Origin of the sequence: Vibrio sp. OPT46 (assembly GCF_015163535.1) — a bacterium.
GTDB classification, from domain to species: Bacteria; Pseudomonadota; Gammaproteobacteria; order Enterobacterales; family Vibrionaceae; genus Vibrio; species Vibrio alginolyticus.
The window spans coordinates 88903-133346 of record NZ_JADDYG010000254.1 but is presented as its reverse complement, the minus strand read 5'-3'; the positions used below and the strand labels follow the sequence as shown (position 1 = coordinate 133346).

Annotated in this window: 31 protein-coding genes and 1 pseudogene; 25 read left to right on the top strand and 7 right to left on the bottom strand. The window is 46.2% G+C overall.

Annotated features, from left to right (window positions below; translation table 11 throughout):
• Positions 1 to 289: pseudogene (locus tag IQR33_RS32895) on the top strand (hypothetical protein); the annotation flags it as partial.
• A 387-nt stretch (positions 290 to 676) separates the two neighbouring features.
• Here the strand turns inward: IQR33_RS32895 and IQR33_RS12165 are convergent.
• Entirely contained in the window at positions 677 to 1843 is a 1167-nt protein-coding gene (locus IQR33_RS12165; protein WP_228010119.1) for an Abi family protein, read from the bottom strand.
• Between the two features lie 247 nt (positions 1844 to 2090).
• On the opposite strand from IQR33_RS12165, the gene IQR33_RS12160 reads away from it, so the two are divergent.
• The 20 genes from IQR33_RS12160 to IQR33_RS12065 all read left to right on the top strand — a co-directional run bounded on the left by IQR33_RS12160 (position 2091) and on the right by IQR33_RS12065 (position 28447).
• A complete protein-coding gene (locus tag IQR33_RS12160; RefSeq protein ID WP_065101170.1) occupies positions 2091 to 4010 on the top strand; it encodes an AAA family ATPase in 1920 nt (639 codons plus the stop codon).
• Complete coding sequence (locus IQR33_RS12155; RefSeq protein ID WP_193837895.1) at positions 4007 to 5653, top strand: UvrD-helicase domain-containing protein; 1647 nt, start codon at positions 4007 to 4009, stop codon at positions 5651 to 5653. The genes IQR33_RS12160 and IQR33_RS12155 overlap by 4 nt, the downstream gene beginning before the upstream one ends.
• A gap of 253 nt (positions 5654 to 5906) precedes the next feature.
• The gene (locus IQR33_RS32885) at positions 5907 to 6467 is read left to right on the top strand and encodes a hypothetical protein (protein ID WP_228010118.1); all 561 of its coding nucleotides are present in this window, start codon (positions 5907 to 5909) and stop codon (positions 6465 to 6467) included.
• Positions 6468 to 6478: 11 nt separating this feature from the next.
• On the top strand, positions 6479 to 6994 hold the full coding sequence (locus tag IQR33_RS12145; RefSeq protein WP_054866402.1) for a hypothetical protein: 516 nt from the start codon (positions 6479 to 6481) through the stop codon (positions 6992 to 6994).
• Positions 6994 to 7806 (top strand): hypothetical protein, encoded by an 813-nt coding sequence (locus IQR33_RS12140; RefSeq protein WP_193837894.1) that lies wholly within the window; start codon positions 6994 to 6996, stop codon positions 7804 to 7806. Before IQR33_RS12145 ends, IQR33_RS12140 begins: the two co-directional genes overlap by 1 nt.
• 128 nt (positions 7807 to 7934) lie before the next feature.
• Positions 7935 to 10655, top strand: coding sequence for a hypothetical protein (locus IQR33_RS12135; protein WP_193837893.1), 2721 nt, complete (start codon positions 7935 to 7937; stop codon positions 10653 to 10655).
• A gap of 3 nt (positions 10656 to 10658) precedes the next feature.
• Positions 10659 to 11006 (top strand): hypothetical protein, encoded by a 348-nt coding sequence (locus tag IQR33_RS12130; protein ID WP_193837892.1) that lies wholly within the window; start codon positions 10659 to 10661, stop codon positions 11004 to 11006.
• On the top strand, positions 11003 to 12400 hold the full coding sequence (locus IQR33_RS12125) for a hypothetical protein (RefSeq protein WP_193837891.1): 1398 nt from the start codon (positions 11003 to 11005) through the stop codon (positions 12398 to 12400). The genes IQR33_RS12130 and IQR33_RS12125 overlap by 4 nt, the downstream gene beginning before the upstream one ends.
• A 115-nt stretch (positions 12401 to 12515) precedes the next feature.
• Entirely contained in the window at positions 12516 to 13355 is an 840-nt protein-coding gene (locus tag IQR33_RS12120) for a hypothetical protein (protein WP_193837890.1), read from the top strand.
• Between the two features lie 56 nt (positions 13356 to 13411).
• Positions 13412 to 13873: a hypothetical protein gene (locus tag IQR33_RS12115; RefSeq protein WP_054579127.1), complete on the top strand. Its 462-nt coding sequence runs from the start codon at positions 13412 to 13414 to the stop codon at positions 13871 to 13873.
• Positions 13873 to 15132: a hypothetical protein gene (locus IQR33_RS12110; RefSeq protein ID WP_017634048.1), complete on the top strand. Its 1260-nt coding sequence runs from the start codon at positions 13873 to 13875 to the stop codon at positions 15130 to 15132. The genes IQR33_RS12115 and IQR33_RS12110 overlap by 1 nt, the downstream gene beginning before the upstream one ends.
• A gap of 71 nt (positions 15133 to 15203) precedes the next feature.
• Positions 15204 to 16322, top strand: a complete 1119-nt coding sequence (locus IQR33_RS12105) for a hypothetical protein (protein WP_054579125.1) — start codon at positions 15204 to 15206, stop codon at positions 16320 to 16322.
• A 94-nt stretch (positions 16323 to 16416) separates the two neighbouring features.
• On the top strand, positions 16417 to 19044 hold the full coding sequence (locus IQR33_RS12100) for a hypothetical protein (protein ID WP_193837889.1): 2628 nt from the start codon (positions 16417 to 16419) through the stop codon (positions 19042 to 19044).
• 400 nt (positions 19045 to 19444) lie between these two features.
• Positions 19445 to 19768: a hypothetical protein gene (locus IQR33_RS12095; protein WP_017634052.1), complete on the top strand. Its 324-nt coding sequence runs from the start codon at positions 19445 to 19447 to the stop codon at positions 19766 to 19768.
• Positions 19765 to 20178, top strand: a complete 414-nt coding sequence (locus tag IQR33_RS12090; protein WP_136976912.1) for a hypothetical protein — start codon at positions 19765 to 19767, stop codon at positions 20176 to 20178. The genes IQR33_RS12095 and IQR33_RS12090 overlap by 4 nt, the downstream gene beginning before the upstream one ends.
• Complete coding sequence (locus tag IQR33_RS12085; protein WP_193837888.1) at positions 20171 to 20797, top strand: hypothetical protein; 627 nt, start codon at positions 20171 to 20173, stop codon at positions 20795 to 20797. The genes IQR33_RS12090 and IQR33_RS12085 overlap by 8 nt, the downstream gene beginning before the upstream one ends.
• Complete coding sequence (locus tag IQR33_RS12080; protein ID WP_193837887.1) at positions 20794 to 25587, top strand: hypothetical protein; 4794 nt, start codon at positions 20794 to 20796, stop codon at positions 25585 to 25587. Before IQR33_RS12085 ends, IQR33_RS12080 begins: the two co-directional genes overlap by 4 nt.
• A 68-nt stretch (positions 25588 to 25655) precedes the next feature.
• Entirely contained in the window at positions 25656 to 26339 is a 684-nt protein-coding gene (locus IQR33_RS12075; protein ID WP_193837886.1) for a hypothetical protein, read from the top strand.
• A 271-nt stretch (positions 26340 to 26610) separates the two neighbouring features.
• Positions 26611 to 28020: a hypothetical protein gene (locus IQR33_RS12070; RefSeq protein ID WP_193837885.1), complete on the top strand. Its 1410-nt coding sequence runs from the start codon at positions 26611 to 26613 to the stop codon at positions 28018 to 28020.
• Positions 28021 to 28114: 94 nt separating this feature from the next.
• Positions 28115 to 28447: a hypothetical protein gene (locus tag IQR33_RS12065; protein ID WP_079878982.1), complete on the top strand. Its 333-nt coding sequence runs from the start codon at positions 28115 to 28117 to the stop codon at positions 28445 to 28447.
• Positions 28448 to 28470: 23 nt separating this feature from the next.
• Here IQR33_RS12065 and IQR33_RS12060 read toward each other — a convergent pair whose 3' ends face one another.
• The 5 genes from IQR33_RS12060 to IQR33_RS12040 form a co-directional block, all read right to left on the bottom strand.
• Positions 28471 to 29388 carry a ParB/RepB/Spo0J family partition protein gene (locus IQR33_RS12060; protein ID WP_054579118.1) on the bottom strand — a complete coding sequence of 306 codons (918 nt, stop codon included), beginning with the start codon at positions 29386 to 29388 and terminating at the stop codon, positions 28471 to 28473.
• Positions 29385 to 30158: a ParA family protein gene (locus IQR33_RS12055; RefSeq protein ID WP_054579117.1), complete on the bottom strand. Its 774-nt coding sequence runs from the start codon at positions 30156 to 30158 to the stop codon at positions 29385 to 29387. The genes IQR33_RS12060 and IQR33_RS12055 overlap by 4 nt, the downstream gene beginning before the upstream one ends.
• A 3-nt stretch (positions 30159 to 30161) precedes the next feature.
• Positions 30162 to 30401: a hypothetical protein gene (locus tag IQR33_RS12050; protein WP_017634062.1), complete on the bottom strand. Its 240-nt coding sequence runs from the start codon at positions 30399 to 30401 to the stop codon at positions 30162 to 30164.
• Between the two features lie 455 nt (positions 30402 to 30856).
• Positions 30857 to 31282: a hypothetical protein gene (locus IQR33_RS12045; RefSeq protein WP_193837884.1), complete on the bottom strand. Its 426-nt coding sequence runs from the start codon at positions 31280 to 31282 to the stop codon at positions 30857 to 30859.
• Positions 31283 to 31320: 38 nt separating this feature from the next.
• On the bottom strand, positions 31321 to 38040 hold the full coding sequence (locus IQR33_RS12040; RefSeq protein ID WP_193843713.1) for an SNF2-related protein: 6720 nt from the start codon (positions 38038 to 38040) through the stop codon (positions 31321 to 31323).
• Positions 38041 to 38421: 381 nt separating this feature from the next.
• Between IQR33_RS12040 and IQR33_RS12035 the strand changes: the two genes are divergently transcribed.
• Positions 38422 to 40095, top strand: coding sequence for a portal protein (locus IQR33_RS12035; RefSeq protein WP_193837881.1), 1674 nt, complete (start codon positions 38422 to 38424; stop codon positions 40093 to 40095).
• Between the two features lie 13 nt (positions 40096 to 40108).
• Complete coding sequence (locus tag IQR33_RS12030; protein ID WP_193837880.1) at positions 40109 to 41062, top strand: head processing protein; 954 nt, start codon at positions 40109 to 40111, stop codon at positions 41060 to 41062.
• A 91-nt stretch (positions 41063 to 41153) separates the two neighbouring features.
• Here the strand turns inward: IQR33_RS12030 and IQR33_RS12025 are convergent, their stop codons facing one another.
• The gene (locus tag IQR33_RS12025) at positions 41154 to 41510 is read right to left on the bottom strand and encodes a hypothetical protein (RefSeq protein WP_155486349.1); all 357 of its coding nucleotides are present in this window, start codon (positions 41508 to 41510) and stop codon (positions 41154 to 41156) included.
• Positions 41511 to 42031: 521 nt separating this feature from the next.
• Here IQR33_RS12025 and IQR33_RS12020 point away from each other — a divergent pair.
• Entirely contained in the window at positions 42032 to 42949 is a 918-nt protein-coding gene (locus IQR33_RS12020) for a hypothetical protein (RefSeq protein WP_017634068.1), read from the top strand.
• Positions 42950 to 43038: 89 nt separating this feature from the next.
• On the top strand, positions 43039 to 44115 hold the full coding sequence (locus tag IQR33_RS12015; RefSeq protein ID WP_054579113.1) for a replication initiation protein: 1077 nt from the start codon (positions 43039 to 43041) through the stop codon (positions 44113 to 44115).
• Positions 44116 to 44444: the final 329 nt, after the last annotated feature.

Here is a 44444-nt window from a genome sequence, read left to right as displayed (position 1 = left end):
CAGTACACCAAACTCATATATAGTGAAGCACCAAGACATTGGGGTTCAGATTCGAGAGCTCACCAAAGCTAGACGATATTTTACAGTTGAGGAAATAGGTCGACCAAGAGTTGCAAAGACAAAAGTCAGTCTACATTCTAAAGATTCGATCATTCAAAAAGCCCTTAAGCAGGCAGAAGAGGAGTATGGATTACTTGCAGGAATAGATCACTTAAAGAGCTATGATGCTAAGGAAGACCCGTACCTAAAACACCTAAAGAAGAACAAGCGTTCTATCTTAGGTTTTTAATAACGTGAACATAAAATAAACGGCTAGTTTGAGTTATTCTCGCTAGCCGTTTTTATTTTCAGTGGAGCGTTACCTCTCCATACGTGAGCTAATCCGTTACGTTCTAATTTAGTAATGTAACTGACAAGGTTTTGTCCAGAACCTTCACAATTGGCACTTCGTAGCACAGAAGTGCCCCATTGTTAGGTAGAGTAAATACTCATTCTCACGCTGTTAATGTACGTTTCCCATACTAAAAGTTATCCGAACCCAGCAAAACTCAAAATAATGCTACACGAGTAATTTAACCAATTCTCTTTTCACTAACCTATTGATCTTATGTTGAAGCTGAAAAGGGAAATAGCATTATTTCATCATAAAATACGTGCTGTCGCCGTATAGAAGGCTTTAAGCTTTTCTTATGGCTTCATCCACCTCGTAAGAGAACTCCGTAAGTTGTTCAATCAAGCTTTGAACACTTTCTGCTTCTTTCGACAATGTCTCCTCAAGGTTAAACTCTTGTCTAAAAGCGAGAAGTGCATTTAGCCTTGCTTCAAATTCCTCTTGTGGTGATGGTTCGTTAACAATAGGTAACTCTTGGATTGTTTCTGGAAACAATCTGCGTGGGAAGCCATCTTCAGGAAAGCCCATAGACCTGAAATTGAAGCCTGGTATATCGGGTTTTTGGTCAATGATGTCTGCGACTCTGCAGATCCAATTTGAACTAGGACCAATTTTTTTTAACAAAAACCAGATAACAGCAATGATTCCATAGAATTTGCTTCTTTGGTCCTGGCCCAAGTCCAAAAGGTTAAAATAACCTTTTCTTGGTATGGATAGAGTCCGTGGGTTTGGTCTATTACAAAGCCTAGCGTGGTGCGCGCACCTATTTCTGATACCATTTAGGTTTATCAACCAGTTATCTAACTCTCTACGGTTGTCTAAACCTAGCCTGTTGCAGATCAGATCTTGGTTTTTGCCTGATAGTATGCTGTAGAATTTTGATAAGGCACCAAAATCCCAAACCTCAGCTGCGACCCAAATTGGAATAGGTTTTCCTTTATCCCGATGGCTATCAATACTTTCTTCTTTGCTGCCTTCAATCAATTTATTGTGACGTGCTAACCAGTCATCATAATGGATTTTTGCATCAGCCTTAAAAGCGTCACGTGAGAACTGTTTCCGGTCTAAGTAAGCTAGAGGTGCTATTCTACCAATCTCATGTGCAATGATTGTTCTCAGATAGATCTCTATCCTTTCCAATGCATCGGTAAACTCTATTCGCAACCGCTTATCGAACAGGTAGAACTCAAAGATATCTTCAAAGCATGTATTTACTTGAAATTCGTTGAAGTACTGGATGTCACGGCCATTGCGTTCAAATCTTCTAGACGTATGCCAATAACCCGACAACCTATAATACCCAACTTGAGTTAGTTTTCGTTGGGCACGAAGCGGGTCTTTAATTAACATACCTCTATCAGTTAAACGCTGAATGAGTTCGTCATATTCAAAAAATGGTTTTACTTCAATGGGTTGGGTCATTTCATAAATTTCAGGTAAAAAAAAGGCCAAGACGTCACTGATGCTAGATCAGGAGGGGACATTGGCTCTGTTGCCGCAAATTCTACGCCTATATGAACTAATGTCAATAGAAAATCTGTCCCACAACATAACCCCATATCGCATAAGAAGATAATGAAGTGTATACATTCTCAAATTCTAGTTAAATGTAATGATGTATAATCTTGCAAACTTGATTGCATAAGCAAGCATCTACATATCTAAATTAATCTATTGAGCAATAGAGTGAGGAGACATAGTGAAACTCGATAAATTACGAATCTCACGTTTTCAGAGTTATGGTTCAACACCTACAGAATTATCTTTTGACGATCTAACTTTTCTAATTGGCCCCAATGGCTCAGGAAAAACGGCTGCTCTTCAGGCACTTTGTAGAATGTTTGCTTTTGACCCATCTCTACGACGAATAAAGAAATCTGACTTCCATGTTCCATGTAACGAAACGGAGCACCCTGAAGAGCGAACACTTTGGATTGAAGCTGATTTTCTATTCCCTGAATTGCATGAAGAGGCAGATAGCACAACAGTACCACCGCACTTTGCTCATATGAGATTAGTCGATGGGGAAGATATTCCTCGAGTGCGATTTCGTCTAGAAGCATCAATGGGTATTGACGGTGATATCGATGAGTCATTGATATATGTCTTGGAGCTGGATGAAAATCAGCAACCACATATTACAGCTAAAGTTTCTCGTATAGATCGCAATCAGATTCAAATACATTATCTTCCGGCGAGACGAGACCCAGCTGAACATATAACCTTTGGAGCCAATGCTTTATTAGGACGTATGTTAAGAGCCGTTAATTGGGAGGTAGAGCGAGAAGCTGTAAAGGGGCATACAGACCAAATTAGTTCGAGCCTTGACGCCAACATATCGGTAAATGCTCTAAGCACAAGTATCCAAAAGTCATGGTCTTGTTTACATAAAGGGCAGTTTTTCACGCAACCAAAAATTACTTTTGTGGCGAGCGAAATTGAATCGCTACTTCGCCATCTGTCTATTTCATTTGCTCCAGGACACGATGAAGCTAACGTTGACTTTTCACGGCTAAGTGATGGGCAAAAGTCGATGTTATATTTGTCTCTGGTCCTTTCATCTCAGGCAATTGGTCGTTCAGTGTTAAAAGGAGACGACTCTTTTGATCCTGATAAACTTCGCCCTGCAGTGTTTACCTTAATTGCAATAGAAGAACCAGAAAATAGTTTATCTCCGCACTATTTAGGAAGAATTGTGAGTTCTCTTCAAGAGATGCTTGGTCACGGGGATGCTCAAGCTCTCATCGCAACTCATGCACCATCTATGCTTAGACGTATCGAGCCGAAACAAATACGTTACATGCGTTTGAACTCGGACAGAGAAACAACTATTGCTAGCATTAACATACCTGATGAGGAGCATTATGGCGATGCCCATAAGTTTGTCACTCAGGCGGTAAAAGCCTTTCCTGAAATATACTTTTCACGCTTGGTTATTCTTGGTGAAGGTGATAGTGAAGAAATTGTCATACCACGATTATTAGAAGCTAAAGAAGTGCCTGTTGACGCATTTGGTATTACCGTAGCCCCTCTTGGTGGACGGCATGTGAACCACTTTTGGAGGCTTCTTGAAGGACTAAATATCCCGCACATTACACTCTTAGACCTTGACGTGGGTAGATATCAAGGTGGTTGGGGGCGTATCAAAACAACCAATGATCAATTAATACTACATAAACCAACTCTTCAGTTAACTGGTGGCTTTACATTTATCCCAAGATGGGACGATTCTGACCACAAAATCAGAGATTATCATAATTATTTAGAAGAAATGGAAAAGCGACGGGTGTTTTTCTCTTACCCAATGGACTTAGACTTTGCAATGCTGAGAGCCTTTCCTACAGCATTCAATATCGAAATTGATGATCAAGTTGAACCAGAACTTCCACAGATCAAAGCGGTGTTGGGCAAGTCTCGTACCGAAGCATCGGAATACGACGATGAGGAACGAAAGTTATTTATTACATATCACAAGTTATTCAAAGTCGGCAGTAAACCCGCTGAGCATATCAGTGCTCTCTCTAAACTATCTGATGAGCAACTTTTGGTAAACATTCCCCCATCCTTAGAGCGGTTGGTTGAAGCTGCAAAAGAAATATTGTTGGAGCTTCCTGAATGATTAAAATAGAAAACTGGCAACCAGCTGACGGGTTAGTTCTGGAACCCAACGCCTATCGAGCAGCTAAGGAGCGTGAAGTTAGCTTAGCCTTGACGGCCGGCCCAGGTGCTGGAAAAACAGAGATGCTTGCTCAAAGAGCAGATTTTTTACTTCGTACTGGTTCATGTCGATACCCTAGACGCATTCTTGCTATTTCATTTAAGGTAGATGCGAGTAGCAACTTAAAGGAACGAATTAAGCGCAGATGCGGTATTGAACTATCATCTCGTTTTGATAGCTATACATTTCATGCTTTTGCTAAGCGCATTATAGAACGCTTTCGTCCAGTATTAACTGGGGATGAGGCCTTAGAAGCGGGCTTTACAATTGGCCCTAAAGTTCTTCATAAGCAAATTGATTTCACGGATCTAGTTCCGCTTGCAATAAAAATATTAGAGGAGTCCCCTTTAGCTAGAAATGCGTTGAGACAAACATACACAGATGTTTTTTTGGATGAGTTCCAAGATTGTACGAATCATCAGTATGAGCTTATAAAAGTTGCCTTTCAAGGAACGAATATTCGCCTTACGGCAGTCGGTGATACAAAGCAAAAAATTATGGGATGGGCCGGTGCACTTGACGGCATTTTTGAAACCTTTAAGGAGGATTTCCAAGCTGCCCCACTCAACATGTACCGAAACTTTCGTTCTGAGCCTAAGCTTCTTCAGTTGCAAAATGAAATAGTCAAAATTCTCGATCCTGCTTCAGTTATGCCCGAAGAGCAAGTCGCTGGAGACGAAGGTCACATCCAAATTCACCCTTTCGAAAACTGCCAAGAAGAAGCCGATTATCTTTCTGAGAAAATCGACATATGGATAAATGAAGAGAAAGTCCCTCCTGCTGAGATAGCCATACTCATCAAAAACCAACCTGACTTATATGCAATGAAGCTTATGGTAGCGTTGCGTGAACGAGGTATTCCATATAGGAATGAACAACAGTTGCAGGATATATCAGTTGAGCCAGCAGCGCGCTTAATCGTAGATTTTTTATTAAGCACTTTTGGTAAACAAGAGCCCTCTGCATGGATTCGCTTGATGGAAAAACTAGTTCCATTCACTGAGGAAGATGATGAAAGAGGAGAGCTAGTCCAAAATTGGCAACGCTTCATCATTGAGGAGAAAAAGGCAATAAATCAGAATCCGATAACTCCTGAAAATGCCAACAGATGGGACTGTTTGAAACGTTTTGTTGAAAAAGTAGGATTTCAATCACTAATGTCTCTGTCACATGACTATGAAACCGAATCACGTTTACGTGAAGTACTCAATGACACTTGCTCAAAGGTTGATCAGTTAATGTCAACTGGACTCTCTCTTCTGGAGTCTTTGAAACGCTTTGAAGATGATCAAGCAGTTAGAATACTCACAGTTCATAAGAGTAAAGGCTTAGAGTTTGACTCTGTAGTGCTACTAGGTGTTGAAAATGAAAGCTATTGGGGAAATCCAGATGAAAATTTATGTACTTTTTTTGTCGGGGTTTCAAGAGCAAAACGAAGGTTGTTACTGACACATGTTGGCTTTCGTTCTAGACCTGCTGACCACTATGGAAGGTGGAATACCCACAGGAGCAAACAGGAAAGATTTCTGGGGTGTGTAATATGATAACAAGGACTGTATTTGTTATTAACTAATACGTAAGAAAGTATCGCGAAAGTCGGTTTCACGCGATACTTTTCCTAATCTACCCAGCATGAATTAGCGTCACCAACCTAACTTACTTTTGTCCAAAAGTGAGTTTCGGTCTTTTTTGTCCATCGACAATAACAAAGTTTAAATCGCGTACCCTATTAGTTTGAGTTAAGATTCACCAAGCCTATCCCCTATCTCAAAATGCGCCGCCACTACCGGAGCGGCCATGACACCGATTGAACTACTCGAAGACGTGAAAGCGAGATTCCCTATCTTGCTGCACGACGACGAAAAGGCGCTGTTAAGCCTACTGCGTAAAGCGCTGGCCAAGTACCAAGAGATTGCCGGGTTTACCACTAAAACCCGCATCCAACAAAGCGACTTAGCCGATAACACTCAGTTTGAATTACCGTCCGACTTTGCTGCAAGACTGGTGGTCAAAGATGACCGTTTCCGTTATGTGCGTAGCGAGGTTTGGGGCAACGTTCTTGAGCTGAAATTAACGGGCGTAGAAACATTCCCACTGACATTGATGTACATGCAGAACGTTCTCAATGAGCCGTTTGATTCGTTCCAACTTCCAACGCCGTGCATTAGCTTGCTTGGCGACTATCTGGAATTGCTGATCACCATCCCGAACGCAGAGCGTCAACGCCGTATTGCCATCGCTGGCAAGTTGGATGTGACCGATATTGCTGCCGAACCTGATCTAGCCGCACGTAAAGCCGAGATTGAAAACTCAATGCGCGCGAACCGTGCCATTGTTCCACCAGTATCGTTGCTCTAAGCGAGGTGGCCATGAATCCATACATGCAGCTCGCCAAACGCGCGACCAATAACTTTATGAATAAGCCGTGGCTGCAAGGCTGGCAATGGGCGGTAGAAATCGACTCGCCGGACGCGCCAACGGACTTTGATATTTACGTAAAGGATATTGATTTTGGTGCTGGCTCTATCGATGCAGATTCATTCCAAGTCGGTTCAGGCTCTATTGCGCTGCCTACATACAGCAGTGTTGGCGAGATCACGCTAACGGTTCGTGATGACCAAAACCTGACTGTTTCTAAATGGTTTGAAAGCCGAATAAAGAAAGTCAGAAACCAAGACGGCACACTCAACATCCCCAAAGAGTACGTGTTCAAAATCAACATATTCACGCTCAATGAGGACGGCAAAAAGTCACTCTATAAGAGCTATCAAGTCTTTCCTACCAAGATTGGCAACGTGATGTTTTCACGCGAAAACGGCAACCAGATCCAGTCATTCCCACTCATTCTCCAAAAATTTATGTCTGTAGGTAACAAGGTACTGTAATGCACATTCCATCATTTCCACTACCAAGTAACATTTCAGAAGTGATTGAGTTTCGAGTCCCAACCGTGGAAGACGCTCTATTGTTCTGCGACCTCAACGAGTACCAAGAGGAAGCCAACACAACTCGCTATCTGAACCACATGCAAGACACCAGTAAGCGCCCTATGAGTGATAGCGGCCTATGGACTGGTGAAGATCGCCGCGCAGCATTGTGGTGGATTTTTATGTCCACCAGCGAGCTAGGCACTATTCCCTTTAGCTATGAGTGCGAGCACTGCAAAAAAACTCACTATCTCGATCTCAATATGGGCGAGCTAATGGAATCGGCCAAAGCGCTCAATGGATTGCCAAAACAAGAGATCACCTTAAACGTGAAAGGCAAGTCATACCTAGCGAACGTGAAACCACTAACCGGTTACGAAGCGGAGCAACTTGAGAACATTCGCAATGAGCGCGACCAGTACGAACCGGACAGCGCTGAATGGAAGCAACAAGCTAACCGCATGGCGCTCACTGAGCTGGCCTACTGCCTAACGTTCGAAGATCAACCCAAAGACCAAGACGATCCCCTAGTGTGGAAAATCGACCTATTGAAATCGATGTACCTCAACACGGAATTTCGTGTGGCCTTTGCCAAGGTTGAAAAGTGCCTACGCAATGCGCGTCACGGATTGCTTACTAAGTACGACGAGGGGCGTTACTACCTAGTCGCCACCATTCCGCAGTGCCAGAAACTTATCGAGCAAGGAGGTGAAGCAACTCGAACGTTGCTCTTACCCTTTCGGAATAACGACTTCATTACAACGTTTTGATTACGTTGGTTGGAACGTACTGATTGAGAACTTAACGATCTACGGTGGCCAGCCTATCGACGCGGTATTCAAAACACCTCAAACGATGGCCATAAGCCTAGATAAAGCGCTCCAAGACAAGGTGAAAAATGGACAGAAACCAACAAGAGGTTGATCTTTCACTGGTTGTTGATGCAGTGAAGCGAGCCAGTGACAAAGAGCTGACCGTGCTATCTGAGATTAGTCGCAAACTCGATGGCAAGACTCTACCAACGAGCCAACAAAAGGCCGTCCTTGCAGTGGATACTAAGGGCATCGAACAGGCGGTGACTAAGGGCGTTTCCAATGCCTCTCTTAACGTATCCACTATACCGAGCACTAATCCACAAAAAGAATTAAAACAACAATCAAGTGACGCACCTAAACCAAGTGGAACCAAGACCAAGCGAACAGGTGAAATTGAGCTGTCCTTTGCGCCTAGCCAGCCAACAGAGACACAAGCCAAGCCGGATGCTAAAGCGGTCGAGCAAAGCAGCTTTGTAAGTGGCGTAACGTCGATTGCTGACACGCTGAAAAGCGAGGACGTGCACGAGCCAGTAAAACAAGCGCCCGTTGTCGTGAATGTAGAAGCGCCAGAATCGAATTCTGAGCGTTTGGACACCTCAATCCTTGATGATGTAACAGAGAAGCTAGAAAAGGTCGTCTCTGACGCACTGGCAGAGTTTGAGGGCTATTGGGAAGACGCTAACGGCAAGCTTCGACGCTCCGATGGCCGCTATGCGAGTAAGCAAGAGCAATCGGCTTACAAGAACGCTCAGCAAACGGCATTAGAGCGCCAGATTGAAAAGCAAACCGACACGGAAAAGGAAAGCCAGAACGTTTTTGCCAAGGTGGCCACCAGCCTTAATCAACTGGCTATCAATAACGTGAAAGAGTTCCTACAGGAAGAAAACGACGCGACCGATGCGGCTGGCGCTGCGGCTGGTGGTTCGTTCTTCTACTCCGCTAAAGAGCTTTATCACTTAGAGCAAGACGCTAAAGAAGCATTGGATAATGTGACCGAAAAGGCCACTTCAACCAAGGACAAGCTTAAAGAATCGAAACTAGGCCGACTCTTTACCCGAGGCAAACAAGCGCCAGAGGCAGACAGTCAGGCCGTCACAGCCATAGAGACAGTTAGCCATGAACAACTATCAGCGACAAAAGATTCGTTCGAGACAAGCCATTCAACGCAAATTACGCCTAGTGATCGACCTAACCGTGATGGTGCTAGGGGTAACGATCCTGTCAATCTTGCTAGGGGCGATTCTAGCCGGATAAGCAAGGCCAGTGAGCTAACAAGCACCAAAGATCAGAGCTACCGAGCAAACATGCTTGAGGTATTGCACGAGTCCAGTGCTGACCGCGAACGCCAGTTCGATGATGTGCTAGATAAGCTTGATGATCTGATTTCGGCAACCAAAGCAGCGGCGAACGATGGCCAAGGCGGTCTATTAGATCTCGCTGGCGATATGTTTGAACGCCGCCGTGGGCGTGCTGGTGGACATACTGGCCGTAAAGCGGGTGGCAAACGTGGCCGAATCAAATCGGTTATGTCAGGCATTGGCAGCAAAGCCTCAAACGTGGCCAGCAAGGGCGTATCGATGGCGGGTGCTGCCTTTAAAGGTATGTCTAAAATCGGCTCTGTTGCTGGCAAGGCGATCCCTTTCCTTGCTCCGGCCTTAATGGCCTACGATGCGTTTAGCGAATTCACTGACAAAGACAAGCAGAAAGAGACGTTCAACCTCAAAGATAGCCAAGAGGCGACAACTGGCCAGAAAAGCTCAATGGCATTGGCGAACGTGCTCGATTTGGGTGGTCTAGTCAGTGGTGGTGCTGGTTTGCTTGGTGCGGCGCTTGGTGCGTTCGGTTTTGATGGTGCTAAGGAAGCGTTGACCTTTGATTCTGGTGATATGGCCAAGGGTATTTACAAGCTGTTTGGCGGCGAGATCGAGGGAGAAACAACGGCTAAGAGTTCTAAATTCGAAAGCGAAACTAATCACTCTAAGAGTGAAAGAGCTCAATCAGAGAAAGAAGAACACCTTAAAAGCGCCGAAGCCTACCACACTGCTAAAACATCCAATGATAGCCAAGCCATGCGCGAACTTGATGCGAAAAACTCAACTCAAGTGACCTCCCAAGAGGTATCGCAAAAGGCCAGCGAGCAAGGCATTAGCTACAAAGAAGCTTACCTTGCTGTGAAAAGCGAAAAGCAAGATAGCCAGGACAAACGTGTGAAAGTGGCCAAGGAAACGGGCATGGATATGTCCGGCATGGTCGAGCATCCCGACCTTGGCCAAGTCTACTCGCCAGAGAAGAAAGCCGAGCAGATTGCTGCCGTCGATGCGGAGATCAAGCGCCGTAAAGAGGCCAAGGCAGTAGCCGCTCTAACCAAAGCAGCGAACAACACGAAAACCAACAGCGTGACCACAGCCAGCCATGAATCATCCATCAATACCGAGCTAAGTAACCAGAAAACGGACACGTCATCCGTGGTGAAAGTGGACACCGAAAACACCTCGAATAAGACGGTTGCGACTCAATCATCCATCCAACGCAATGAACGAGTTAGCGAGCTGCAAGCACAGGCAGCAATGAAAGACCTCAAAGAGAGCGGCAAGCCTCAAACCGTGGAACTTAGCAAACATTCACTGGATGCCATTGGGCGCGCGGTTAGCGGCAGCGATGCAACCAAACCAACCACTATCTTTGCAGCGCCTAGCAGTAGCTCAAGCAAAGACAAGCCAGCCTCATCCACTAAGGCTAGTGGCTCTATTCCTCTCAACTTTGATGACCGTTCGTTACAGCGTCAAAGCGCTGATATGGAGTGATAAATGAGCCAAGAAATTGATTACTTACTACGGGTCGATATTGATGGTGTAAAAGTAGCCGATGAGAAACACGCGATCGTTGCGCGCGTATCTGAATGGCTCGATACACCTCAAGGCCAAGTTTGGGGCGCTCCAAAATGGGGCAACAGATTAGGGGCATACAAGCATGAACCAATAAACGAAACCACAGCAGCAGCTATCGAAAACTCAATCCTATTAACCCTCCCAATTGACGTGAAAGACGCGGTGGTTCAAGGCATTGCCGTAGAGCCAAGCGTGGACGGTATCGATGCCTACAAATTGACGATCGTTGTGAACGGTCAAACGTTGGAGAGAGGTATTACGTTTTGAGCAAGTTAGAAGAAGTCAAAAAGACCTTTAACGAGGCGATTGCTAGTTCAAGCTGGTGGTCGCGTCATATAGGTTCGCAGTTCGTTGACTACCTTTGCTTATTTGTGGCCAAGATTGTTGAACGCATGGCAGCAATCAGTAGCCGTGCATTGCAAGAATCCTACCTGACGCTAGCCACTAAACGCACCTCCATTTTGGCGGGTGCTGAAACTGAGGGCTATGTAGGGCGAAAAGCAGCGCCATCGAAAGGCTGTGCGCTAGTGACCAATACCGGAACAAAGCGCGTTACCTTGCCGAAATACAGCCAATGCGTGGCTGACAATCAATTGCGCTATACGCTAATGGAAGCCATTGATCTTATGCCGCAAGAAAGCGCCGCAGTAGAGGTGCAACAGTTCGAAGTGTCCAAGATGAACTACACGGTCGATGAGGGAAAAAACTGGTTGGCCGTGGCGTTCCCTCAAGAGCTGACTAAGCGTATTCATAACATCATCGTGCGTGTGAACGGAGAAGAATGGACGCACGTCTTTAAGTTTCGTAATACAGACGGCAAATCCAAAGCCTACATGGAGTATTACAAGCCAACCGACCAGCTAGGCGTTCGTTTTGGTAACAACAATAACGGTCGTGCGCCAGCGACAGGTGATGTAATTGAGTTTGAGCTATGGCTGACTAATGGTGTGACTACCCTACTCGATGCGCAGTATTTAGAGCTTATCGATATGGGGATTCAAAGCGCCTATAAAGACCAGCTCTCAATCAAAACTTCCACCAGCATTATCGGCGGTGCAGAGCCGGAAGACATTGAATCAATCCGAAACAACGCCCTTTACTCGCCAATCTATGACGAGCAGATAGCGTGGGACTCGGATTACATGACCTTTGTTAAGCGCAATATTTCTGGTGTTACTTGGTTGTCGATTTGGGGTGAAGCGGAGCAGGAAAAACTCACAGGAACGCCGGACGTTCGCAACATCAATACGATCTTTATTTGTGCTTACTCTGCCGATAAAACCGACGAGATTTTGAATCAGGAAATCCAAGTTCTATTCGCTGGCCGAGAGGGCTATAACGAGCGCTATAAGCTGGTGGAGCGTAAGGACGTGCCATTTACCGTGACGGTCAAAGGTAAGCTTTACCCAAGTTCAAATCCAGAATGGGCGACAAAGGTACTGGCCGATGCGTTAGATGAGAAATTTGGCAAACAGACAAGTCGCAATGAGCGCATTACCAAAAACCAAATTTGGGATGCCATCCAAGAGCTCAACGTGACTTTGGGTATTAAAGAGTTTGAGGTTGAAGTCGTTGGGATTCTTGACCGCATCCCGATTGATACTTACCACTATTTAGATGTGAATGCGTCAACCATTCAACTGAACTTCGATTACTCATAGAAGTTTTCGCACGGAGCAAGAAAGACACGGATGTTTTCGCATGCGAGAACTTTAAAGCACAACATACTATATAATTTTCGCATGCGAAAACTATTACACCAATAAGGCGAAAAACATGGCATTTGGAGACTTCAGAAAATGGCTATCTGGCCAGCTAACCAAGGCGCGTCAAAAGGAAACCGCTTGGGTAGATTTAGCAAGCGCGATCGCAGAGTCAATTGAAACTCACGTAGAGTCATACATTGAAAAGCTTAAAGCGCGTTCTTCACTGTACGAAATGGACAAAGAATCGCTGCTAGAAGACATTAAAGAGCTGCGAAAAATCTTCCCACTAGGCGAAGTGGCCGATGAGGACTTGCCACACGTTGTGATGCAGCGTAAGGACGAAATTCACTTCAAAAAGACCATTTATCCACTTATCTCAACGCTCGCGCGTGAATTTAAAGGGTTACGTGTTAAGTGGGAACGAATCTACGCGCCAGTAAACCAAGAGCGATTTCCATACGGCACGTTCTTAGTTCCCGAGTCAGAGTTAGAGCTGCAAAACGGACTAAACCCGAGCGACTTTTTTCTGACTAGTCGCGGTGCTATTCGCATCCCTTTGAACGACATTGCAGGTGAGGACGGCATTACCGAGGAAGCCATTCGAGCATTCGAAGCGAAGATTAAGCGAGTGGTGCATCCTCTTATCCCATTACGAATTGTTTTAGATGGCCAATTGTATTCTATTGAATTTGAAGTCATGGATATGGTGGAAATACCTAACTATTCTGACCATGTTACGGTTGGAAAACAGACCACGACCGATATAGAATCAACACCGAGCTATAAACAGGATTTCGTTCAAACTGGAACGACGACACAGGAAGAACGCCCTGTTAGCCCTATGTATGGTACACCTAGAATGGATGCGATCCCCTTAGATGCGATCTCCATTGATAGACGGTACTATTAACCCTATTCCTATTCCCCATCCCATTAAAGCGCCACGACTTATACGAGGTCGTAAAGGTGCTTACACAAAAAGTAGTCCTATCGCAGTGTGAACTGCTTAACCGTTATTACGACGAACGCGCCTTGTCGTCGTTGCCTACCAATGGTACTGAGCCTTATTTCCAATTTGGCGATCTTGAATGGGGTTTTGACCTTATCCAAGAAATTGAGGGCAAGCCTAGCTGCATGCCTATCCCACTGGATAAGACAACCGTTGAAAACGTGTTTTACCGTTCTAAGGCGAACTACGCCTATGTGAACGGCAATATCGTAATCACGGCAAACTTGCCAGCGGGTACGCTAGCAGAAGATGAACAATACCAGTTCTCTTGCGTCGGCGTGAAAGATGCGAGCGGCGGTCTGATTCTAGTGGCTGTCACTCAACCAGTTTGGATCTACTCTGACCGTGGTCTATCGATAGAAATCGTGGTTAACACGGCTCGCACGGATAGCGCTCAATTGGCGCAGGTAGGTGCCTAATGAGTCGCCCAAACTTCGAAGAAACGATCATCATCCCGCCACTGCTAACGGACTGGCAAGCGCTACCGCTTATCACCGATACGCAGTACCTAGAACCACTGGCCAGTAACAGCCTAAACCGTAAGTTTTACGGCATCGTTCGCGCTGGTATTTTCCGTGGTTTTGAATGTGCTCCGGCTGGTGGAATGAAACTGCGTGTGAGCAGTGGTGAACAATTTGGCGTGGCGTTGGTTGAGCGCGACGACTATGTGTTAACCGTTCGACAACAACACGATGTTGATGTGGAGATTCCGGCTGGTGCCACTTCTTATGTGGTGCTCGAAGCGTTCTATAAGTTTGGCGTAAAGACAAAACAAGTCGATTTAGCGTCAGACATTGAAGCGTCCGAAATTAAGGTGCTTCCGCAGGAAGCGGTTGAAGATCATCATTTGATATTGTGTCGCGCTACCGTGCCAGATGGCGTTACCCAACTCAAAAGTGAACACCTTAACTTTGATGATCGTGAACAAGGCGGTTATGACCTACAAGGTCACGTTTCACATCCCGATCCACATAAGCAATATGCGATGCGCGCCGAAGCCAATGCGCACTACGCAGACCGTGAAAACCCGCACCATGTAACCAAAGCGCAAGTTGGCCTTAGCTTGGTAAACAACTGGGACGCAACCAGTCAGATAAACGTAGATAACGATCAGCTTTATGCCACTGCGAGAGCCATCAAGTTGGTTCACGACAAAGCTGCTGCTGCATACAACAAGTCGGTTGAACATTGGCCGTACATTGCGTCTGGTGGCGAAACAAAAATCGCATTGCCTTACGAAGTGCCGGAAGTAGATTCATTGTCTATCCAAGGTATCGTGCAGACCAAAGACAGTGCTTGGCAATTCTTGAAAGACACTAATGAGGTTGAAGTAGCCGAACCACTTGAAACGGGTGATGAAGTGGTGATTACTCTAGGTGTCCCATCTCTAAGCTCAAGCTCTATCATTGCCGAGCTTCAAGAGCATATCGATAACCTTGAAGCCATCATAAACAGCGGTATCGCTGGCGCGCCTATGGAAGTATTCCATAGCCACTTCGCTAGTACGTCGAATACTTTCACTGTTCCACCAGTCTTTGAAGAACGCGCGATTAAGCTGGTGTTCCTACAAGGTGTGCAGCAATCAAAAGATATTGCTTACACCATCTCACCGGACGGTGATGTTATCCAGTTTGTTGACGAAATTGCAGCAGGAACGGAGATCACCTTGGTCGGCTAATCAGTTTTCAAATTCCCCTAGCCCTATTCCCCATAAATGCCCTTTTTACTAACAACGAAATTGGATTTTTTATGGCTACACAAAATAAATTAACTCGCATCAACCGTCTTGTGTCTGATCTTTCAGCGCAAGACGTTGGTGCATTACCAGCGGGCGCTCGCGCAACAGACTCATCAAAACTAGAGGGGAAAACCAAGGCACAAGTTGTCAGTGAAGCGCGCTCGAATCTTGTCCCAACTTCTCGCACTATCAATAACAAACCACTAACGGGCGATGTTACTCTGACTCACTCAGATGTGGGCGCAGCGCCAGCAAGCCACACGCACGACTACATCCCTAACAACAAGAAAGGCGTTGCAGAGGGTGTGGCTACGCTAGATAGCACTGGTAAGATCCCACAAGGCCAATTGCCAGCTATCGCTATCAAAGAAACGTTCCCTGTTAAGTCAGAAGCGGAAATGCTTGCTCTTACAGCGCAAGAGGGTGATATGGCAATCCGTTCGGATCTGCGTAAATCATTCGTTCTAATGCGCCAACCAGCGAGCACACTAGCGAACTGGCAAGAACTATTAACACCGACTGACGCCGTTTCGTCGGTTAATGGTCAGCGCGGTAACGTAGTGCTTGAAGCGGCTGACGTTGGTGCGGAACCAGCGTTTGAGAAAAAAACAGCATTCAACAAAGACTTTGGTACTGCCGCTAACACAGTGATGCAGGGTAACGACTCTCGCGTTGTGAATGCAGTGCCAAAGACTCGCACCATCAACGGTCACGCGCTAAGCGCAAACGTCGAGCTAACCGCAGAAGACGTGGGCGCACTAGACGCTGGTGCAACTGCCGTTAACGCAGCGAAGCTTGAGAACACCACTAAATCGCAAATCATTTCACAAGCGCGTAGCGGTCTAGCAGCTAGCGGCGCGTCATACACCAAAGCGGAATCTGACGGTAAGTATGCCACCAAGGATAGTCTAGGCGCTTCCATCAAAGACGCGATCCGAACGGTGGATATTACTGTCGAATCTGCATCAACTACGGTGGCTCTGCCAGCGGGTACAGTGTCAGCAATCCTTGTTCTAAGCGTGTGCGGCGTAATGCAGAACGCAGGTGTATGGAGTCTATCTGGTAACACAATCACGTTCGGTGAACAGCTACAAGCTGGCGACATCGTGACGGTTATCGGCTTCAAGTAAACATGACCTTTCCTTTGCTACTTCCCCATTAACGATGTGCTCCGGCGCTTTGTCGGAGTTGCTGGTCATTGAATTGAGAAAGGCATATTTCTGAATGGCATTAAAAAAATTGACTCAAGTTGGTGGTAGTCCAGCTCGAAAATTGCGTGAAGAAATCACAACAAAAGTGGATGAACACGCTAGCAATAAAACGAACCCGCACGGAGTCACAAAGGCACAAGTAGGCTTAGGTAACGTACCAAACTATCCGGCCACCAGCTCGGTAACAGATGCGTCCAACAGCAAACTTGCGACCGCTGGTGCTGTTAAACAGGCATACGACAAAGGCATCGAGGGTTTAAATCGCGGTAACGCAGCTTATGACCGCGCAGAACAAGCAGAGACGAACGCAAATGCCCACACTGACAACCGCATTAGTGCTTTGATTGGTGGTGCGCCAGCAGAAGCGCTCGATACAATCAAAGAGCTTGGTGACGCGCTCATGGATCAAGAAGATGCGGTAGCGGCCATTACAACCAACATTGCTCAACACAAATCAGACAACTCGAACCCACACAAGGTTACGAAAGCTCAAGTTGGTCTATCAAACGTGCCGAACTACGCATTCACAGCAGCGGTTAATGATGCTAGCGATGTGAAATTTGCGGCGGCAGGTGCCGTTAAGAAAGCGTATGACCTTGCAGCCTCAAAGATGACTCAAGCGCAAGCCGATGGCCGCTACCTAAAACTGTCAGGCGGTACATTGACTGGCGGCCTACTCATCGATGAGGGCGCAAGTAACGTCTCACAACTTCATTTAGGCCATGCAGGTAAGCGATTCCATGTAGAAACGAAAACCGATGGCACCTTTGAGGTTGTAGAAAGTGACGTTTCAAGTCGATTAAAGATCCGCAAAGGTGGTGAATCAACACTATACGGCTCCCTAAACGCTACAGAGTCGGTATCTTCGAATCGTAGTGTTGAGGTGCAAGGCACTCGCGCTGGCAATAACGTTCCATCGAGCGAGCAAGTTAAGCTGGACGGGTACGGGTTGATTGGTAATCGTCGGGCGGTTTACTTAACGAACGGTTCTAATTCGTCGGATGCTTACGTTCAAATCGCGGTGGGTGGTGCTCATAATGGAGGGGACGCCAAGTTAGACCTGACTCGGTCAAAGCTTAGTTCCAGTGTCCCTATCGAAGTGCAAGGGAATAAAGTAGTTACAGAGGCGTTTAACCGTACTGAGGTTGTGCGCACCTCTTTAGGTAGTGACAACTCTTGGTGTCTGGTTGCTAACGTAACGATGCCTCAATCAAGCTCTACTGCGGTTATTGAGTTCTTTGGTGGTGCTGGCTTTAACACTGACTTGCACTATCAGGCGTCACGACATCAAATGATTCTGAGAGCCAGTAACGGAAACCCTAAAGGTCTAAATGGTCAGGTTATTACAGATCATCCTAGCGGCTTGCCATTTAGTGAGTTTGGTTGGGTAAATACTAGCGGTGACAATTACGCCATCTATGTAAAAACACGTAGTGCCTACAGTACGAACATTCTTATTCGATACATGTGTAGTCACACCATTACGCCATACGTTAGCAATAAGGGGGCAAGCCAGCCAGCGGGTATTGTCAAAGGGCGAATGGTCACTAGCTATACGTCTTACAATAAAGACTTAGGGGCAATTAACTCTGTTGATGGAAAGGGTTTAGAGCTTGATTACTCGGCAAAGAAAACTTGGATTGGTTCTCGTAATTCATCTTGGTGCCACATGGAGACTGAGGCCACAAGCGGCTTTTACTCTTACTCCGCGTTCACCTTTGCTAAAGGGATGGATGTAATGCTCAATCAGAGCATTTCATTAGGTGGGCGAGCTGCATTTCGTAACACAGACGGCAACTGGCTTCGCATCAATGACTTAGCCAAGTTTACTTCTGGTATCTATTTCGGTAGCTCACTGGTTCGTACTGATGGTGAGTTTACTGCGGGTTCTTGGAGTGGTTCGAATGATGCCGTTCGTATGGATAATAGTTTTATGGATTCATCATGGGCGACGAATGGCCGTGCTGGATTCAGTATCAACTGTAAAGATAGTTCAAGTGCGCATTGGGCGTTAGCCTCGTACTATGATGGCACCAATATCCGTTCTGGCATCCAGATCCTATCTAACTCAGAGGGTCGGATGCGCTTCTACACTAACCGCCGCAGTAAGTATGTAGACATTAAGGACGGCAATGTATATGCAGGTTCGCCTCAGAGCTCGGCTGGTAACTCTCTCGCACGTAAAGACTACGTTGATAGTAAGTTAGCGGGTGTTTCATCACGCGCTGGAGAGGTTGCCTTGGGCTGTAATGCGGGGCTAAGAGAGGGCAACCTTACGATAGATGGCATTACATGGGAGTTCAAGAATTGGATAGGATGTTTCCTCGATCCGTTTGATTTGATTAACTACAACGCTCCGGTTGCTGGTTTTGATGTTCGTGTTGAGGGTTATTACGAAATTGAATGGACTGCGATACGACGCCGTAATGCTTCAAACTCATCGGTGGTGTACTCTGCCATCGCCAAAAGCAATAAAATTATAGCGGAGGCTCAAAGTTACTCTAACGACTTCGATGCCGTGCCAACGACTTGTCGATGGGTAGGAAAATTATACTACGGTGAGCTTATTCAATTCTTAGACAGAGGTGCATCCACGCCTATTCAGGGTTCGCATTTCTCGATCCGCTACATCAAGCCATAACCATCAACCAAAGGGACACGATGCTGTCCCTTTTTTGCAAAGTTTTCGCATGCGAGAACTTTAAAACATGGCATCCCCTAAAGTTTTCGCATGCGAAAACATGGGCGCATATTGATGCGAAAACCAATATTTATATAATCTTCCTCGTCAAATATCGATTCGACTCGACTATCCTCGTTGGAAGTTTTGTATGCGTTTCCGCGCAACAAAACGCTTGGATTAGCCTCTCACCAGCCTTTTGGGTGAGAGGCTTCTTTTTTTATATAGGCTATTGAAATCTAACTTTTTTCCGCAAAACAGCCCTATTTAATACCCATTCAAAAGTAAGTAACGCCCGTCTATTGAGCAAAAGCCACCATTCCGAATACACTCGCTAGGTGATATACAAAAGGGGGATTTAATGCCAGTGTCAGTTGTTGGTGAGAGCTTTGCGATTAGCGTACTGGCTCTATCTGTCCTCAGTGGTGTTGGGTCATATCTCCAAGGCATACGCGAGCAACGTCTAGCTGGTGGATTCCTTGATTTTTTAACCGAGCTAACGCTGGCGTTGGTGGTCGGTTTGATAGTCGCTTACTTGTGTGAAAGCGAGGGTGTGGAGGCTGGTTATACCAGCGCGCTTGTCCTCATTGCGTCGAACAACGGAGCAGACTCGATCAACTTTATCCGCAAGCTGGCTAGCCAAATGTTAGCGAGATTTTTTAATACCGGAGGGCAAGGCAAATGATGGAATTTGCAGTAATTGGCCTAGCCATTGCTGACCGATTTTTGCTTAAACGAAACGCAGTAAAAATACTGCATGCAAACCAGATGGACGATCCCGATGTGATTCGATTCGTTCTTGGTTATCAATCTCAGCGAGCCATAACGAGTGGGACTTTAACCTATTCGTTGCGCAGTAAAAAACGACCAAAAGCCGTCATTACTCGCACACGTAAGCTCGACTTTTCACACGCCGGACATAACAGCGAATACCTGACGTTCGATCGCAAGTTACTCGAACTCGAAGCGGGGGAAAAGCTGCATGGCGAGTGGATTCTGGACGTTAAGATTGAGCGCTCCTGTTCCCTAATCAATCCGCTATACAAAATCTTTCCTACCTGTACGACATATTCAGAGGAATTTGAAATTGCGTAACAACAGTAAGTTTGCACTAGACCAGTCACATAACTATGTGGTGGTCGATTTTGACAACGTGACCGAACGCGGCCTTAAGAGTCTGATCACTGCGTTAAAACAAGCTGGTGCAACTGTTACAGACGTAGAAGCCTCGAACAAGAGAACGAGACGAGACGGCGAGACAGTTAAACGCGCCAAGTTATTCTTTGATAATGGCCAGTCAATGACGCTGTTTATTGGTGATGAGGGTGATATTTTCCAAATGACACTCAACAGCACTAAACAGCCTATCCCTAGCGTGAAAAACGAGCGTGAGCTTGCGCGTGAAATGGTTCGCCTAATGAAGCGCAACCAAAGCAAGTTTGACAAGCAAGTTGCACGTAAAGCGGCTAAAGTCGTTAAAGACACCTCAGACATTCAACCAGCTACACGTTCTGTTGCTAAGCGACTTGAAGAAGCCAAAGCGGCTGAACAAGTCGCTCAGTCCAATTACACCAATGCCCTAGCCGCTCGGGATAGCGTTCGCACTAAGTTGGAAGAAGAACAACGCCGCATAGCAGATCTCGAAACTGCATTAGAGCAAGAGAAGCAAGAAACCAAAGAACTTGAAGCACAATTAGAGGCGGCAAAGTCATGATGTTTACCAGTCAAAATCAAATCAAGATTGTGGATCGCATCGACCATCTGGCCAAGAAACTCACGCCGGAGCAGATTGAAGCGGTGCTGCAAGGTAAAAACGCCGATCAAATCCTAGAAGCATTGTCACTTGAGGATTTGGAGAACACCTACTTGTATCAGTGCAAGCCTGTGCCACAAATGATGTTAGAGGCGTTCAAATCGAAAGCCTCAAGGCTTGAATTGCGTGCTCAGCAATTCGGTAAGCACTTGGAACGTAAAACCCCTACTCTATCGGTAGAGGCCGTTGAAGTAGGCAAACCGCGCAAGTCTGGTGCGGTTGCTGTCCAAATGGTGAAAATCCCGTTTTCAGATGGCCAGAGCATTTCTATTGCGTTCCATGCGCCGGATAACGATCCGCTAAAAATCAATCCAGATGACACGTTAATCGCGTTCCGCTTTCTAATGAACTCGCGCGATATTACTCACGTAGTCGCGCCAAAGGGCAACATGGATTTATCCCTTAAGGAAGTGACCAACAAGCTAGCGCAGTTGCTTGAAAACAACAGCGAGAAATTTGTCGCTGCTAAGGCCAAGAAAGACGCTGACAAGAAAGCATTGGAAGAAGCGCAACAAAAGGCACAAGAACTTGATGAACAAGCTGCGCAACTAGGCGAAGAAGCTACCGACTTGGAACAAAAGCTCGATGAGCTGGCCAAGAAAGAGAAGCGCTTGGAAACTCAGATCGCTACGCATAACGAAATCCAAGAAGAACTACGCAAACAGCTTGCTGCTATCAAGCCAGCAGCAAATACAGCAACGAAAAATGTAAACGCTGGTGGTAGTTCATCTCAAGTGATCGAGCAATGGGACGCTTCATGGACTAAGCAAGAGAAACGCGACTTCATCATTAACCGTGCTTTCAATGACGATCTTGATGCCTTTGTTAAGCAGCTAAGCCAAGAGTTTCAAGACTCATTAGAGTTTGCAGGTGCAGCAAATCAAAACGTTCCTAGCACTTATTCAGAGTCGTATATCAATGATGTGATTTATGACCTCGATAAAGGTGCTATGACGGTATCAGAGCTTGCCGAGGCTAAAGAATACATTCGTGATTCAATTGAAAACGATTTTCCTCAGTTGTCAGACGAAGAACAGGAACGAAAAGCGAATATCGAGCGCAAAGAATGGCTATTGGCTCTTATTGGTCGCAAGACCATTTCTAAGGGCTGGAAGATGGATAAAGGCGAAGATAGCGAGCCGTTTGTCTACTTCGAATCGCCTGACGCGAACGACGATGATAGCTTTGGCCAGTACATGATCCACGCGCGCGATAACCAAACCTTGGCTGTCACTTACGGCGAGGGTTCACCGCTTGCTGGTGGTGACGATCTACAAGGTTGGGAAGCTGCTAAATCACTTATTCTGGCTGACTACGATCGCGAATCTAAGTTGCTTCAAGATACCGATGACAACAACGAAGAACCACAACCAATTGAGAACGACGAGCCAAACGCGAACGATCAAGACAAAGACGAAACCACGGATAACCTATTCTGGTATGGCCTACGTCTACGCCCTTATGGCTTGGGTACAACGCCGCCACAACATCAAGTGGCTAAGTACCTCGATCCAGAATCGGCTAAAGAGCAATTCGCTGACGCTGGTAATGGCATTCGCCACGGTGCGATCGCTTATGACCAAAAACTGCCACCAGAACTAGTAAGCAACTTTGACCTAGAGCCGCTATTTGGCATGGTTGAGGGCGACCTAGAAGAAGCGGAGCGCATCGCAACCGAAGCGCTAGGCCAATGGGTTGAGGACAAAGGCGTTGATGAAATTCCTCAGTCTACGCTCGATACCCTAAAACAAGTGGGCTTCAAAGCAGCGTTCGCTAAGCAGCTACGCCAGCAACCAGAAATGAAGAACCGCAAGGAAAATCCAAACGCGTACAAGCTATGGAGCGCATCGATTGACCTTGTGACGCCGGACATGATTCAAGAGATTGCCGAAGACCTAATGCTGGTTCAAAGCGATGCTGAATTACAGCGCCAAGCAGAACACACGCAAGGCCGCATGCGCTTCCAAGAAGCAGCTCTATCCCAACTTAAGGATATGCAGTCAGTAAACCCAAGCGATCGCAAACGTCTTGTTATGCTAGCTGACCTAACGCTAGGTACTGGTAAAACACTAAAACGTGGCGAGAAAGTGGATGACCAAGCTAAGCGTATTTCAGAACAAGCGCACCTAGTGGAATCACTACAAGGTGAAACCCTAGCGTCACTGGAAGCGCAATTTAAGAACCGCAAAGAGATCACTGATTTCCTAACGGCTCATCGCATTCCATTTAACCGCCGTGCGAAACGCGCTGACCTACTGCAAGCTATCTTGAACTACCGTGACGGATTCTTTAGTGCAACGGCGAAAATGTTCGACCTACGCGCGCTACGTGGCGACCTATACGAGAAGTTTGAGAACGGCGAAGCGTTAGCACTGGATGACGTAGAAAAAGCGTTTAGCGCGACTACGGTTTACCATGAGGGAGACGTAGCTTACACCAAGGCAAAAGGTGAAACCGTCATTCCAGCAATGGCAGACCAAGGCGAGGACTACCAAAAAGTTGAGCGCTTCATTAAGGCGATTGATGACGGTATCTACCCTGACCTATCCGAACTAAGTTCAGATGAGCTCTTTGCTCAGCACTATGCAATGGCAAGTGTTACCAACCAAGACATCCTGGCAATTCATGGTTTTAGATACTTGGATAACGATGAGCAGATCGACAATGAACAGATGGCGCGCGCTATCCATAACTCGGTCATGCCATTGTGGTACACAAAAGCTATCGAAGCGGAATACGAAAGCCGTGGCTTCCCTAGCCTTGCTGCGTTGCCTGACTTGAACCATAAAGGTCAATTCAAGGCGACACGCGAGAAACGCTACGCACCAGTTGGCACTATTGGCCAATCTGATTTTAGCGTTATCGATACGTACACAGGCAAGGTGCTAGAAACTGGCCTAGAGAGCGCAGCAGCGCAGCAAAAAGCGACTCAACTAAACGACCAAGCAGTGAAAGAAAGCACTATTGCAATCTTTAACATGCTTAAGGACGGCAAAACGCTTGAGCAAATTGCAGAGACGGAATACAGCGCACCACTAGAGCCTGTCAGTCCGGCCATGTTCACCACAATCAACGGCTTTGAATCATTGTATTCAACGTTAGCCATTAACGGCTCGGGTTCGCTTCACTCGCGCCCAACACTACGCGAGAACGCCGACAAGCTACTGGCTAAGGTGGACGCTGACGGCAAGATTAACGATATTGCGCTAACCGAAGAACAAGAGAACCAAATGGAAAATACATTTGGCTACAGTTTCTTCTCTGCGAAGTCGAACAAGGGTAAAGAGCTACGCTTTATCGCTAACACCAATTCTCGCAGCTACCTAACGGTTGACGGTGCTAACAAACTGCTTGAGCTATTGGGTGCTAAGAACGCCGTAGAATCTGACACAGCAGATGAAGTGAGCAAGGGTGCATCCGAGGAAGAAAAACAACTTCTCGCACTAGACCCAACTCAATATTCATTTGGCTCAATCTATAAGAGCGAGGGCATTCGAGATACGGGTGAAATCGCTAAGCGAACCCGCGCCTTTATCGCTCAGCTTAAGAAAGCTGGCAAGATCAGTAATGACGTTAAAATCTCAGTACGCAAGCCTCGCTACGGCACACTAGACCTAACGCTGACTGACTTGCCAAGAAACGTCATGCTCTGCAATCCAGCTTACCTACAGTTCGAGATTGATAACCCTAACTCGCCAGCGCCACACGGTATGAGCCGTTATACCGAAGCAGTAGATCAGCTGATCGAGTTCGTTAACGCTTATGTAGGCCAATACGACTACAACAACAGCGACACGATGACCGATTACCACGATCGCAATTTCTTTGGTGGCCACCTAACCGTGGACTTTGATTTTGGTAAAGAGCGCAAAGTGGTAGAGCTCGCGTCTCTAACTGAAATGCACCAGCAAGGCGAACAGGCAGAGGATGACGCATTAGACGTTACCTCATTCCGTGAAAGCCTAGATGAAGAAGAAGCGAAAGCGCTTGAGCAGCTAGAAGCCTTTACCAACCTAGAGCTAAAACTTGGTAAGCAGGAAGTGACTTTCCCAACAGGCCGAGTGAAGTCGATTAATGCGAAAGATGAGGATGGACTAACTTACAGCCTAGACGTTCTATTCGACATTCTAGCGACCGACTTAAGCGAAAAAGCGAAAGCTCAACTTGAGACGATTAAGGACTGGCAATCTTCGGATACCTACTACAACGAAAAAGGCACATTGGTACAACCAAGTGTTGCGGCAGGTATCCACTCAGTAAATGGCTCAGTGCCAGCGAACGTGTACGCTCCGCTAATCGCCCGTTCATGGTTAAATGAAAGCCACGCTGACATTTATCCGATCGCTAAAGATGGCGAGTACAAGTTCGCGCTATACCAAGGCAACGACTTGATCGGTGAATTTGACGATACAGCGGAAATGGAAGCGCTATTAGTGAAAGCGTTCAATCTAAGTAGTGAAGCGCCTCAATCTGAAACAGAGGGCAATAACGAAGAAATGGAACATGTAGAGAAACTAAAGGAAATCCGAGATTTCACTGGTGAACCTACGCCGGAATTGGTTGATGAGTTCCAAACCGCACTAGAACAGGCTTACGCCCACTTCGAAGCTAACGACCAAATAGCAGAGAACGAAGCGTTGATGGATGCCGCTCTAAGCAACATCACAAGCATGATCCAAGCGCAAATTTAATCACAACCAAGGCCGCCACTTCGGCGGCCTAAACCGGAGACAATCAAGTGTTAAGCTTAAGAGAAAAAATGACGCTCAACCGCGATGCTGCGGGTTTGTTGAAAGAGCTTAAGAGTGGCCAGCTATCGATTGGTGAACGCATCAAAAAGAACCGTGAGCTGGTGGAAATTCTTAATAAACTGACTGGCGCTAACCAAAAGGTTGAGCAGGAGCCGGTATCAAGTTCGGATGAGCCAATATCGGTAGAAGAATTTTCCAAGTTAGGCCGCTCCGATAAGATTGAAAAGCTCAATGAAGTGCTACTTCTGCCTAACTGGTACGAATACGAAATGGCGTTTTTCCCTAACTACCAAATGGTTGAAAAGGGCGATAACTACGTTGTGTACAAGGATGGCGAAAACTTCCAGTTTGGCTACAAAGGGCATATTGCGCGAGGTTTGGACTACTGGAAAAACGATGCGGGTTCAGCCAAGAAAAATGGTGGTTTTGGTAGCTGGTCGCGCGCTGACCGTAGCAAGGCTATCAAGACCATCACTAAGCACATTGAGCAGAATGAGCGCGACAATGGCGAACGTCCAGTTGAACAAAGCGAACTGGTTGCGAGATTCCTTGCAGGGGAGTTTAATACAGCCAAGCCATCGTTGTTTCTTGATGTAATGCGAGACGTTCACTCAGAGGGCTTGGAGCTAGATAGCATCAAGCAAAAAGCGATTGAATGGTTCGAGCACAATCCTGACAAACTGGCCGCTTAAGTTTTCGCATGCGAGAACTTTAAAACATGACATTCTATATACTTTTCGCATGCGAAAACTTTTCAGAGAACTTGAGAAAAAAAATGAATGTTTTCACTAAAATCCGAGCAGACTATTACTACAAGCAATCTCTAAACCTTGCACTGGCAGCCAGTGAGCGTCATAACTACTCCAAGGCGCTTTTCGCATTGCTTAAGAGCCATTAATCCTTTTCCCTGTCCCAAAAGTTTTCGCATGCGAGAACTCGCCACTCCCAACCGGAGCGGTCAAATTGAATCAACTCACATCAATTAACGTCGAAATCAAAGAGGCGAAAAACATCAATGACCTAGCCGAGATTGTTCAACTGTACGCAACAGACAATCCAAAACCCAAGCTAGGTCGAACCAGCTACGTTGTGACAGCAAAAGGCGACGAAGTAGAAACAGGCTTTAAAGTCGTGGAAGCCAGCGACCTTATTCCATCGAACGATTTGGACGGTAGAATCAATCCGAATTTCCCACAAGAGCTGCAACCGCGCGACCGTACTCGCGTGTCCTCAAAATTGCAGATCTCAAAAATAGCCAACGATTTGCGCCCACAACAATTGACCGATTCTGGACTATCTAGCCACGGCGCACCGATTGTTGGCTCGGACAATGTGGTGGAGTCGGGGAACGGTCGAACCATCGCTATCATCAAGGCGTATCGAGAGGGCAAGGCTGATAAGTACCGCCAGTTCCTAATCGACAATGCGGAGCGCTTCGACCTATCACCAGAGAAAGTTGAGAGCATGCGCGAGCCAGTGTTGGTTCGAGAACGTGTCACCAAAGTTAACCGTGCTAAGTTTACCCGAGACTCCAACCTCTCTGACTTGCAACAAATGAGCGCCGCCGAGACGGCTTGGGTTGACGCAGAGCGCATCGATGACCGCATGATTGCCCTTTTCCAACCGAGCGAAACAGGCAACCTTTTGGCCAAGTCTAACCAAGGATTTATAAACAGTTTCTTAACTGAAATTGGGGATAACTCAACCGCCGGACTACTTACCGAAGATGGCCGACCAACCAAGCAACTGATTGAGCGCATGCAAAATGCCGTGTTTGCCAAGGCGTACAAAAACGAGAAGTTGGTGAAGCTGGTAGCCGAGGAAGCCGATCCCGAAATTCGCAACATTTCGAGCGCGCTAAACGGCGCAGCAAGCGCGTTTGTTGAGATGCAATACCTTAGCGGGGAGGTGCATAAAAACACGTCTGGAACGCTGGCAGAAGCCGTGGAAATTAACGCCTCACAACCTGACCTCGCTAAGTCAGCACTTGACTCACTGGTGCAAGCAACCGAGCTAGTAAGACAGGCCAAAGATTCCGGTCAGCACATCGATGAGCTATTGGCTCAGTCCGGTTTGTTTGGCGACAACGATCCCGAGGCCGAAGCGCTGGCGAGATTCATTGCTGCTAACAACCGAAGCGCAAAACGCATGACACTGGCATTTAAGGCAATGGCCGAGGCAATCAATAGTGAATTGCTTCACCAAGGCCAAGCGCTCGGGGATATGTTTGGCGGTGGTGGTGCATCGCTTATTGATATTCTTGGGCGTGTAAATCAAGAGCTGGAAAACGAGGGGGTACAAACAGGCTTTATGTTCGAGTCCAGTGTGCAACTGGACGAACTTGCAAACGCTTCGAGGCATGCTATAAAATAGTTCTTGGCATATACTGCCTATACAACCTTTATAGACACACAAAAACGCCAGATTTAATTGTCAAATCTGGCGTTTTTGCATTTGGGGGTAGGGGATGTTTACTATCAGGCATCGTTATCACTACGGGCTAATCGACATAAACGAAGACGGCGTTGCCGATGGACATTCAGTCGCAGGGAATGAGATCCCCGCTTTAAGGAAAGATGGCGAGTATATCTACAGACCATTTAAAGGGGCGCTAGATAATATCTATCTGCTGCATGTCCAAAAGGTAAAGCTGGTGAATATCGTCGCTTATTGCGATGACGAACTAGGGCTATTTGGCTGGCAAGACGTGCCACTCGATCACTATGTGGTTGGTGTCTACCGTGACGGCGGGTATTACGTTCTAACGAAAAACGGGCAGCTAATTAGCCACCCGCTCTAAAAAAGTTTTCGCATGCGAGAACTTTACACGCGATAACCGACTAATTGAGCTTCCCCAACTGGCACTTGCTCAAGTTCGCCATCATCAAACAGTACCGTTAGCTTGTCGCTATGCTTACCAGATGCGAACACCAAACCATGACGACCATTAACCATGACACAAATACTGGTAGGCTTTTGGTTTGCTGTAGGCTTTTTGCTTACTGGTGTCTTATCGGTCTTTTCTGCTTTCTCGAGTTCGCTAGGTTTAGGGGTAACTTCCACCTCGCTATCTAGCTCGCCAGTACGCAGTTTTACACAATCTTGGCGCGTTAGCTTCTCGCCGCTTTCCAGTGCTTCACGAACGCGCTCAGAGTTATCGATGCTGGCTTTGCGTAGTTCGTTGATGGACTCAACATCACCAATAATCCCTTTTTTGAATGCTTCCAAAACAAAGTCAGGGGCTTTAAGCACATTTAGGTATTTCGAAATGTAGCCGTCTGATTTGCCAAGGCGCTTAGCTAAGCCACGGTTATCAAGATTGTGCTTTTTCTTAGCTTGGTCAAACGCCTTACCCAACTCGATTGCCGTTAAATCTTCACGTTGGATGTTTTCAATAAGCTGGCCAAAAATATCGCCCTTTTCACGGACAATACATTCAACGTGAGTCAGCTTGTCGCTCAACATAGCGGCGCGCCAACGTCGTTCACCCTCTTGGATTTTGTATCCCTTGCCATCGAACGGGTAAACAACGACAGGTTGAATTTGGCCGTTTTCTTCTAGGCTTTCGCATAACTCAAGTAGTGATTCATCGTTAAATTCTTCACGAACTTGCTCAACTGAATACAAAGAGTCTTTAGGGATAGCCAGCACTTTCGCTGCATCGCGGATTTCTACCGCTGATTCATCCAAGAGATTATCTAGGTCGCTAAGCTTGATTCGATCTCTTAAGCTTTTGGTCATGCTGTCACCTCTACCATGCGCTTGCAAAGCTCATCACAAACCGCTGTAAAGCCGAATTTATCAGCCGCTTTAGGGTTGGTTTCAATCAGTGCTTTGCCTTGGTTTAGAGCTTCACTTACGCGCGTTGTTTTAATCAGTTTGTTTTCAAAAACTAGGTTGCCGTACTCTTTACGAAGTTCCGCTTCCTGTTCGCGCTGGTCGTTTGTAATGTTGGCTTCAATAAGGTTTAGGACAATGCCTAACACTTCCAAGTCAGGGTTCATTCGACGGATTTGGCGCGAGGTCTTAACCAGCTCATTAACGCCTTTGATCGACATTTTTTGTGCTTGGCTAATGATAAGTAGCTTGCTGGCCACAAGTAGCGCTGCATGCTGTAGCGCGTTCGCCGCTGGTGGACAGTCGATAAAGATATAGTCGTAGTCGTCTTTGATAAGGTCGATAGACTCAGCCACGTTTAAGATTTGTGATTGAGTAATGTTGCCCATGCGCTTATCGCCGCCAATAACGTGTACGTTTTCGCTGACTTCGAAAGGTTTAGCCTTTACTGGATTTTCGAAAAGGTTGTAAGCGTTGTGTAGGCAGCTCGCAGATGTGTACTCTGGATTCTCGACCATTTCCGGTGCGATTGAACCGCCTAAGTTGTTTTGTGGGTCAAAGTCCAGGAATAGACATTTGTTGCCTTGGCTAGCGATGCTAATGCCAAAGTTGTAAGTACAAGTTGTTTTACCAACGCCGCCTTTTTGGTTGGCAATCGCCATGATAATGCTCATTAATTAATTTCCTTTGCTGGTGGAATTTGTTTGCTGTTTTGGTTTGCTCAGTGCTACCTCAAGATCCTCGATATAGCACTGAACTACGTAATCAGTTGTACCGCCGCCGTGCATTGCTTTGTAAATAGCAGTGTGGCAAGGGCTTACACCCTTAACGCCATCAATGAGCTGCTTGGCTTTTCTGGTACTTCCTGCCTTTTGGACTAATTGATTTAATCTTTCGCATCGTTCCTTGGATGCCATATCAATGCCTCTCGATTGTTGTCACTGGCAACAGGCACACACTATACGTTGCCAGTAGCAACAGCACAAGAAAAAAAAGTAACAAACAGAACCGATTGCACAAGTTTTCGCATGCGAGAACATTAGATAAATTGTGAGATTTATTCCATGTGTTTTCGCATGCGAAAACTTTTTGACAATTCTATTACTTAACTAGGTTACAAAGAGCAGCGTCAACAGGCATAAGAAGGAAAAAGCACCTAGTTGCATAATTCATTGTTTTTAATAAAAAATATTGAAAAACCTGTTGAATGTGAAAATTATTTCATATAAATTAAATTACAGATAGGCGGCAACAAAACTATTAGGGGTAGGATTGATTGCATCAAAGCTTATCTGTTCAACGTGCAATCCCCGCCATTTGTTCAGTGGCGGGGTTTATTTTTTCTATCTCAAAAGTTTTCGCATGCGAAAACTTAACGCATCGATTTGCTGTTAACACTCCACGCTTCGAGATTCACGTCCTCGATAGAATATTCAAATTCTTCATCATCGACGTAGTAGGTATGTAGGTTTGCTTGCCAGTAGCCTTTATCAACTTGCTCTTGCTGGTACGCCCACGCAGCACACAACAAAATCGCAGGGTCTTCGAAATTGAAGTGTTGCTCTGTGCTCACTTCTGAATCGCTGCCAAGGTCATAACCATGCTTGGCCATGAGCGATTTAACCGCCCACCAATAAGCGCCATAGTGACGGTACATGAGCGGATTGGCTTTAAGTGTTTTGTAAATGCCATCTACTTGAGCTTGGATAAATGCTTCTTTGCTTTGCGCTGTTTCTAGCGCCTCATCGAGTAAGGGCTGTAGATCTTCAACGGTAGGCAATTTCACTTGAGTAATCATTGTTGTCTCCAAAAAGTTTTCGCATGCGAAAATTTGAGTTAGGCAGCTTCGGCCATTGTGTTATGAATGGTTAATAGCGATTTCGCTAGCAATTCCAAATCCGCTTTCGCAGAGATAAACCACCAGCCGCCATTAAATTCACTGCTTGCGTTTGATGCGAAGTCAGCGCCGTACTCGGCCTTAGCTTCCTTGTCACCAGCGAACATCACTTTAAGCGAACCTTTAAGGCCATTGTTGTCCATCAAACCAATGCGCTCGTATGGCTCTACAACAATCTCTTTTCGGTTGCGACCGCGCTTAGGCTTCCAGCTAATTGGTGAAGTCACCATTTTAACGTCGATGCCAATGCCTGACATTAGTTCGCTAAACTTCTCGATGCTCTCTACGTTAATGGCAGAGATATTATCGATTTTCACTTTCTGCGTTTCGGTCACTTTAACCTCGGCCTTTTCCGGCTTATCCGCATTTAGGTACTTCTCGATAAATTCCTCACGCTGTGCGCTGCGATAAGTGAATAGCGAACCATACGCACCTTTCATGCGATTCAATGACCAGTCATCCGAGAAGATTAGGCCATCACCGGATAGGAACTCACGTTCGCCAATAGCGTGTAGGTCAGCACATACCTTAAGCATGGTTTCTTGTGAGTTTTCGCCGTAAATCGCATCGACCTTTTTCAGTAGGTGAGTATCGGTCGTTGGTTTGTATTGCGTCATCCAGTACGCGATCTGTGATAGACGTTTCGCACGGTCAGGGTCGTTAGCCACCAGCTTAGTGAAGTCAGCGAATAGCTTATCTTCCAGCTCTGTGCGGTATTCGCTAGAGCGTTCGGTCAGAATATCGGTGTAACGAGTGAACTCACGAGCCGATAGGCGGCGCGCTTCGTGTGTGTTGGTGTAACCTGTCCATTTCAAATTGCTTAGATGGTTATCTAGCTCTTTAAGGAAAGTGATAGACGTTTTGTAAGTCGTCTCTGCTTTCAGTAGCGCTTCTTGATAAAGCTCAGGGTATTTTTCCTCGAATGCTTTGATCTCAAGTGTCACCAGTTCAACAACTTCCTGTTCGCTCACTTGGTTGCCGTTTTCCATCGCCTGTTTGTCCCAATCGCTACCGATAAAGAAACTTAGAATGTCGTGTTCCAACATCACGCGACCTTTATCTTCCAATTGCTTGGTTACTTGGTCGAGTAGGGCTTTCACGATCGCTTTATCGCTCGCATCTGGATAAATCAGCGTTTGGTCTGGTTCAACATCCAACCCCCACGGCGTAGAGAATGAGCCGTCAGCATTGCGCACCAAACAACGGCGGCTGTTACCGTAGGCTTTCATTTTCTTTTCTGCGACCAGTTCAAAGAACGTCTCACGGTCAAACGTATGAGCGACTTCACTTAGTGGTACACCTTGGAGCGCTTTTGCTTCTAGCGCAGCTCTATCCTGATTCACTGGCGCAATTTCAATAATGCGCTCAACAGGTAGATCGACATAGTTGCGTGACGCTGGTTCGCCGTCCATTTCAGTAATAAAGCCGTCCACCGTGCCAGATTTACGGTCGAAGTTGGTGATCATGATTGTTGCTTTTGAATCGTACTCGGCGCTCCAAGAACGGCTCTTAACTTCGGCTTTGTAGGTGTAGCCATTACGCACAATCACACCGTTGCGAACAATGTACAACTCTGGATGAGTTAGGAAGTCAGGGTAATCCTTTAACACACCGTCATTGATGGCCAGCTCCATTGCTGGTTTCAATTTCTTGATGGTATCGCTCGCTTTGTCGCGGTTTTTGATCGCTGCCTCATAGGTTTTGATTTGGCTTTCTAGCGCAAACAGTCTGCCTTTGGTGCGTTGGTAGTTTTTGTGCTGCCAACTTCCGCGCTTCTCGCCCTCTGCACGTAGGCGATCTTCTTCCACCTCTTTGCGTAGTGGCTCTAACTTCTCGCGTAGTTCGGCCAGCTCGCCCTCAACCGCACTCACATCCAAAGCAAGCATTTGGGTGGCTTTGATGTACTTGCTGACGTTAATACTTGCTAGTCGGCGTTCCTCTAATTTGCGCTTGCGCTCAGCTTGACGCTTAGCCGCTTCGATACGGGCTTTCGCTTCTTCTGGATTTGCTGCCAGCATGATTGCAGTTTCGTCGGCTGCGTCTGCATCGGCGTTCGCAATGTACTTTTCATCACCTTTGAACATTGTCTCAATCCAAGTGGCTTTGCGTTGGATTGTGGCCAAGCGGAAATCATCGAATGAGCCTTTCGACGTGTAGTAGTGAACGTTCACGCTGTTTTGTTTAGAGCCAACACGCGCGCCACGGCCATTACGCTGTGTGATACTCATTGGAGTCCAAGGTAGCGTTAAGTGGTGAATATCGGTTGTGCCATGATGCAAGTTGATGCCGACTTCGCCTTTTTTATTGAGGATCATGAATTTGTATTTCGAGGTGTTGTAAGCATTGGCCATTGCTTCCAAACCCGCTTCCTCATCGTCCTCAGTCGCTTTAGAGCCTTTCTTACCCGCAACGGTATCGCTGTTCAAAATACCGATTTCAGACAGCTTACAACCAACAAAATCCGCAATGATTCGCGCGACTTTCTTGTGCTGTGTTTTTTCTTCGGTGAAGACAAGCTGCTTACCGCCAGCCAGATAAATCTCGCGCGCGTTCTCAAGGAACTTGGCGTACTTAGGGGAGACAGGGTGCGTAAATTTCAACTTGGCCTTGTCACAAATGTTTGTGAATCGGTCATCAAGTTGCTGGTGGAGCTGAACCACGCAGTGATCGCCCTCGACCTTAACGCTCTTATCAACCTTAACTTGGATTTTGCTTAGCTTAACCGTGCCGTCTGGTGCCACATCCTCAAAAGCGACCGTGACGGTATTTGGTAGCTTAGCTACTGCCGCCTCAACCTCTTTTTTGTTGTCCTTGGCGAATCGGTAGGTAACACGCTCATAGTACAAATCAAGGTCTGTACTTACCTTGTCCATTTTACGGATTAGGCCGAAAACCGTGTCGTTAGGGTATTGCTCGACAATCTCTTGGTTTTCGTCTTTGTCTGGATTACTGATTGCGTCAGCACGCTGGCGTAGTTCCTCATATAGCGCTTCCTGTTCGCTATTCATTTGGACAACGCTTTGCTGGCTAATCAGGTCAGGAATGTGAACGTTGGCACCAACGGATTTAGCATCCTCGATCGTCATGTAGCGGTTAACGATGTTTCGAAGTGCGTCTAGGTTTTGGAATCCGAGTAGGGCTTCACGCTGTTCAACTTCGCCCGAAATCTTAGTAACCAGCGCTTCGCCAGTCTTACCAAACATGCGGATAAAGTCGTCGCTGTCAAAGATCCCCATCTTGGCAAACGTGTCTGCCGGAATGATGTGGGACAGCATATTGAACATATCAACAGGGCTGTTTACGGTTGGCGTAGCTGTTAGGAAGTAAACGCCTCGACCGTCATTGCGAGCCTTAATGACGTTGTTCTTAAGCTGCATATCGATAGCGCGATCGGCTTGCGCTTGGCTAGGCAAGAATGCCAGATTGTTTCGGTATGAGCCGCCCTTGTACGAGTTGCGGAAATCATGCGCCTCATCGACCATCACCGAATCGAATAGCAAGTCCTCAAAGTACGGTAGTTCTTCGTTTTTGGCCGTACCATCGTCAGCATATTTCGCTTCAAAGCGCGCGTTCTTCGCTTGATCTGTGTGGCTTTCCGCTTCCTTAACTAGCTTGCTTGAACCAGCAATCAAACCAGCATCGCGCATTTCAAGCACGTTGGCCGAAATCGTGTCCGGCTTCAATGGAATGCGGTTGTACACGTCTTTTGTCATTACCACGATGCGAGCGGTTGACTGTGTAAGCTGGTGGAGCTGTTCTGCTACGCGCTTGCCGTTTGTGTCTACGGTCAGTTTGGCGCGCAAGATAGGATCGCCTTTCTTGTCTAACTTCGGTTCGCCCGTTTCATCTAATACCGGTTCCCGAATGATTTTTCCGTCATCGTCTTTGTGAACTTCAAGGCCGATAAATACCTTGTCAGATAGATTGCTTTCACCAAAGAACAGGTCGGACTCATAGAACCAGTTCTCTAACACGGATTTAGGAACAACGATGGCCACACGGTTGGCGCGTTTGGTTTCTAGGTTGTGCTGCACGAGGCCAAGGCCAGTGAGCGTTTTACCCAAGCCAGTACCAAAGGCAATAATGCCGTTACCGTCTGCACTGTGACGGCGAATCGTTGAGTTTTGGTAAGGTAGGAACTCAATCGCACCAGATACGCCATTTAGCGTTAGTGGTGAGTCATCAAACTCCGGCTTAATCCAACCGTTAAACGTATTGTTGTAAACCTGTTCCAAGTATTCTGAATGGTCAGATGATGCAATCCATGTAGAAAACTCATCATCGAGGCGGCGCATTTGTTCACGGATAAGTGATTTATCTTCGTTCTTACTACCGCCACGAACCGCACCATAGTTGATGTACGATTCAATTTGACGCTCAAATCGCTCATCGCTGTTCGCTGCTTTACCTTTCACGCCATTACGAGTTAGGCCATCAATCCATTCGCCATCACGCCAACGGTAGCCAGTAAGGTATTGGCCGGATTCGCTTTGTACGAAATCCTCAAAGCCGTCCTTATCCTCGGTAAAGTCGCCCAAGATAAATTCCGTGTAGCCACGGTCATGCAGGAACTCAAGCATGATGTTTTTAGGAATCCACTTATCGGTAAGCTTCATCTTCACATCGGCAATCGAGATCTTGTTTCGCTTAGATTCGATGGCTTTAATTTGGCGCATGATGTTAGCTTTCACGGTATCGCTGGTGGTCGATACTAATTGTGTGGTCAGCTGATCCATGCGCTTACCGACTAGGCCAGTCGTCGCTTTATGGAATGCCGTCACCGTGCCGTCAGGGTTTACCGCTACCTCATCCATGTTCGCTAGGTAATCAAGCAACTGCTCATCGCTCATCGCATCGATACCGCTTGCGGTGTAATACGTGCGAACGTCATTCAGTGTCAGTGTGGTTATGCCTAGTTCACGGTCACATAGATGGAACACGTCACAAATGCGAGACGAACTGTATTGAACGGTCAGCTCACGCTTAAGGTCGCCTTTGAGTAGGTCAGACAGTTTGCCCTTAGAATCGATCGATGAGTGGTAGTAATTCCATGCAGAGACGTACTTCTCGCTTAAGTTGCTTAGCGCTTTCTTCGATACCTTAGAACCGCCCATTAACGCGTTCAGCTCTAACACTTCGCCGCTTAACTTCACGCGATATTGTTCGGTCTGGAAGTCCTCCGCGCCCATTGCTATGTTGGCCAAGTCGCTATTGGATGTCGTTCGGCTACCAGCAACCAACGTTGCAAGCGTTTGAACTTTCATGCCAAGTAGAATGCCTTTGTAAGCGTGTTCTTGGCTTGCTTTTGGCAGCTTGGCAATCTCGCGCATTAGGGCTTTAAAGTCGTCATGACACAGGTAACCGTAATCTTCGAAAAGCTTGAGCGCTTGGCTGGCCGATAGCTTAAGCATCGATTCAGTAGAGTAGGTGATAGAACCGATCTCATCGGTGTTATCTACGCCATAGGTCGCCTTACTGATAACGCCTGTTTTCGCATTGCTTTCAGATAGCTCCCATTCGCCATCAATCATTTCGTACTGCTGGCCATTGCGGAAAATCGTGTCTCCATCGGAGTATTTCGCGCTCACTGGCTCGCTAACCGCTTCATCGAGTAACATCCAATCAATGCGACTGTCAAAGCGGCGCATTAACGACTCTTTAATATCATCGTTAGAACGGTTGCCACGCTTCACGACTTTGCGCGCAAACTTACCTACGCCCTCAACAGTCTGTTCGCCGTTGATGAATTTCTTACCCTCGCGCTCGAACCACTTACCTTTGAGCCAAGTGTCCCAAAGTACGTTAGATTCAATCAGCGTGTCGCGGTCGGCGCTATCAATCAGTGCTTTCGCTTGGTCGCTGTGTTTTCGCCAGATAACAAGGTCAGTCACTACGCCCGTATCAGAGAACGTGCCCGTTGGTAGTCGGTGCGCGCCCAAAAACTCCGCTTTAAGCGCGAGTTGTGTACGCCACTTCTCAAGGTTTTTCGCATCACAAATACGAGTTGGCAGCACTAGGGCAATCAAGCCACCAGCTTTCGCCTTATCGATAGAACGAGAAACGAAATACTGATCAGCGTACTTAATGTCTTTGTACGCTTTGTCTTTCATCGCGCTAGCGTCTCGAACACCATAAGGCGGGTTGCCGATTACTAGGTCAAAGTCGCCAATGCCAGGATTAGTTGCTACCGCTTCGAATGCCGATTGGATTACATGGTCTTCGGGGTGAAGAATTTGGTTGATGGCCGCTGAGGTCTGATCCATTTCTACGGATGTAGTCAGGGTGCCTTTAGGTTTGGTTTCGCTAAATACGCCCACGCCCGAACTTGGTTCAAGTACGCTACCGCCAGTAAAGCCATAGGAACGAACTGCATCCCAAGTCGCGCTCGCCAGCCATTTAGGCGTGTAGTATTCGTTGGTGGAGCCACCGATGCCGCCAAAACCTGTGTAGTCGCGCAGAGCTGCTTTATCTTCGGGTGAAACGTTGGAGTAGTCGCCGTTGTACTTGGCGAGAATATCTTTGGCTAGTTGGTTAGCCTTAAGGCGCTGGTGGCCTTTTGGAGTGTCGCTAATATCGACAGCGAGCAAGGCTTCAAACTGGCGTACCAGTTCATCGATTGTTGTCGCCTGTTCAATACTGCGGGTTAAATCAGTGTTCATTGAACGTGCCTTTTATTCTTTGGATAAAAGCCAAAAAAAAAGTCGAGCTTTCGCCCGACTTTTTCCTTTCCTATTCCCCATCCCAAAAAAACGCCACTATCAATATCAATTTAAGTTAATGAATAATCTAAAATATCTAAGGAAGTAGATTTTTAGGGACAAAAGAATTATTCCGAACACGACCATTATCATCAAGAATAAAAATTAGTGTTTTTGGTGAGTAACCAAGATTCAAAGGCAAGCAATTGAACTTTGACTAAAAAAAATTAACGCATAGAAAATCAATGATTTATTAGCGTATTGGTCACATTGACGCGATGCGCTATCATCCAAGATCATCCCCATCCCTGTAAAAAGCGCCTCAAATTACCGAGGTCGCACATGTCGCAAAATAAGGCATCAATTGGGCTAGCGGCAGCTTTAAAACAAGCGTTCCCTTTCTTTAACGAGAATGACGATAAAGAGAGTGGGATAAGTTTTGAATCTGGCGCTGGATACACGGGATCGCCATTCCACGATCGCGAACACCAATTAGATGAAAGCAACGGCGCTCTGACCAATGACGGTCGAAAAAGCTCAGACCGCTTTTTTCTGCACAAGCTGCCGAAAGATCGCTTCATGCTATATCCGATACTCAAGGAAATGGCCGAGGACAGCACGATTGATGCCGCGCTCAATCTGCACCTTGGTCACGCTCTTTCGGTATCAAACGACAATGGCATGGCTGTGTATCTTCATCCAACCGATGAGAAGTACGCCGAGTACGTAGGCCGTCTTAACCGAGAGCTGCTAACTCCAATCAACGAAAACCTAATGAACTGGACGTATTCAACGCTGGTTTATGGGGTTAACTATGTTCGCCCATACACGAAAGATGGCGTGGGTATTACTCACTTTGAGGCCAACTACTACACGTTGCCAAACCAAATTCGTGAGTACGAACGTTCGGGCGAGCTAGCGGGATTTACTGCGGAATATCTACAAACCCGAGCGAACGGCGAACAGGTACGCCTTGCCGAACCTTGGGCGCTTATCCCACTAAAAATGCCAATCTGGCGGCCAGATATGGATATACCGCCAGTTAACTACACTGGCCAGCGCTACTCACTTTATGACGATGCGTATTCACGCATGCCAATCGAGACGCAGAACTACGGCACATCCATTCTTCTTACCTGTTTTGAGGCTTGGTCGATGCTTCGCCAGTCCATTGCAGCGCTCGGCGCAAGTCGTGTGAATGCTTCACTTATCGATCGCATGGTAGCGGTAAACACTGACGGCTTAGATGCGGCCGGAGCTGCGGAATACATCAACATGGTCGCTGACCAGATGAAGCAAGACCGTCAAGAGGTGGTAGACCGTTCCCGCAAGCTAGGTTTCATTCCAACCGTCATCAACACGCTATTGCCCTTTATGGGCGGCGCTAAAGGTGGCTTGCAGATCGATACCTTTACCACTGACCCGAATATCTCCCACATCGAAGACATTATGTTTCACCTTAAACGCTTAGCCGGAACGCTTGGCGTAGACCCATCCATGCTTGGGTTTGGTGATCTTCTTTCTGGTGGACTAGGCGAGGGCGGCTTCTTCCGCACATCGATTCAATCTGCACTACGCGCCAACCAAATCCGCGCAGCCGTGGTGGCGTTCGTTAAGCGCGCTATCGATATTCACACCATCTACCGAGACGGCAAGGTGTGGAACGATAACGATATGCCATTCGAGATCCGCTTTAACTCTCTCAATACCGCTATTGAGCAAGAGAAAGCCGATGCAATGGAATCTCAAGCGAACTACGCAACCATGCTGGCCACCGTGCTTGACCTTATCGAGCAATCCCCAATCGGCAAATCCGAAAAACTCAAAAATCACCTTTACACGTCTGTTATTGGCCTCGATTCCGAGCTGGCCAAGGAAGTCATTTCCGAGCTGGCCGCTCAAGTCTCTAAAAACGACAAAATGATGGAATCCATTGGCATGACTGACCAAAGCGAAGCGGAACGATTCGTTAGAGACGTAGTTCTCGACCTACTAACCGAAATCCAAAGCCATTAATGGAGAAAAGAAAGTGACAGCAAAAGCACTTAAACAAGTATCCGACCGTTTCAGCCTATTCAATGACGGTCGCAAGCTTAGCGCCAACAAGCGCAATTACATCATCAAAGCCGTTCAAGCGATGCTCAACAGCCCACGAACTCAAGAGCTATTACGACTCGGTGAAGCGTATGGTTACTATGGCCATCAATCCCGCCAGCGAGCGAATAAGCTCTCAATCGGTGAGACTGAGGTGATCATGATTAATGGTCGTCCGGTTGTGGTAGAAAACGTGCCATCTAACCGCACAATCTCTATCACCTGTTCAGATGACGGTATTGTTGAACACACTCAAGAGTTTTTAGATACCGACACAGGCCGTATTGCTTTAGGTTTGCACAATAGCCGTGCTGGTGGTTGGAGCTGGGCGACTGGTGGCCAAGATACACGCGAGGCATCGATCACGATTTCATATCACGGTATGGACTACGTATTGCAGCCGAACTATATCAGCCTAGACCATCCGGCCATGATGATGGAAAGTGCGAACAGCGAGCAAATGATCCTCGAATCGCTACAGGAACAAGGTTTTGATGAGGAATCCGCGCGTAATATCTACGCGAACATGACTCAACAGACTAATGTTGAGCTTGTCGGTGATCTTACTAACCAGCTTATGTACCTAGAAAGCGTGAACGCAGAGTTGCGTGAAAAGGTAGAGCAAAACGCTAAGGCAACCTCGATGCTGCTTGATGTTGTGGACTCTTTACCTATCTATGTGACCGATGCGCAGCGCAAAGCGATCGCCAACATGGCCAGCAAGGAAGATCATCAAGTGGTGCGAGCTATGTTTGAGTCGCTAGGTTCCCGAAAAATGGCGACTTTACCGACAAATAGCTACGTTCCAGTAGAGCAAAAAGTGAGTGTTGCGCCTCAAATTAAACAGCAGTTCGTCAACTTCGGATCTTCGGCACGAAAATTCCAATAAGTTGATCAATTAAAAAGCGCCACCAGCGATTAGTAATTAAGTACAAAAAACACTCAATAAAATCGAAAATACTGGTGGCCAATTCGGAATTTTATAAATCACTAGGCGCGACAGGACGAAAATAGAGTTTATCTTTCTTGAAGTGCGTTGGTCGCCAGTCCCAACCAGCGATAGATACGCTATCTCGCGCGCCAGTAATATACGACACTGAGCGCAACACATTGACACCCTTATCAAAGTTAATCGCCTTATCGGCCTTTAGAACGAGTCTACCGTCTTTTTGGCTATGCAAACCAAAGGTGCAACCTGAGATTGTTACTAACAAATCCAACGGTAGCGCTGGGGCGTTCTTTTTCGGGAACTGTCGGCGCTTAAATTGTTGTTTTAATTGGTTAACTTGAGTTTCTAATTGCTGTTCAGCACTTGGTGGAGGAGTAAATTTCATCACAGAGCTATCCACAAAATTTGATGTGTTCGGAATATTAACACGTCCAAAAGGAGTTTAAATAGATAAAATTTTTGGTAAACTCTAGCGCCAGATGGTAACGCACCTTGTTCGGAATCGCTTTTATACAGAGACTTGTTTGATCAACCATTTACGATCAATAATAGGGGAGTTTTTCTGTAATTAGATCATGGCGATACCGTGATAGAGAGAAAGTGATTCGATTTCGGGCAACAGAAAATAAAAAAGCCCGCTTTGGCGAGCGGGCTTTCTTACTGAAATCGAGCTTTAAGCGGCTAACTTAAAGCGTCACGACAAACGAGCTTAAGGAAAGTCATTATGCCGTAATGAATTAGACCGAAGCCTAATCAGGCGAGACATTTAGTTGGCGACTAATGCCTCAAATGGTTAGTAATTAGTTTAACAGTTTAGATTGAGCATCAATCTCAGCGAATGTTAACACAAATTACACCACACTAAAGCAGGTGTAAGTATAACGTTCAAAGAGATCGGTGGCAAATTTTATGCAAAACACACCGCTTTTACTGCATCCTTGCTACTGGAAGTCAGGATTCAGAACCCAAGCCTCCAATATCAAAGCCAATAAACCGTCGGCACAACGTAAACTTGCTTGCCTACTAGAAACTATCTCAAGCCATATTCTTAAGCATGGCCATACCTGCTTTGCATCAACTACTCGATTGGTACAGGTCTACAACGAGAACTGCGATCGCTATGGTTGTCGTCCAACCACTTTTGACACTCTCAAAAAACAACTGAAAACAGCAGAAGACTTGAACTTAATTGTCCGAGAACAGAAGCCAAACAATGCAACAGGTCAGAATCTACGTCACATCACTCTATGCGTAGACGCCATCCAAGAAATGTTCGCTGGCGCATACAAATACGCGCTACAAGCTGCACAAAAGCGTTTTAATAGACAAAAACGGCACTCAGGGGGGGCTTCTGTGGAAAAAACTCTTGAGGCCAGTGCTGACAAGGCTTGCGAGCAATCAGACAAAAACAAAAATGGCACTATAAATACAAAAGATCTCTCTACAGAGAGTAAAAATAAAATTAATAACGGTATCCCGTCTGATTCTTGGTTTTTGAAGATCTTCAAACGTGACGCTGACGAAGTAAAACAACTTCAACTAGCAGCTAAGCAAGGCCGCCTATCAGCTAGTGGAGCTCGTCGTGTTATCAAGCTGTACAACAAGCACCAACAGCCTTTAGCGCCTAAGTTCGTGTCATACCTTAAGTTTGTGATTGCTAGCTGGCACAACAAGGCTGCAAGCGCCGTGAAAGCTAGCGTGAACAAGGTTCGTGATACAGCCACCATGTTAGCAGAGTACATGAACACCATTTCCGAGAAAGAGTCTCAAGGCTTAGTTGAATACTATCGTGACGCAGTCGGGCGAGTACAAGTCAGGTATCTGTAATCACTGCTTGATGTGAGTATTTCTATACATGCGTGACCTAAAATGTGTCATAATTACCTAAATCTTGTTATTTATGGATGTGCATTTGCATGAGTGATGAAGAATATTTCTACCCTGCGGTAAGCGATAACCTCCCGAAACATATCAAAAAAGGCCATCAACTGGTCTTTAGTCGTCAAGATCTATCCGCTAGGGAAGCAGATATGTTTGCGTTGATGATTGCACATATGAAACCAAGTGATTGGGAGCAGAAAACACCACACTATGAGTTTACTTCACATCAATTATCAGAGTGGTTAGGTGTTGAGTCTAAACATATCGGTAGCAACTTAAGTCCAGTAGCGAACCGCCTAGCTAGTCGAAAAATCGGGATAAAGGTGGAAACCCCGAAAGGTGATATTGAATTCGACTATAGACCTCTTTTTAAACATATAGCTTATAAACACGGCATACTTACGATGGTTCCTAACGATATGCTCAAATCAGAGTATATTGAATATAATCAAGGATTTGCTCTGATTAATACTCGCAATTTCTTTGAGGTAAAGAAGGAGTATTCTAAGCGCTTGTACGAACTGCTTAGTCGCTTCAAAGACAAGGGCTTTGAAATGCATGCGCAAAAGCTTAGTGAACTGAAAGGAATATTTGGGCTTTTGGACGAATCAGGGAAGCTGAAAAAAGATAAAAGTTCCTTCAAAAACAACAGCGTATTTATGAAACGTTGTATCAGGGAAAGCATTAAAGAACTTTCTGAACACCCTCAGATTAGCAAAGAGCTTCTATTTTTAGAAAGCAGCCAAGGTGATAAGGGTTTTGAGGTTGTAAAGAAAGGTAGAACCATTACTGGAATCAAGTTTCTCTTCCGGTGGGTTAAACTAGGTTCAATTGATGAACTAAATCAACACGATGCTCTTAAGACAATTCGACAACTTGAATTGAAAAGGCTTCAAAACCAAGTCAGACTCACCGAGTCTGAACTAGAATCACTTGCCATCGCGTACCGCTATGTGGGTAAAGAAGACCACGCTCTTAAAGTTGAAGCTAGCTTGTCAAAGCGACACTCAGAAAAAGAGCAACAAAAGCATGATGATGGAATGCATGAATTAGAGTCGTTAATGGAAAAGATAGATACCCTTTCAGAACTAACCGATACACACGATTACTGATAGCTAACAAGTTTTAGGTCATGGGCTCGATAGATGACATTTTCTAGGTTGAAATGAGCTATGTGACACATTTTAGGTATATGGGAGGGAATTCGACGTGATCATTGACTCGAAAGTAGAAAAAACCGGACAAGACTCCTATACAACCATCTCACACACCTAAAATATGTCATTTAAGAACAGAAACACCTAAAACCTGTTATCCAATCACCTGATATATGATCACTTTCACCTAGATTATGTAGCACTAAAGCCTATAAGAAGATCACAAACACCTAATAAATGATCAATTAAACCTAGATCTTGTTACTTAAAGACCTAAAAAAAGA

Excerpts from the sequence above, each read along its gene's own strand:
- IQR33_RS12155 (WP_193837895.1), top strand. The coding sequence starts at position 4,007 with ATGATTAAAATAGAAAACTGGCAACCAGCTGACGGGTTAGTTCTGGAA.
- IQR33_RS32885 (WP_228010118.1), top strand. The coding sequence starts at position 5,907 with ATGACACCGATTGAACTACTCGAAGACGTGAAAGCGAGATTCCCTATC.
- IQR33_RS12145 (WP_054866402.1), top strand. The coding sequence starts at position 6,479 with ATGAATCCATACATGCAGCTCGCCAAACGCGCGACCAATAACTTTATG.
- IQR33_RS12140 (WP_193837894.1), top strand. The coding sequence starts at position 6,994 with ATGCACATTCCATCATTTCCACTACCAAGTAACATTTCAGAAGTGATT.
- IQR33_RS12135 (WP_193837893.1), top strand. The coding sequence starts at position 7,935 with ATGGACAGAAACCAACAAGAGGTTGATCTTTCACTGGTTGTTGATGCA.
- IQR33_RS12130 (WP_193837892.1), top strand. The coding sequence starts at position 10,659 with ATGAGCCAAGAAATTGATTACTTACTACGGGTCGATATTGATGGTGTA.
- IQR33_RS12120 (WP_193837890.1), top strand. The coding sequence starts at position 12,516 with ATGGCATTTGGAGACTTCAGAAAATGGCTATCTGGCCAGCTAACCAAG.
- IQR33_RS12110 (WP_017634048.1), top strand. The coding sequence starts at position 13,873 with ATGAGTCGCCCAAACTTCGAAGAAACGATCATCATCCCGCCACTGCTA.
- IQR33_RS12105 (WP_054579125.1), top strand. The coding sequence starts at position 15,204 with ATGGCTACACAAAATAAATTAACTCGCATCAACCGTCTTGTGTCTGAT.
- IQR33_RS12100 (WP_193837889.1), top strand. The coding sequence starts at position 16,417 with ATGGCATTAAAAAAATTGACTCAAGTTGGTGGTAGTCCAGCTCGAAAA.
- IQR33_RS12095 (WP_017634052.1), top strand. The coding sequence starts at position 19,445 with ATGCCAGTGTCAGTTGTTGGTGAGAGCTTTGCGATTAGCGTACTGGCT.
- IQR33_RS12090 (WP_136976912.1), top strand. The coding sequence starts at position 19,765 with ATGATGGAATTTGCAGTAATTGGCCTAGCCATTGCTGACCGATTTTTG.
- IQR33_RS12080 (WP_193837887.1), top strand. The coding sequence starts at position 20,794 with ATGATGTTTACCAGTCAAAATCAAATCAAGATTGTGGATCGCATCGAC.
- IQR33_RS12075 (WP_193837886.1), top strand. The coding sequence starts at position 25,656 with ATGACGCTCAACCGCGATGCTGCGGGTTTGTTGAAAGAGCTTAAGAGT.
- IQR33_RS12065 (WP_079878982.1), top strand. The coding sequence starts at position 28,115 with ATGTTTACTATCAGGCATCGTTATCACTACGGGCTAATCGACATAAAC.
- IQR33_RS12060 (WP_054579118.1), bottom strand. The coding sequence starts at position 29,388 with ATGACCAAAAGCTTAAGAGATCGAATCAAGCTTAGCGACCTAGATAAT.
- IQR33_RS12055 (WP_054579117.1), bottom strand. The coding sequence starts at position 30,158 with ATGAGCATTATCATGGCGATTGCCAACCAAAAAGGCGGCGTTGGTAAA.
- IQR33_RS12050 (WP_017634062.1), bottom strand. The coding sequence starts at position 30,401 with ATGGCATCCAAGGAACGATGCGAAAGATTAAATCAATTAGTCCAAAAG.
- IQR33_RS12045 (WP_193837884.1), bottom strand. The coding sequence starts at position 31,282 with ATGATTACTCAAGTGAAATTGCCTACCGTTGAAGATCTACAGCCCTTA.
- IQR33_RS12040 (WP_193843713.1), bottom strand. The coding sequence starts at position 38,040 with ATGAACACTGATTTAACCCGCAGTATTGAACAGGCGACAACAATCGAT.
- IQR33_RS12035 (WP_193837881.1), top strand. The coding sequence starts at position 38,422 with ATGTCGCAAAATAAGGCATCAATTGGGCTAGCGGCAGCTTTAAAACAA.
- IQR33_RS12020 (WP_017634068.1), top strand. The coding sequence starts at position 42,032 with ATGCAAAACACACCGCTTTTACTGCATCCTTGCTACTGGAAGTCAGGA.
- IQR33_RS12015 (WP_054579113.1), top strand. The coding sequence starts at position 43,039 with ATGAGTGATGAAGAATATTTCTACCCTGCGGTAAGCGATAACCTCCCG.